The sequence below is a fragment of the Glutamicibacter sp. St.4D3 genome (assembly GCF_059728615.1).
On sequence record NZ_AP039380.1, the window covers coordinates 2,341,889 to 2,398,240 of the forward strand.

Here is a 56,352-nt window from a genome sequence, read left to right on the forward strand (position 1 = left end):
TGTTCTCCTAGATGAATAATCCTGCGCTCCCGGCCCTTAGGCCGGGAACCCGGATGAAGTTATTTGTCGCCAGACGCGGTGCCTAGAGGCTGCCGTCGCCGTAGACATCCTCGCCGTCTTCCATGGCGGCACGGCTGCCCATGTCGAACCCTGGAGGGGAATCCTTCAGGGACAGGCCGAGGTCTACAAGCTTTGCCTTGACTTCGTCAATGGACTTGGCACCGAAGTTGCGGATGTCCATCAGGTCGGCCTCCGAACGCGTGACCAGTTCACCCACGGAGTGGATGCCCTCGCGCTTCAGGCAGTTGTAGGAACGCACGGTCAGTTCCAGGTCCTCGATCGGCAGCGCCATGTCGGCAGCCAGGGCTGCGTCGGTTGGCGACGGGCCGATCTCGATTCCCTCGGCTGCGGTGTTCAGCTCGCGGAACAGGCCGAACAGCTCCACCAGGGTGGTGCCGGCCGATGCCACGGCGTCGCGCGGGGAAATCGACTCCTTAGTCTCCACATCAACGATCAGGCGATCGAAGTCGGTGCGCTGCTCAACACGGGTGGCCTCCACGCGGAAGGTCACCTTCAGCACCGGCGAGTAGATCGAGTCGACCGGGATCCGGCCAATCTCGCTGTCGGCGCTCTTGTTCTGGGCGGCGGACACGTAGCCACGGCCACGCTCAATGGTCAGTTCCATGTCGAACTTGCCGTTGGCGTTCAGGGTGGCGATGTGCAGATCTGGATTGTGGAACTCAACACCGGCAGGCGGGGTGATGTCCGCTGCGGTGACGACGCCGGGGCCCTGCTTGCGCAGGTAAGCGACGACCGGTTCATCGTGCTCGGAGGACACGGACAGGTTCTTGATGTTCAGAACCAGTTCGGTGACGTCTTCCTTCACACCGGCTACGGTGGAGAACTCGTGCAGTACGCCGTCGATGCGAACGCTGGTGACGGAGGCACCAGGGATCGAGGACAGCAGGGTACGGCGAAGCGAGTTACCTAGGGTGTAGCCAAAGCCCGGCTCCAGCGGTTCGATGACGAACCGGGAGCGATTCTCGGAAACAACTTCTTCGGTCAGGGTTGGGCGCTGCGTAATGAGCACTTACATTTCCTTTCGGCGAGCGTCCGCTATATGACGCAACACGGGGGTGGAAACGACGGTAGCCTCTGCGGCGTACGTCTGTTGCAGGTGTGAGGCCTGGAAGCCGGCCCTCGCCGGGGCGGGGGCGGCTTCCAGGTCTCTTCCTGACGGCTGAGTTAGACGCGGCGACGCTTTGGCGGGCGGCAACCGTTGTGTGCGCTCGGGGAAACGTCCTGGATGGACCCAACCTCAAGGCCGGCGGCCTGCAGCGAGCGGATCGCGGTTTCGCGTCCCGAGCCCGGGCCCTTGACGAAAACGTCAACCTTGCGCATGCCGTGCTCCTGGGCACGCTTGGCAGCCTGCTCGGCGGCCATCTGTGCGGCGTACGGGGTCGACTTGCGCGAACCCTTCATGCCAACCTCACCGGCCGAGGCCCACGAGATCACAGCACCGGTCGGGTCGGTAATCGACACGATGGTGTTGTTGAAGGTGCTCTTGATGTGCGCCTGGCCCAGCGCGATATTCTTTTTGTCCTTGCGACGCGGCTTACGCACCGCTCCACGAGTCTTTGGGGGCATTTCTTCTCCTACGAAAAAGTTTTTGGATCTAGACCGCTAGGAATTAGCGGGTCTTCTTCTTACCGGCGACGGTACGCTTCGGGCCCTTGCGGGTACGGGCGTTGGTCTTGGTGCGCTGACCGTGAACCGGCAGACCCTTGCGGTGGCGAATACCTTCGTAGGATCCGATTTCGACCTTGCGGCGGATGTCGGCCTGAACCTCGCGGCGCAGGTCACCTTCCACCTGGTAGGTGCCTTCGATGAAGTCACGCAGCTGAACCAGCTCAGCGTCGGTGAGATCCTTCACGCGAGTATCCGGGTTGATTCCGGTTGCTGCGATGGTCTCTTCTGCACGGGTCCTGCCCACGCCGTAGATGTAAGTCAACGCGATGATCACGCGCTTTTCGCGTGGGATGTCCACGCCTGCTAAACGAGCCATAAGTGGCTACCTTTCAACGTTCGGAGGTCTTCAGCAGCACCTTCCCACCGAAGTGGTCCCCAGCCTCCGAAACCGGGGGTGTGCATCGCGCGTATTCGATGCGGTGCTGCCATTTCTTGACTACGCGTGGGACAAATCCGTAAGGGATTTAGCCCTGACGCTGCTTGTGGCGTGGGTTCGAGCAGATCACCATAACGCGACCATTGCGGCGAATCACCTTGCAATTGTCGCAGATCGGCTTCACGCTGGGGTTAACCTTCAAGGGTTTACTCCTCTTGCGGTTGCAGTTATTTTTGGAGCGGTAAACAAGCCTGCCTCAAGACAATGCTCAAGCGGCCGTCCGGGTGATCATTCACTGGACGTCCGCAAGATCGCTGTCTCAAAAACTACTGATTTACTTGTAGCGGTAAACGATACGACCTCGGTTGAGATCGTATGGGCTCATTTCTACCTGCACCCGGTCCTCTGGGAGGATTCGAATGTAGTGCTGGCGCATTTTACCCGAGATAGTTGCAAGCACGACGTGCTTGTTGGGCAGTTCGACGCGGAACATTGCGTTCGGCAATGCTTCGGTCACTGTGCCCTCTACCTGGATGACACCTTCCTTCTTGGCCATTTTCCCCGCTAACTTTGGTAGTTGCCGCCGGCGGCGGCAACAAGTAATTGGTTCCGGAAGCCCGTTTCAGTGTTTCCGCGCAGCCCTTGCGAGCTTTTGGGCGCACTTAAATAGACAACCAACAGTCAAGAATACGCCATGGGCGGGCGTGGCGACAAATCGATTCGGCCGCTTAAAGTGTTAGATCCGGCACCTCGGTGCCGGATCCATGCCGCGGTTACGGCTTGATGGGTGAGGGGCTCACGCCGAAGGGCTCCAGCCCCGCCGCTCCCCCGTCGTGCGCGGTGAGCACCCAGATCCCGCCCAGGTGCACGGCCACGGTGTGCTCCCACTGGGAGGCGTTCTGCTTGTCGTTGGTAACCACGGTCCAGTCATCGTCCAGCACCGAGGTGGCCAGCTTGCCGCGCACCAGCATCGGTTCGATGGCCAGGGCCATACCGGGCTTGACCCGCGGGCCGCGGTGGCCGCTGTTGTAGTTCAGCACGTCCGGGGCCATGTGCATGGCCGAGCCGATGCCGTGCCCGCAGTACTCCTCCAGGATCCCCAGGCGCGGGCCTGGCTGGGCGTGCACGTACTTTTCGATGGCCTCGCCGATCTGCCCGACGAAGCGGGCCTCGGCCAGGGCGGCGATGCCGGCCCACATGGCCTGCTGGGTGATCTCGCTCAGTCGGCGGTCGGCCTCGTCCACGTCGCCCAGCAACACGGTGCGCGCCGAGTCGGCGTGCCAGCCGTCCACGATGGCCCCGCCGTCAATCTTCAGCACATCCCCGTCCTTGAGCACGTATTCGCTGGGGAAGCCGTGGACCACCTCATGGTTGACCGAGGCGCAGATCGTGGCCGGGAATCCGTGGTAGCCCAGGAAGTTGCTGGTGGCGCCGTGGCGTTCGAGCACCCCAGCGAAGACCGCGTCGACCTCCTTGGTGGTGACCCCCGGCTGGGCGGCGGCGACGGCCTCATCCAGGGCCTCGGCCAGCACCAGGCCGGCTTCGCGCATCTTCAGAATCTGCGCATTGGACTTGTATTCGATTTTCGGCTGTCCGAAAGCCACGGGTTCTCCCTTTGCTGTGTCCCAGTCCCGGTGGGCCGGGTGGGACGGTGTTCCTGAAAATGGCCAAGGACCGTACCGCGCCCGCCGTTGGGCGGCTCGATACGATCCTTGGCCGGTAGCGCCTTGCGTACTAGGCGTTCACGTTCAAGGCGGACAGGACGCGGTCGGTGACCTCGTCGATGGCCCCGATCCCGTCGACCTTGCGCACAATGCCGCGCTCCTCGTAGCGGTCGACCACGACCTGGGTCTCCTCGTGGTAGAGGGCCAGGCGGTGGCGGATGACCTCTTCGGTGTCATCGGCGCGGCCTTCGATCTCGGCGCGCTTGAGCAGGCGGGCAACCAGCTCGTTGTCATCGGCGGTCAGCTGCAGCACGCCGTCCAGCTTCTGCCCCTGGGCGGCCAGGATCTCATCCAGCGCGTCCACCTGGGCGCTGGTGCGCGGGTAGCCGTCCAGCAGGAAGCCGTCCTTCACGTCCTGCTGGGCCAGGCGGTCACGCACCATGTTGTTGGTGACCGAGTCCGGCACGAAGTTGCCGGCGTCAATGTACTTCTTGGCCTCGACGCCCAGCGGGGTTCCGCCCTTGACGTTGGCGCGGAAGATGTCACCGGTGGAGATCGCCACGATCCGCAGGCGCTCGGAGATCTTTTCGGCCTGAGTGCCCTTGCCGGCCCCGGGAGGTCCGATAATCAACAGTCGAGTCATCGCAAAAGTCCTTCGTAGTGTCGTTGCTGCATCTGAGCATTAATCTGCTTGACGGTCTCCAGGCCCACACCAACCATGATGAGGATCGAGGTCCCGCCAAATGGGAAGTTTTGGTCGGCGTTGAACAAAACGAATGCGATCAGTGGGATCAACGCGACGACTGCCAGGTAGAGCGATCCGGGGAAGGTCACTCGGGAAATCACGTAGTTCAGGTAGTCCGCGGTCGGCTTGCCGGCACGGATGCCGGGGATGAACCCGCCGTACTTCTTCATGTTGTCCGCCACTTCAACCGGGTTGAAGGTGATGGCCACGTAGAAGTAGGTGAAGCCGATGATCAGCAGCGTGTACACGGCCATGTACCACGGCGAGGAGGTGGCCGAGTGGGTCTGCAGCCACAGGGCCCAGTCCGGCAGGGTGCCGTCGTCACGGACGTTGAACTGCACGATCATCTGCGGCAGCGCCAGGATAGAGCTGGCGAAGATCACCGGGATCACGCCGGCCATGTTCACCTTGATCGGGATGTAGGTGGAGGTTCCTCCCACGGTGCGCCGGCCGATGGTGCGCTTGGCGTACTGCACCGGCACGCGGCGCTGGGACTGTTCCACGAACACCACCAGGGCGATGACCAGCAGGCCGATCAGCAGCACTCCGGTGAACACGCCCCAACCCTGGGAGCGGCCGATGGCGCCCATGGCGGAGGGGAAGCCGGAGGCAATGGAGATGAAGATCAGGATCGACATGCCGTTGCCGATGCCGCGTTCGGTGATCAGCTCACCCATCCACATGATCAGACCGGTGCCTGCGGTGAGCGTGATGATCATCAGCAGGATCACGATCAGGCTCTCGTCGGGCACCAGCGGCAGCTGGCAGCCCGGGAACAGGGTACCGGTGCGTGCCAGGGTGACCAGGGTGGTCGCCTGCAGCAGGCCCAGGGCGATGGTCAGGTAGCGGGTGTACTGGGTCATCTTGGCCTGGCCGGCCTGACCCTCCTTGTGCAGCTGTTCGAAGTGCGGGATCACCACACGCAGCAGCTGGACGATAATGGCCGCGGTGATGTACGGCATGATACCCATGGCGAAGACGGAGACCTGCAGCAGTGCTCCACCGCTGAACAGGTTCACAAACTGGTAGATGCCACCGGTGGTTTCACCCTGTGCCAGACACTGCTGAACGTTGCTGTAGTTGACTCCCGGAGCCGGGACGAACACACCCACACGGTAGATCGCAATAATACCGAGCGTGAACAGCAACTTGTTGCGCAGATCAGGCGTCCGAAAAACTCGGGCTATGGCGCTGAACAAGCGTCCTCCTGACGTATTTGCCTGAGCCTGGTCTGCAGACTCTTGCGTTGACTTTATGAATTCTAGCGGTTCCTGGCACCGGCGCGCCAAATAGGCGGCACAGCATGGACGTAATTTCCCCCGAACTCCCACCATAGTCCACGGTGGTGATCGGGCCCGGTGCACAGGTCAGGTGCTGTAAATGTGGCAAGGCCCCGGTGAATCCGTGCAGTACGGATTCACCGGGGCCTTACCGTGGTTCAAACCCTGTTTAGAGGGTGGTCACCGAGCCGCCGGCAGCGGCGATCTTCTGTTCGGCGGAAGCCGAGAAGGCGTTGGCCTTCACGTCAACCTTGACCGAGATCTCGCCGGTGCCCAGCACCTTGACCGGCTCGTTCTTGCGAACGGCGCCCTTGGCAACCAATGCCTCGACGGTGACTTCGCCACCCTCGGGGAACAGTTCGTTGATCTTGTCCAGGTTCACAACCTGGTACTCGACGCGGAACGGGTTCTTGAAGCCACGCAGCTTCGGCAGACGCATGTGCAGCGGCAGCTGACCGCCGGCGAAGCCTGCCTTGACCTGGTAGCGGGCCTTAGTGCCCTTGGTACCGCGGCCTGCGGTCTTACCCTTGGATGCCTCACCACGACCCACACGGGTCTTGGCGGTCTTGGCACCTTCGGCCGGACGCAGGTGGTGGACCTTGAGTGCGTTTTCCTTTTCAGCCATGTTTACTTAGCCTCCTCAACCTTCACCAGGTGTGGGACCTTGTTGAGCATGCCGACGGTCACCGGGTCTGCGGTGCGGACAACGGTGTGCCCAACACGCTTCAAACCGAGCGAACGAACGGAGTCGCGGTGGCCCTGCTTAGCACCAATGACGGACTTGGTCTGGGTGATTTCCAGCTTGGCGTCGCTTGGGACAATGTTTGCCATTGCCTATGCACCTGCCTTCTGGGTCTGGATGTGGTGGATCATTGCGGCCGGGGCAACCTCGTCCAGAGGCAGCCCACGACGGGCAGCCACAGCCTGCGGCTCTTCCAGAGCCTTCAGGGCTGCAACGGTGCCGTGCACAATGTTGATCTGGTTCTGCGAACCCATCGACTTGGACAGCACGTCGTGGATGCCGGCGCATTCCAGCACCGCACGCACCGGACCACCGGCGATAACGCCGGTACCCGGGGAGGCCGGACGCAGCAGCACAACGCCTGCAGCGTCTTCGCCCTTGACCAGGTGCGGGATAGTGGTGCCAACGCGCGGAACGCGGAAGAAGTTCTTCTTCGCTTCCTCGACGCCCTTGGCAATGGCCGCGGGAACTTCCTTGGCCTTGCCGTAGCCGACACCTACGGTGCCGTTGCCGTCACCGACAACGACCAGTGCGGTGAAGCTGAAGCGGCGACCACCCTTGACAACCTTCGAAACGCGGTTGATGGTGACCACACGCTCAAGGAACTTGTCCTTGTCTTCGTTGCGGTTTTCACGGTTATCGCGACCACGACCACGGCCACCCTCATTACGACGGCCACGGCCCTCGTTGCGACGAGAGTTGTTGTTGTCGTTAGCCGCTGCAGTTTCCACTGCCTCGGTAGCTTCAGACACCTGAGTTTCCTTCTCGTTAGTTGATTCGCTCACAGTGCCAGCCCACCTTCACGAGCGCCGTCTGCCACGGCGGCAACGCGACCGTGGTACTTGTTTCCACCGCGGTCGAAGACAACTGCCTCGATGCCAGCAGCCTTGGCGCGCTCGGCTACGAGCTCGCCAACGCGCTTGGACTTAGCGGTCTTGTCAGCTTCCAGGGCGCGCAGGTCGGCTTCCATGGTCGAAGCGCTGGCCAGGGTGATGCCCTTCGAGTCGTCCACGATCTGTACGAAGATGTGGCGAGCCGAACGGTTGACAACCAGGCGCGGGCGGACCGAGGTGCCAACGAGGCGCTTGCGCACACGCAGGTGACGGCGGCCGCGGGCTGCGGACTTGCTCTTGCCCTTGATTCCGATAGCCATAATTACTTACCAGCCTTTCCGACCTTGCGGCGGATTTGTTCGCCGGCGTAGCGAATGCCCTTGCCCTTGTAAGGCTCGGTCTTACGCAGCTTGCGGATGTTGGCAGCAACCTCGCCGACCTGCTGCTTATCGATGCCAGCAACGGTGATCTTGTTGTTGCCCTCGACGGTCAGGGTGATGCCCGCCGGTGCCTCAACGCTGACCGGGTGCGAGTAGCCCAGAGCAAGCTCCAGGTTGGCGCCCTTGGCCTGGACACGGTAACCGGTGCCGTGGATTTCGAGCTTCTTCTCGTAACCCTGGGTGACGCCGATGATCATGTTTTCGATCAGGCTGCGGGTCAGGCCGTGCAGCGAACGCGATTCGCGCTCGTCGTTCGGGCGGCTGACGGTGAGGGTGGTTTCCTCCAGGGCGACGGTGATCGGCGCTGCAACAGTCAGCGACAGTTCACCCTTCGGGCCCTTGGCGGTGACGTCCTGTCCGTCGATCTTCAGGTCGACGCCGGCAGGAACGGTAATCGGAAGACGTCCAATACGTGACATTGTGTATTCCCTTCCTTCCCGTTACCAGACGTAGGCGAGGACTTCCCCACCCACGCCCTTCTTTGCAGCCTGGCGGTCAGTAAGCAGACCGGAGGAGGTGGACAGGATAGCGATGCCCAAGCCACCGAGCACGTGCGGCAGGTTGGTGGACTTTGCGTAAACGCGCAGACCTGGCTTGGAGATGCGACGGACGCCGGCGATCGAACGCTCGCGCAGCGGACCGTACTTCAAAGTGATGGTCAGCTTCTTGCCGACTTCTGCGTCCTCTTCCTCGAAGGAGGCGATGTAGCCCTGTTCCTTGAGGATGTTGGCAATGCGAACCTTCAGCTTGCTCGACGGCATCGAAACGCTGTCGTGGTATGCCGAGTTGGCATTGCGCAGACGAGTCAGCATATCTGCGACTGGATCTGTCATAGACATGTGGGCTTCAGCCCTTCCTCGTTACGGTTTCCTTTGTATCGGACCTGTAACGTAGTGAGTTTAGTTTTCGGTCTTGAACGGGAAGCCCAGTGCCTTGAGCAAGGCGCGGCCTTCGTCGTCATTCTTGGCGGTGGTCACCACGGTGATGTCCATACCACGAACGCGGTCGATCTTGTCCTGATCAACTTCGTGGAACATCGACTGCTCGGTCAGGCCGAAGGTGTAGTTTCCGTTGCCGTCGAACTGGCGGTCGCTCAGTCCGCGGAAGTCGCGGATACGCGGCAGCGCCAGGGTGATCAGGCGGTCAACGAATTCCCACATGCGGTCGTTGCGCAGGGTGGCGTGGGTACCGATCGGCATGCCTTCGCGCAGCTTGAACTGAGCGATGGACTTGCGAGCACGGGTGATCACTGGCTTCTGACCGGTGATGGCCGTCAGGTCGCGTACGGCGCCTTCGATGATCTTCGAGTCCTTGGCGGCTTCGCCCACACCCATGTTCACGACGACCTTGGTCAGGGTCGGAACCTGCATGGGGTTGGAGTAGTTGAACTGCTCCTGCAGCGCCGGACGGATGTCGGCGGTGTACTTTGCCTTCAGACGTGGCTGGATCTTGGTGGCTGCTTCAGTCATTACAGATCCTTTCCGGAAGCCTTGGCGTAACGGATGCGCACAGTCTTGCTCACACCGTTCTTCTCTACGGTTTCCTCGCGGAAACCAACGCGGGTCGGCTTCTTGGTTTCAGGATCCACCACGGCAACGTTCGAAACGTGCATGGGGGCCTCGACAACCTCGATACCGCCGGTGGTCGAACCGGATTCGGTCTGACCGGCCTTGGTGTGCTTGGTGACGCGGTTAACGCCTTCCACCAGGACGCGCTGGGCGGCCGGGAAGACCTTCAGGACCTTGCCCTGCTTGCCGCGGTCGCCGCCGCTGATGACCTGAACCAGGTCACCCTTCTTGATCTTTGCACCCATGGTTACAGCACCTCCGGAGCCAGGGAAACGATCTTCATGAACTTCTTGTCGCGAAGCTCACGACCCACTGGGCCGAAAATACGGGTACCGCGAGGCTCACCCTCGTTCTTCAAGATCACCGCAGCGTTCTCGTCGAACTTGATGTAGGAACCGTCAACGCGACGGATTTCCTTCTTGGTGCGAACGATGACGGCCTTGACGACGTCACCCTTCTTCACGTTGCCGCCAGGAATTGCGTCCTTGACGGTAGCGACGATGGTGTCGCCGATGCTTGCGTAGCGACGCTTCGAGCCGCCGAGAACACGAATGGCAAGGATTTCCTTGGCACCGGTGTTATCGGCAACCTTGAGTCGCGACTCCTGCTGAATCACTTATTACTCCTGTCGTCTCGCTGGTTCTCGTGAACGAGCCTTGCGGAACGGATAATGGTCTCCCCGATACGATCGCTTACCCCCACCGGCGAGGGCGCACCGAATGCTGATCCCAAATGGCGGCAGGGCCGAGGCGTAAAATACCGGGGTCGTGCTGCGGGCGGAAACATGTTCCCACACCGCTGCAGCGTGCCGAAGGTGGATAGTCCTCGGACACAATGCGCACAAGTATCTATCCTATCCCAGATTCGCGCTGTTCCGAAATGGTGTGGTAGGGGCGGGCAACGCGTGATTCGTCACAGTACCGGCCACTGCGGGAGAGACGTCAAGGCATGGGTGCGAGCACGCAGAGACGCACCGGCAGCAGTGCCGCGCGACCGGTGCGCTGGCTCGAATAATCGCGGCATATTCAACCGGGTTACTCGGTGCCCGCCTGATCCTGCGCCCACCGTGCCACCCGCCGGTTGCTTTCCTCCTCGGTGAGGTCCTCGACCCGGCTCATCACCGACCAACGCACCCCGAACGGGTCACGGATGGAGGCATAGCGGTCCCCCGAGACGAACGTGGTAGCCGGTTCACGCAGCACCGCCCCCGCGGCGAGGGCGCGCTCGAGCACCTCATCCACATTCGGGCAGTACAAGCCCAGCGAATAGCAGGCCTCCTCCCCCGCTGGCGGTGGCACCAGACCGAACTGGGGGCTGGGAACACCCAGCTGCAGGTGGCCTTGGCCGAAGTCCAGATCGGCGTGGACCAGCACGCCGCCCATCTCAGTGACGTCCACCAACCGGGCGCCAAAGACTCACGGTAGAACTCAACGGCCTCCCGGGCGTTTTCGATGGCCAGGAAAGGGGTCAGGCTGGTCGCCCCGTGGGGCGTCCCGTTGGTGGTGTGCGCTCCAGTGACCCCGCGCATCGGGGTGTTTTCTGTGCTCATGCATTCAGGTTAGGGCCCGGCCGTCGTAGGATTCTTGCAAATATGCGACATTCGCCGGGACGGCCCGAGAAGCACGTGGAGGTTCACATGGCAGGGGAAGCCGGAGACGAACGGGGCGTGCTCTACCCTGCGTCGCTGCCCCACTTCGAACGCCACGACCCTCCGCCGTCCTTGGCCGAGACGGTCCAGTGGTTCTGGCTGGCGCGGTGGGACTTGGCCCCAAACCAGGTACGTCGCCAACAGCTGCTGACCTTCCCGACGCTGAACCTGGTCGTGCAGCCCGGCTGCGTCTTGCTGAGTGGGCCCAGCACCGGCACCTCGCATCGGGACCTGGAAGGCACGGGCTGGGTGCTGGCCGCACTGCTGCAGCCGGCGGCCGCCGAACAGCTGGGTGTGGACCCTGCCGGGCTGGCGAGTCGGGAACTCCCCTTCCCACAACCCGCCCTGCAGGGCAGGGTTGAAGCCCTGATGGCTCAGGCCGTTCCAGCGTCTGACGCTTTCGAAGCCATCGAAGTGCTCGCCCGATGGCTCGCAAAGCTGCCGAAACCCAGCGACACCGGGCTGCTGGCCAATCGCATGCTGCGGTTGGTTGCCACCAACCGTTCGATGACCCAGGTGTCAGACCTGGCCGATGCCCTGGATGTGGGCGTACGCAGCCTGCAGCGCCTGAGCGCCGCCCATCTCGGTGTCCCGCCTTTGCAGGTTATTCGTCGCTACCGTGTGCAGGAGGCGGCGATGCGGTTGCGCCGGGAGCCCGGGTTCTCCCTGGCCCGGTTGGCCGCCGAACTGAGCTATACGGATCAGGCCCACTTCGCCACGGACTTCCGCCGGTTCATTGGCCTTACCCCTGGCAGTTATCAACGCCAGGCCGCTGCTTCCTCGTCGGAATTCACGTAGCGCGTTGTTCCGCCCTGGCCTCGGTAGACCGGTGGCGTCCAGGTCGTCGTTGTCCCGCAGAAGCCGGCCAACGCGTGGTTATGAAGCTCGCGGGCCCCCGTTGCTCAGTGGTGCGCGGGGCTTCCTGGGCCGGACGGCAGTACCCAATTGAACCAGCCGGTGCAAGGAAGATTCTGGAAGGGGGTGGCTCCCGGACCGCAGTTGTCCCCCGCTATATTGGCAAGCGGGGTTACTCGTTGTCCGTGTTTCAAGCGGCCTTCCGAATCAATCCATCGGTCCGTTCTTGGACATGGACCAACTTCACTGGGACAGCGCCCTACTTCGGGTAACAAATGGCGATGTGCGGACATGTATAAGTATGAGCACCTCAAAAACAAGGCAGGAGAGGGAGACACGGTTCTCCGGGCTATACGAGCTGGTGTACACCGACGTACTCCGCTTCGTGCAACGCCGGGCTGGTCCCGAGCACGCCGAGGATATCGTCCACGAGGCCTTCCTCGTCGCTTGGCGCCGCTTGGATGACCTTCCAACCGCACACGAGGACGCCCGAGCCTGGATGTTCGCCGTCGCGCGGAACTGCATGTTGAACACCGCGCGCGGGGAAAAACGCCAAGGATCGCTGGCGGTCAGGATCGCTGCCCACGCTTCAACTTTTACCGATGCAGCAACCGAGTTGATCAATGAACACGTCGATTTGGTCGCAGCTTGGCTCCAATTGCGACCCCTCGACCAAGAAGTGTTGGCCCTTGCAATCTGAGAAGAGCTTCCCTCGTCCAAGGCCGGACAGGTTCTGGGGATTTCATCGGCCGCCTACCGCCTTCGGCTTCATCGTGCGCGCAAGTCTTTGCGCCGCATGCTCGATGCTTCTGCATCCCGTACCTCCTTCGCCGAATTCCTCATGACGGAGTCATAGACATGAACAAGAACGCGCAAATGGAAGCTTTTCGCCTCCTGGATGCGGCCCCCAGCGGCAGTCTGAACGAGTCCGAACGAATCAAAGCCAACGCAGGGCTGCAACAAATCCTCGCGAGCGATCCCGACAATGGGCGAGTCACCGATCACCGACCCCACGCGCTCCGGTCCCATCCGGTACGTCGGATAGCGACACCCGTTGCGGTGGCCCTGGCTGCCGCCGTCACCGCAACGGTGGTACTTTTTCCCGGGCCGGGGGCCAATGATGCGGCCTACGCATCGTGGACTGCCGATCTCGGAACCATCAGCGCCGCCGACCGCGCCGTGGCCGATTCCGCCTGCCGGGGCCGCTTGGATCTGGCATCTGCTCAGTTAGACCTCGCCGAACGACGCGGTGAATGGGTGGTCCTGCTCTATACCGCTTCTTCCGAGCATATGGCTGGTATGTGCCTTGCTCACCTGGCAGTCGGAGCAGCAGAAGCCGACACCATTGATTCCAGCCGGGCAGGCGGAGACTGGGGTTTCCTTCCCGTCGGCGGGGAATTCACTGAAGGGAACATTGCCGAGTTTCGTGGCCGCAACGCTTTCGGGTTCCCAGAACGGCCCGACGTTGCCCTGACCCACGGGAACGTCGGTGAGGACGTGAAAGCCGTGTCCATCACTACTCCGGACGGCCAAGTGGTAGAAGCTACGGTTCAGGACGGCCGATACGCCGCATGGTGGCCAGGAAAAGCCTTTGGCAGCCGTTTGGAGGGTAATGGCGGGCCGGCACCTGCGCTGTCCTACACGATAACCCTGGAGGACGATACCGTCATCCAGGACGCCTCCCCCAGGAATCCGGCTTAGCACCGGAGCGATATGCGTGGTTGCGACCTTGTGTCCTGTGCACTGCCGTTCGGTAGTTCGTCACAGTCATCACGTCTGCCGGGGTCTGAGGTACTGGTTATCCAAGCTCATACTGGGTGTGATGATGTGCCTTGGAAATACGTTTGCCGGGCGGCCGCTCGGCAACGCGGCTGCCCGGCATCTGGTTATCGGCGGGCATGAGTTGTTTCAGGAATTGAGTCCCAGCAAGTCTCCTGCCTATGGCACACGGTTGACGGTCATTTAGGTCTGCCGCGTCGATGCTGGAGGATTGAGGAATGAAGCGGATCGTTGAATGGTGGGATAGGCAGCAGGTCCCGCTCTATCTATTGGCCATCGGCGTAGGAGCGGTCCTGGGGCTAAGTGCACCGCAGCTGGCCCCGGCGTTAGAGCTTGGGATCGAGCCGATTCTGATGCTCTTGCTGTTCGCAACCTTCCTCGGGGTGCCTTTGGTCGAGGTCGCACGTTCGTTTGGAGATTTCCGGTTCCTGGGTACGGTCCTGGTCGCGAATTTCGTGTTCGTGCCCGCTATCGCCTGGGCGCTCTCACGTTTCGTGGCTGATGACAAAGCGCTGCTGCTCGGAGTGTTGCTCGTGTTGCTTACCCCGTGCATTGACTACGTCATCGTGTTTACGGGTCTAGCTGGTGGCGCGCGCTCACGTTTGCTTGCGGCGGCACCCCTGCTGATGCTCGCCCAAATCCTGTTGCTGCCCGTTTACCTTTTCTTGTTCGTTGGCGCAGAAGTGCTGTCGGTCATTGAGATTGGGCCATTTGCCAAGGCCTTCTTCTTGCTGATCGTGATACCGCTCGCCGCCGCGGCCGCCGTGCAAAGCGTTTCCCGACGCCATCATGTGGGAAGAGCCGTCGAAGAAGTCATGGCGGGCGCGATGGTGCCGCTCATGATGGCCACGCTCTGCGTGGTTCTCGGATCACAGATCGCGGCCGTGGGGTCGCAGATCGGCTCGCTTGCCCGAGTAGTTCCCCTTTATGTTGTCTTTGTGGTTGCCGCTCTTGCCATCGGCCGGCTCGCGGGCAAGATCACCGGGCTCGATGTGCCATCCACGCGTGCCGTGATGTTCTCGGCTGCAACCCGCAACTCCCTGGTGGTGCTTCCCTTGGCGCTCGCGCTACCGGCCCCGCTGGGGATCGCCCCGCTTGCGGTAGTGACGCAAACCCTGGTCGAGTTGGTCGCAATGGTGGTGCTTGTGCGGCTCGTTCCGATGCTTACGCCTGAGGAAGGCAGGCAGGTCGTTTAGCTTTCCCCAGCCGGATCTGGATGGAATGCACAATAAGATCCCTCGTGGTTTCGCAGACGTCCAACCGCTGGCGTGAGAGGCGAGGCCGGACAGAGATTTCGTGGCAGATAACTGAACGTGTCGGTTGCTGACACGGAATCCGAGGCAAAAGAGGCCTCCTTCTTTGACCTGCCCGTAGCCGCGCCCTACCGATCCGAGGCTAGAACCCGGTCCGGGCATGCGAAAACGCCCCGCAGATCTCCCAAGGGAGTACTGCGGGGCGTTCTCAGCAATTCACGTCAACCGTGGAATCACCGGGAGGGCTTACTTGGCCTTCTCGACGATTTCCACCAGGCGCCAGCGCTTGTCAGCGGACAGCGGGCGGGTCTCAGCGATAACAACCAAGTCGCCGATGCCGGCTTCGTTGTTCTCGTCATGAGCCTTGACGTTCTTGTTGCGGCGCATCACCTTGCCGTAGAGGGCGTGCTTCACACGGTCCTCAACGTCAACGACGATGGTCTTCTGCATCTTGTCGGAAACCACGTAACCACGGAGGGTCTTGCGGTAGTTACGCTCGGTTGCGTCAGCCACACCGTTCTCCTTCTCGCTCATTACTTGGCTTCCTTGCCCTTCTTGGTTTCTTCAACCGGGACAACGACTTCCTGGCGAATGCCGAGCTCACGTTCGCGCAGCACAGTGTAAATGCGAGCGATATCGCGCTTGACAGCCTTCAGGTTGCCGTGAGTTTCCAACTGACCGGTAGCCGACTGGAAACGGAGGTTGAACAGCTCGGCCTTGGCCTTCTTCAATTCCTCGTTCAGACGAGCATTGTCGTAGCCATCCAAAGCCTCAATGGTCAGGTCCTTTGAACCAATAGCCATTCCTATTCACCACCCTCACGACGCACGATGCGTGCCTTCAACGGCAGCTTGTGGATTGCCAGGCGCAGGGCCTCGCGAGCTACCTCTTCACTGACGCCGGACAGTTCAAACAGAACACGTCCCGGCTTGACGTTTGCGACCCACCATTCCGGCGAACCCTTACCGGAACCCATGCGGGTTTCGGCAGGCTTCTTGGTCAGCGGACGGTCCGGGTAAATGTTGATCCAGACCTTACCGCCACGCTTGATGTGGCGGGTCATGGCGATACGGGCGGCTTCAATCTGACGGTTGGTCACGTAGGCCGGGGTCAGAGCCTGGATGCCGTATTCACCGAACGATACGGTGGTTCCGCCCTTGGCAGCACCCGAGCGGTTCGGGTGGTGCTGCTTGCGGTACTTCACACGACGTGGGATAAGCATTTAAGCCTCTCCTCCTTCCGCAGCAGGAGCCTGTGCGGCAGCCTTGTTGCGGTCGTTGCGACGACGACGGTCGCCACCACGGTTCGGGCGGTCACCGCCACGGCCACGTGCCGGAGCGGCAGCGGCCTGCTGTGCAGCCAGTTCCTTGGCGGTTACGTCACCCTTGTAGATCCAGACCTTCACGCCGATGCGGCCGAAGGTGGTCTTGGCTTCGAACTTGCCGAAGTCGATGTTCGCGCGCAGGGTGTGCAGCGGCACACGACCTTCGCGGTAGAACTCCTTGCGCGACATTTCGGCGCCACCCAGGCGGCCCGAGCACTGCACGCGGATGCCCTTGGCACCTGCACGCATTGCCGACTGCATGGCCTTCTTCATCGCGCGGCGGAACGCCACGCGCGAAGCAAGCTGCTCGGCGATGCCCTGGGCAACCAGCTGGGCTTCGATGTCGGGGTTCTTGACCTCGAGGATGTTCAGCTGCACCTGCTTGCCGGTCAGCTTCTCCAGCTCACCGCGGATGCGATCGGCTTCGGCGCCGCGGCGGCCGATGACGATGCCCGGGCGGGCGGTGTGGATGTCCACACGCACGCGGTCACGGGTGCGCTCGATCTCAACGCGGGCGATGCCTGCGCGGTCCATGCCGGTGGACAGCAGTTCGCGGATCTTGACGTCTTCCTTGACAAAATCCTTGTAACGCTGGCCTGGCTTGTTGGAATCGGCGAACCAGTGCGAAACGTGGTCAGTGGTGATGCCGAGACGGAAACCGTTCGGGTTTACCTTCTGTCCCATTTACTTTTCCCCACCCTTCTCCGGGGTTGAAACAACCACGGTGATGTGGCTGGTGCGCTTCTTGATCTGGAAGGCACGACCCTGAGCACGCGGCTGGAACCGCTTCATGGTCGGACCTTCGTCTACAAACGCCTCGCTGATAATCAGCTCGTCCTCATTGAATGCTTCACCTGCGCGGTCCGCGGCGACACGGGCGTTAGCCACTGCCGATGCGACAACCTTGTACACGGGCTCCGAAGCTGCCTGCGGGGCAAACTTCAGAATTGCCAGTGCCTCGTTGGTCTGCAGACCACGAACAAGGTTGACGACGCGCCGGGCCTTCATAGGCGTTACGCGGAGATGACGCGCAATTGCCTTGGCTTCCATTGCTTTCCTTCTCTCGTCTATCGAAGAAGTGCTAAGCGACACTAGATCCCTTCCGGGGCCTAGCGGCGCTTGCCCTTCTTGTCGTCCTTCACGTGGCCACGGAACGTGCGGGTCGAGGCAAACTCACCGAGCTTGTGCCCAACCATCGATTCGGTGACAAACACCGGGATGTGCTTGCGTCCGTCGTGCACGGCGATGGTGTGTCCCAGCATGTCCGGGATGATCATCGAACGGCGGGACCACGTCTTGATGACGTTCTTGGTGCCCTTTTCGTTCTCAGCAACGACCTTCAGGTACAGGTGCTGATCGACGAAGGGGCCTTTCTTCAGGCTGCGTGGCATGTCTCCAGGCTCCTATCGCTTGTTCTTGCCGGTACGACGGCGACGCACAATAAGCTTGTCGCTGTCCTTGTTCGGACGACGGGTGCGTCCTTCACGCTTACCATTGGGGTTGACCGGGTGACGACCACCGGAGGTCTTACCTTCACCACCACCGTGCGGGTGATCGATCGGGTTCATGGCCACACCACGCACGGTCGGGCGGACGCCCTTCCAGCGCATACGGCCGGCCTTGCCCCAGTTGATGTTGATCTGCTCGGCGTTGCCCACTTCGCCGATGGTGGCGCGGCAGCGCACATCGACGTTGCGGATTTCACCCGAAGGCAGGCGCAGCTGGGCGAACTTGCCCTCGCGGGCCACCAGCTGGATGGAGGCACCTGCGGAGCGGGCCATCTTGGCACCGCCACCGGGGCGCAGTTCCACGGCGTGGATCACGGAACCCACCGGGATGTTGCGCAGCGGCAGGTTGTTGCCCGGCTTGATGTCCGCGTTCGGACCAGCTTCCACGATGTCGCCCTGGCTCAGGTGGTTCGGGGCGATGATGTAGCGCTTGGTGCCGTCCACGTAGTGCAGCAGGGCAATACGGGCGGTACGGTTCGGGTCGTACTCGATGTGAGCGACCTTTGCCGGCACGCCGTCCTTGTCCTGGCGACGGAAGTCGATCAGGCGGTAGGCGCGCTTGTGTCCGCCACCCTTGTGACGGGTGGTGATCTTACCGGAGTTGTTGCGGCCGCCAGTCTTGGACAGCGGGCGAACCAGCGACTTTTCCGGAGTCGATCGGGTGATTTCTGCGAAGTCGGCTACCGACGAGCCGCGCAGGCCCGGGGTAGTCGGCTTGTACTTACGAATTCCCATTTATTCTTATTCCTCGTTAAAGTGGTCTCCGCTTAGGAAAGCGGACCGCCGAAGATGTCAATCGAGCCTTCCTTCAGGGTGATGATGGCGCGCTTGGTGTCCTTGCGCGTACCCCACCCGAAGCGGGTGCGCTTGCGCTTACCCGGCCGATTGATGGTGTTTACGGAATCAACCTTCACGTTGAAGATGGCTTCAACGGCGTTCTTGATTTCCGACTTGTTCGAACGCGGGTCGACCATGAAGGTGTACTTACCTTCATCGATCAGACCGTAGCTCTTTTCCGAGACGACCGGTGCGATGACCACGTCGTGCGGAGCCTTTGAGAAGACGCTCACTTGGCTTCCTCCTTCTGAACCAGGGCATCGAATGCAGCCTTGGTGAAGACCACGTCGTCCGAAACCAGAACATCGTAGGTGTTCAGCTGATCCACGTACAGGGCGTGGACCTCAACCAGGTTGCGAACCGACAGTGCGGCCACATCGTTGGCGCGTTCGATCACGAGCAGGACATTCTTGCGCTCGGTCAGCGAACGCAGGGTTGCCAGAGCTTCCTTGGTCGACGGCTGATCGCCGGCCACCAGGTTCTCGATCACGTGGACGCGATCGTAGCGAGCGCGATCAGACAGGGCGCCGCGCAGGGCAGCAGCCTTCATCTTCTTGGGGGTGCGCTGCGAGTAGTCACGCGGGGTCGGACCGTGGACGATGCCACCGCCGGTCATCTGCGGTTCGCGGATCGAGCCCTGACGGGCGCGGCCGGTCCCCTTCTGCTTGAACGGCTTGCGGCCGGCACCGGCAACTTCGGCGCGGGTCTTGACCTTGTGGGTGCCCTGACGTGCGGCGGCCAGCTGTGCAACAACTACCTGGTGCAGCAGCGGCACGTTGGTCTGCACATCGAAGATCTCTGCAGGCAGGTCTACGTTAAGTGCCTTAGACATTTACTTATGCTCCCTTCACAGCGGTGCGTACGAGTACGACGCGGCCGCGAGCGCCTGGAACGGCACCCTTGATCAACAGGAGGTTCTTCTCAGCGTCGATGGCGTGGATGGTCAGGTTCTGCGTGGTGACACGCTCGGCACCCATGCGACCGGCCATCTTCTGTCCACGGAAAACGCGACCGGGAGTGGACGCGCCGCCGATGGAACCTGGCTTGCGGTGGTTCTTGTGCTGACCGTGCGAAGCACCAACACCAGCGAAGTTGTGGCGCTTCATGACGCCGGCAAAGCCCTTACCCTTCGAGGTGCCCACGACGTCGACCTTCTGGCCGGCCTCGAACAGCTCGACGGACAGTTCCTGGCCTGCAGCGTATTCGGCTGCATCGGCGGTGCGGAGTTCTACCAGGTGGCGACGCGGGGTCACACCGGCGGCCTCGAAGTGGCCAGCCAGCGGCTTGGTCACCTTGCGCGGATCGATCTGGCCGTAGCCGATCTGAACTGCGGCGTAACCGTCACGCTCGGCGTTGCGCAGCTGGGTGACAACGTTGCTGTCAGCCTGCACCACGGTGACCGGGATCAGGTTGTTGTTTTCGTCCCAAACCTGGGTCATGCCGAGCTTCGTGCCCAGCAGGCCCTTGACATTACGGGTTGCGGTCATAGTTCTCTCAGCACCTCCCCTAGAGCTTGATTTCGATGTTGACATCCGCCGGCAGGTCGAGACGCATCAGCGAGTCAACGGCCTTCGGGGTCGGATCGACGATGTCGATCAGACGCTTGTGCGTGCGCATTTCGAAGTGCTCACGGCTGTCCTTGTACTTGTGGGGCGAACGGATAACGCAGTACACGTTCTTCTCCGTTGGCAGCGGCACTGGGCCGACCACGGTTGCGCCTGCGCGCGTTACCGTCTCAACGATTTTCCGGGCCGAAACGTCAATGACCTCGTGGTCATACGACTTCAGCCGGATGCGGATCTTCTGTCCCGCCATGGCGTCACGCCTCTTTCTGATAGCACTCTCTACAGTTACTGTGCCCTACGGGCCCTCGCGGACCGGCACGCCTTGCACTGCGACTGAATCCGGATCAGATCCGGGTTCCTCACCCGCAGGAGGCTCCGACCCCCGCGGTCGGGCGTGTCGTGAAGTTTTTGGTCACAACTCTACCCTCGACGCTCACGCGAAGTGCGGGAATCCAATGCATTCGAAGCAGTCGTATCGTTCCCGAACCCCAGGCATTATCCTGGGTGAGTGCCGATCTCGGTCGTTCGAATTCAGTTTTTTGTGCTCTTTCGAGCACGCGGCTGCAATCAAGCAACTTATCCAGTGTGACAGGTTCACCCCCGGGCGCGCAAATCATTTGCCGCCCGGGACCCTGGTGATCTTCGACTCAGCGCCCGCCAGCGCCCCGAAAGGCGCCGAGCAGCGCGCCGGCTTAGTTCCTGCGGTTCTCCACCCTTACCAGCCGGGAAAGCGCCAGCACAATCAACGCTATGGCCACCAAGACCAGCAGCACGAACGCATAGTTGCGCAGGAACCAGACTACCGCCGCTGTAATGGCGACCGCGGCCCACCACGTCAGCAACCGCTCCCCCTGGGTCAAACCCAGGGCCAGCAGTCCGGCGAAGAACAGCAGCACCAGCATCTGGGTCAGTGTTCCGGCATCCAGCACCGAGGCCAACTCGGCGGCACTGCCCAGCGTCGCGCCGGCAATCAGCCAGCCGCGGCCCAGGGCGCGGTGCGGCGCCCAATGACGCAGCCCAATCCCGGCGGCCACCACCGCCAGGTACAGCAGCGCCGCGGAAGCGCCCAGCGGCTCGACCAGCACCCCGTAGCAGCGCAGGGCCACCAGGGCTGCGGCCACGACCACCGCATCGGTGCCATGCTGGCGCCAGGCGCGCGGCAGCTCGTGCAGCCGCGCCACCAGCAGAGACAGCACCAGCACCAGTGCCCCGCCCAACAGCGGCAACGGTTCGCGGTGCAGCAGGTGGGCCACCGCCCCAGCGGTGAACCCGGAAGCCAGCATTGCGGCGTAGTAGATGCGCGCGGCCTGCCCGCCGGCGTCCGCAGATTTCTGCCAGTGCCGCGGGTAGTGCGGCACCGGCTCCTGGAAGCGGCCGTGCAGCAGTGCAAGGACCAGCAGCACGAGCGCGCCACCCAGCAGGGCCCAACTCAAATCCAGCGACCTCTCACTCACCATGGTGCCCGAGCGCAGGGCCTGCAGGCCGGTGTCCGCGGCCCCCAGCAGCAATAGCGCAGCTGCCGCCGAGTACAGCCCCATCTGCCGGGAATGCACCAGCAGGATTGAGCCAGCCCCGCCGATCAGGAAGACCAGCGCCAGCCAGCGCAGTTCGGGCTGATAGCCCAGCATGAGAACCAGCGGCACCAGCAACGCCGCCAATCTGATTCCCTGGTGGCCCTGTTGCCGGCGGTATGTCCATTCAAGGCCCAGGGCAACCACCGCCTGGGCGGCGAGCAGCCACATCGCCGCGGTGGCGCCCCACCATCCAGCCCGGACCCAGCCGGTCGTGGAACCGAACGTGGCGGCCGGGACAATGGCCAGCGCCGCCACGGCCAGGCTAACGGGAAGCAGCAGCCACTGCCGGTAGGGTCCAGCACCGAAGGCCCAGTGTGCCAGCAGCGCATATCCCAGCCAGAGCAGCAGGCTCAGCAGGACGGTGCCCCGGTCCGTCTGCGGGCCGACAGCATAGGCCAGCAGCAGCAACGGCAACCCCACCAGGATTCCCAGCCCAATGACCCGCAATTCCCCCGGCACCGCTGCACCGCGGCTGCGGGAGAGAACCAGCCGCGCCGCTTGCGGCAGCACCACGCTGAGCAGCAGCACACAGAACTGCCCGTGCAGGTCCAGCTCGAAGTGCTCAACACTCCACCAGGCGGCAACGCTCAATTGGATCTGGGCCAGTGCGGCATGCGTGATTCTCCAGCACGCCGCGGTACAGCGGGGCAGGGCCGCGATCAGAAAGACAATATTGGCCGCGGCCACCAACGGCGCCAGCCACCAGAAATCCGAGCCCAGTGCCAGGACAAAGTAGCCGCACAACGCCCCAAGCACCGGCGCGTGCACGAACGCATCCATGGCCCCATCCGAGGTGGGCAGGCAGCGCCAGGCGACCCAGGCGGTGGCCAGCACCGAGCCGATCAGCACCAGCACCGACCAGCTGCCCGCAGTGACACCCAGGAAGTGCGCACCGAACGACAGCTCTCCCTGCAGGCGCAACGCCAGTGCGAACACCACCATCACCAGCAGGCTGGCGGTCACCCGGATCCGCCAGTGCAGGTTCGCCACGGCGGTACGTTCTGCGTGCCCCGCATTTCGGGCCGAGTAGACCAGCATCCCGGCGGCAGCCGCCCAGATACCCACCATCGCGGCACTCGCCACGCTCCGATCGGAGGCCGGGGCAAACAGGAACTGCAGCAGCTGGGCGCTCTTGGCGCCCACCGCCAACAGGAGCACCCAACGCAACTGCGCACCTAGCAGCGCCCGGGATTCGGGCTGCCGCCGCACGACGGCGCCCAGGCCCGCCACGCCAAGGACCAGTGCCGGCAGCGGCGACCACGCGTCCTGCCAGTTCTCGGCCAGGGCCAGCAGGGCGAACCCGAACAGCCAGCCGGCCTCCACCGGGGTGCCGCCGCTTCCCGCCAGCCAGCCAAGCAGCACCAGCAGGGCAGGGATGACCAGCAGGGTCAGCCACCAGGTGCCGTGGGCGGAGTGCGCATCCCGGGCATACCCGGCGACCAGCGCCAGCCAGGCGCCGGCCCACAACACCATGCGTTCGGCAACCCGCCAGGTTTGGCTGGCCCCAAAAACCCGCTCATAGGCCGCGGCGAAGTGTTGTACGAGCGCCGCCTGGGCGGCCAGCAACGCCGCCAGGAGAACCAGGATCACCCGGGTATCGGCCTGTGCGTAGTCCAGCCCGAACAGCACCGCCAGCAGGAAGAACGCCCGGGCGGCAGCCAGGTTCCAAAGTCGGTGCCGCTCCTCCAGCCGGGTGCTAAGCACATAGAAGGCGCTCAGCGGCAGGAAGATCCAGAAGAATTCACGGCTGCTCAACTCATCCAGCATGACCAGGGAGGCCAGGAACACCAGCGGAGGCAGCAGCCGGTAGCTGCTGGAGAGCGCTTGGTGGAATTGTGAGGCGCGCACGGCCGGGCTGCCGATGACCAGCAGGAGCATTGCCACCGCCAGCACCAACAGGGCCAGCAGGTAGGCCAGTACGCCCTGCTGGAGCACCGCGCCTCCTGACATGGCGGTGGAGATCAGGATCAGCACGGCCAGCCAGGCCAGCACCCGGGAGTGCAGCCGCAAAGAGGCGAAGCCGAAGGCGAGGGTGCCCACCACGGAGTAGCCCAACCAGATGCCGGTGGGTGAGGTGTGCAGGGTGTTGTAGGTCGCCAGAGCGCATAGGGGCAACAGCGCCAACCCCGTGCCGGTGAAGGCCGCGGCGGCCGGACGCAGGTTGGGTTGGACCCGGTGGACTGTCAATCCCGCGGCATAAAATGCTGCGGCGACAACACACAGGCCCACCAGCTTGGCCACCGGGGCCAGGGCGAAGCTGAGGAAGAGTGCGCCGGCCGCCACCAGCAGCAGCGCGGCAACATACAAGGTGATGTTCACGTTGCGCAGTTCGCGTTCGCGCGCACTCAGCGTCGGGCGGACCGGGGCGCTCGGTGCTGCACTCGTGCGCTGGGGGACGAAATCAATGGCCCGCACCCGGTCGGAGACCTGCCCGCCGCCGGACGCGGGCGCAAGGAACGGAAGCCGGGCGGGGGCAGGGGTTGGCGGGGTTTGCGCGGGCTGCGGGCTCTGCTGGTCGCGTGCGGCGGGCGCAGGATGTTGCCCGGGGGCCGGCGCCGGAGGGGAACCGGCTTGGGCATGAGGATGACCCGGCGCGGGCTGCGTGCTGCCGGCTGCAGCGGAGGGTCCTGGCGCCGCGTCCGGCTCGGAGGCCTGGGCCCCTGCGCCAGTGCGCCAGTACCCCGTTGCGGCATCATAGCCCTGTTGCCAGGCCCGGCCCAGCTGCTGGCTGCGGCGGCCGGCGGCGGTGCGCCGTCCGATCAGGAAGGCCACCACCGCGATGATGATGACCAAGATGGTGTAGCCCATGCCGCTCCCCCGTTTTCTTGCGTACGCCGACGTGTATGAACCTGGATCAATTCAACCAGCTTTTTGACTAAATGTCGGCTTTGCTACGCGTGTGGGCATAAAAAATTCCCCGTCACTCCTTGCGGAGTCACGGGGAATTTTTTGAACTTAGACCTCGCGGTCTAGAACATCATCCAGGTACTTACTTGGTGATGTTGGTGACGCGACCCGAACCAACGGTGCGGCCACCCTCGCGGATAGCGAAGCCCAGGCCTTCTTCCATGGCGATCGGCTGGATCAGCTCAACCGACATTTCGGTGTTGTCGCCCGGCATAACCATCTCGGTGCCTTCCGGCAGGGTGATGACGCCGGTGACGTCGGTGGTGCGGAAGTAGAACTGCGGACGGTAGTTCGAGTAGAACGGGTTGTGGCGGCCGCCTTCATCCTTGGACAGGATGTAGACGTTGGCCTCGAAGTTGGTGTGCGGGGTGATCGAACCCGGCTTCACAACAACCTGACCGCGTTCCACGTCTTCGCGCTTCAGACCGCGAAGCAGCAGACCACAGTTCTCGCCTGCCCAGGCCTCGTCGAGCTGCTTGTGGAACATCTCGATACCGGTAACGGTGGTCTTCTGGATCGGGCGGATGCCAACGATCTCAACTTCCGAGTTGATGGCCAGGGTGCCACGCTCGGCGCGGCCGGTCACCACGGTACCGCGACCGGTGATGGTGAAGACGTCCTCGATCGGCATCAGGAACGGCTTGTCACGGTCACGCACCGGATCCGGGATGAAGGTGTCAACGGCATCCATCAGTTCTTCGATGGACTTGGTCCACTCCGGGTCGCCTTCCAGAGCCTTCAGGCCCGAAACGCGAACAACCGGGGCGTCGTCACCGTCGAAGCCCTGCGAGGACAGAAGTTCGCGAACTTCCATCTCCACCAGCTCGAGCAGTTCTTCGTCCTCGACCATGTCGGACTTGTTCAGTGCGACCAGCAGGGTCGGAACGCCAACCTGGCGAGCCAGCAGAACGTGCTCGCGGGTCTGAGCCATCGGACCGTCGGTAGCGGCAACCACCAGGATTGCGCCGTCCATCTGGGCGGCACCGGTGATCATGTTCTTCACGTAGTCAGCGTGGCCCGGGGCGTCGACGTGTGCGTAGTGACGCTTCTCGGTCTGGTACTCGACGTGCGAGATGTTGATGGTAATACCGCGCTGGCGCTCTTCCGGTGCGGAGTCAACGCTAGCGAAGTCGCGCTGCTCGTTCAGATCCGGGTACTTGTCAGCAAGCACCTTGGAAATGGCAGCCGTCAAAGTGGTCTTACCGTGGTCAACGTGACCGATGGTGCCAATGTTGACGTGCGGCTTAGTCCGCTCGAACTTTGCCTTTGCCACAGGTTCCTCCTAGAAACATTTCAGAAGACGTATTTCCGTCTGCGCGGTTCGCAAACGAAACTGGAATCAGTCTACTGGGGGCATGGATAAATATGGAAATTTCGGTCCTCTGCGGGATCCGGTTGTGATGGATCCCTCGTTGGCCGTTTGCGAGGCCGGTTTCAATGGCTTTGGAACCGGCCTCGCCATCGGCCACTCCCCCACACGGGCGGGGTCACGGCCAAGTGTTGGTGCCTGAGGCGATTACTCGCCGCGGGACTTCTGAATGATCTCGTCGGCCACGGCCTTCGGAACTTCAGCATAGGTCGAGAAGGTCATCGAGTACACCGCACGACCCTGGGTCTTCGAGCGCAGGTCACCGATGTAGCCGAACATCTCGGACAGCGGCACTGCGGCACGGATGACCTTGACGCCCGAGGCATCGGACATTTCCTGGATCGAGCCACGACGGGAGTTCAGGTCGCCGATGACGTCGCCCATGTACTCTTCCGGGGTACGGACTTCGACGGCCATCACTGGTTCGAGCAGGATCGGGTTGGCGCGGCGTGCACCTTCCTTGAAGACCTGCGAACCGGCGATCTTGAACGCCATTTCCGAGGAGTCAACGTCGTGGTAGGCACCGTCGATCAGGGTGGCCTTCACGCCGACCATCGGGTAGCCGGCCAGGATGCCGAACTGCATGGCGTCCTGGATACCTGCGTCCACCGACGGGATGTACTCGCGCGGAACGCGGCCACCGGTGATGGCGTTCTTGAATTCGTAGCTGACGCCCTCAACGACCTCAAGCGGCTCGAAGGAGACCTGCACCTTCGCGAACTGGCCGGAACCACCGGTCTGCTTCTTGTGGGTGAAGTCGACCTTCTCCACAGCCTTCTTGATGGTTTCGCGGTAGGCCACCTGCGGCTTGCCGACGTTGGCTTCCACGCGGAATTCGCGCTTCATGCGGTCCACCAGGATGTCCAGGTGCAGCTCGCCCATGCCGCCGATTTCGGTCTGGCCGGTTTCCTCGTTCAGGGAAACGGTGAAGGTCGGGTCTTCCGCCGACAGCTTCTGGATAGCGGTCGACAGCTTCTCCTGGTCACCCTTGGTCTTGGGCTCGATGGCCACGAAGATCACCGGATCCGGGAAGGTCATCGATTCCAGAACGATCGGGTTGGCCGGATCGCACAGGGTGTCACCGGTGGTGGTGTCCTTCAGGCCGATCACGGCGTAGATGTGACCCGCGTGGATCTCATCAACCGGGTTCTCCTTGTTGGCGTGCATCTGGAACAGCTTGCCGATGCGCTCGCGCTTCTGCTTGGTGGAGTTCAGCAGCTGGGCGCCGGAGGCGACCTTGCCCGAGTACACGCGGATGAAGTTCAGCTGACCGAAGAACGGGTGGGCAGCGATCTTGAACGCCAGCGCGGAGAACGGTGCGTCCTCGCTCGGCTCGCGGGTCAGTTCGATGCTCTCGTCCTTGGGGTCGTGGCCAACCATGGCCTCGACGTCCAGCGGGGAGGGCAGGTAGTCGATGACCGCGTCGATCATCGGCTGCACGCCACGGTTCTTGAAGGCCGAGCCACAGAAGACCGGGTAGGCTTCGCCCTTGACGGTCAGGGCGCGGATACCGGCCTTGATCTCTTCATTGCTCAGCTCTTCGCCTTCGAGGTACTTCTCCATGAGTTCCTCGGAGGCCTCGGCGACGTCCTCAACCAGCTTGTTGCGGTATTCCTCGGCACGCTCCTGCAGATCGGCAGGGATTTCCTGGATCTCGTAGTTGGCGCCCATGGTGACGTCACCCTTGGAGTCGCCTTCCCAGACGAATGCCTTCATGGTCAGCAGGTCAACGACGCCGACGAAGTCGGACTCGGAGCCGATCGGCAGCTGCATGACCAGCGGCTTGGCACCCAGGCGGTTGACGATGGTGTCCACGGTGAAGTAGAAGTCAGCGCCCAGCTTGTCCATCTTGTTGACGAAGCAGATACGCGGGACGTTGTACTTGTCGGCCTGGCGCCACACAGTCTCGGACTGCGGCTCCACGCCTTCCTTGCCGTCGAAGACGGCAACTGCGCCGTCGAGCACGCGCAGCGAACGTTCCACCTCAACGGTGAAGTCAACGTGGCCGGGGGTGTCGATGATGTTGATCTGGTTGTTGTTCCAGAAGCAAGTCACGGCCGCGGAGGTAATGGTGATACCGCGTTCCTTTTCCTGCTCCATCCAGTCGGTGGTGGCACCACCGTCGTGGGTCTCACCGAGCTTGTGGTTCACACCCGTGTAGAACAGGATGCGCTCAGTGGTGGTGGTCTTACCGGCATCGATGTGTGCCATGATACCGATATTGCGGACCTTGTTCAGGTCAGTAAGCACGTCCTGTGCCACGTTGTCTCCCTAAGAGCTGAGGCTTGGCATGGCCGGCGGCGGGTTCCCGCCGCCGGCGACGCCAGGCGATTCTTACCAGCGGTAGTGTGCGAAGGCCTTGTTGGACTCGGCCATCTTGTGAGTGTCTTCGCGACGCTTCACAGCGGCACCCAGACCGTTCGAGGCATCCAGAATCTCGTTCTGCAGGCGCTCGATCATGGTCTTCTCGCGACGAGCCTTGGAGTAGCCAACCAGCCAGCGCAGGGCCAGCGCGGTGGCGCGGCCCGGCTTGACCTCGACCGGCACCTGGTAGGTTGCGCCACCCACACGGCGGGAGCGAACCTCAAGGGCCGGACGGATGTTGTCCATGGCCTTCTTCAAGGTCGAAACGGCATCGGCGCCCGACTTGGCGGCGGCACCTTCCAGTGCACCGTAGACGATGCGCTCGGCGGTGGACTTCTTCCCACCGACCAGCACCTTGTTGATCAGCTGGGTGACCAACGGCGAGTCGTATACCGGATCAGAAACCAGTGGGCGCTTCGGCGCCGGACCCTTACGCGGCATTACTTACCATCCTTCTTTGCGCCGTAGCGGGAACGAGCCTGCTTACGATCCTTAACGCCCTGGGTATCCAGTGCACCACGAACAATCTTGTAGCGAACGCCCGGCAGGTCCTTCACACGACCACCGCGCACCAGCACGATGGAGTGTTCCTGCAGGTTGTGTCCGACACCCGGGATGTAGGCGGTCACTTCGACGCCGCCGGACAGGCGCACACGGGCAACCTTACGCAGAGCGGAGTTCGGCTTCTTAGGGGTGGTGGTGTACACACGGGTGCACACGCCACGACGCATGGGGTTGCCGCGCAGGGCAGGGGCCTTGCCCTTGTTTACCTGCGGCTGGCGGCCCTTACGGACCAGCTGCTGAATAGTAGGCACTTTCGTGTCCTTCCAATTTTCTAAAATTCTTCGGCGCCGCCGATCCATCGGATGACGGGTACTGCTGCGCTATCTGCTCGTTCCATCGCGCACTCAGCGAAAAGTCTCTAGGCGTGCGAAAGTGTGGCATTCGTTGCGCAACCTACCCGCAACCCGGACCGCGTCCATTTTGCCACACATAAAACAATTGTTACGAGTCTAGCATTAATCCTGCCAGCCCTGAAAATCCAGGATTCAAAGCCCACATGACCAGTTGATTGCCAGTTCGCAAACCCTTGTCCTGCAGGCGTTGAGCCCCGGAGTGTCTCACCTACTATTTTCGCATGTGCCCCACCGCCCAGCAATGGGATGTGCCTCACTTTCATTCGGGCTATCCGCGTGCCGGCTGTGGCGCCGGGGCGATTCATCCCCGGCCATACCCTGCGGCGAGCGGCCTACCCTCGACTGACCTACTGACAGAGGCCGAATACGCCAACAAGGACGATGAGCGGCATACCGACCGGGGGGCCCGGCTCAATATTGTTGCCGCGGGAGGACACCGAATGTACGGCTGGGCAAGCTTCCGATGAAGGGATGCGTGCTCGGGGAGGCGCGCGAGGACCGTGCCGCCTACCATGCCGCGTCGCCGGCTGGCATCCGCGGCGTGCGGGGTTGAATCGTCCAGCGGCCGACAGTGTGCGGCCGTCCGTAACCTCGGAAGGCAGCGCCACGCACATCTGCACTCCGCTCCCCTGGCTTCCCAAAGCCGCCTGTTGCGCACCCAAAAGTTGTAATAGCACCGGGTGTAAATGCTACTAGTCGTGCTTTTCTGTCCCGCTGATTATCGACAGTGGAGATCCCTCTACTGCCGGGGATCATGGCGTAGGCCGCTCGCTGACCGTCGGCTTCGCGCAACCCTGCCTCTCGCCTGCCTGCGCCGCGTCTGGGGCTAAGCTGACGTTACCTGGCAAAACCTAGAAGCACGGATGTCGCTCCTCGACCCGCTCACGGAGTTCGTGCAGGTACACGCGAGCGTTGTTGTCATTTTCCGAAGCCGGCTGCACACAAGCCATCGAGATTCCAGGCCTGCGCAGCCGACCATGGACATGAAAATTTCCGAAGGTGACTGCACAGGGCTGGACTTTGCGCAATAGTCCTATGTACTCACCTGCGCAGAAAATAAATGAGCGACCCTACTTGATGGGTTCATTGCTCGCCTGAGAGCGCGGTACACGGTCGATCTAGCCACCGAGAACAGTTCTCCAAGTTCTGTCGTTGTCTGATTCCCAGCGCGATGCAGCTCTACTAGATGTGCTTCTTGCTTGCTGGAAAGTCTGGGCGGCTTGCCGCGTAGTCTGCCTTTTGTCCTTGCAACAGCCATGCCCTCACGCGTGCGTGCCTGGATCAGATCTGCCTCAAACTCGGCAACCATAGCCAGGACGTTGAACAGGAGCTTACCTACAGGGTCGATGGGGTCGTGGACTGATCCGCCGATGCTGAGCTTCACCTCGCGGCCGGTGAGTTCATCAACGATGTCTTTCGCGTCGCGCAAGGATCGCGCCATCCGGTCAAGCTTCATCACCACCAACGTATCCCCAGCACGGCAAGCGGCCATCGCCTCGCTGAGCCCGGACCGCGCCCTATTCGTGCCAGTGCGGCCTTGATCAGTGAAGTTCTTCTCAGGAGCCACGCCCGAGGCCATAGGCGCGTTCTTTAGGGCGGTGAGGTCTTGGTCGTTAGTGGATACGCGCGCGTACCCGATACGGAGTCCGGTCATGATTGGGAGCGTCCCGTTTAGGGTGCCTCTACCGGGCATTTTCTCGGTCGGGTCATACGGGAGTCGGGCGTGCCCGGAAACCTGCCAGTTTAGCCAGGACCCGAAGTTGTCCGCACTTGTACCGGTGACCGACCGGCTTGCGGGACGGCATGGGAGCATTGTGGAATGCTAATCTTTGACCTTCGTCCGCTACCAGCCGGACAAGTGGAATTGCATGATGCACGACGGAAACGCCGCTGGACCGTCGATCTAGAACCTTTCGAGATCGGGGCCACTTCCGTCACCACGGCGCAGTACGCGCAACTGATGGGTACCAGCGAAACAAGCTCCCAGGAACCCGTGGTGGATATCAACTGGTTAGAAGCCATCCTGTTTTGCAATGCAGCGTCAATGGATGAAGGACTTGTCCCTGCATACATCATCGATGCCGGTGAGGTGACTTGGCAGACCAACGCCTCTGGGTACCGCTTGCCCACGGAAGCCGAATGGGAATACGCCTGCCGCGCCGGCACAACGGGGCCACATTACGGCCCCCTCGATGCCATTGGGTGGACAGCAAATGACAAGGTAGAGAAACCGCAAGAAGTTGGTCAAAAACTACCCAATGCCTTCGGACTCCACGACACTCTTGGAAACGTATGGGAATGGTGTTGGGATCTACTCGATCCGGCCCGCTACGGAGAATACCGGATCTTCCGCGGGGGAGGTTTCGCTGATAAGTCGTGGAGCGTGCGGGCTTCGACGCGTCGGGGTGGTGCGCCTGGGATGAGCCACCCGGACCTTGGTCTGCGCGTGGCACGGGGTGTCTTCGATGATGCACAGGCAGCGCAAGGCTGGTCAGCCGATGCTGATTCTGAACGGGGAAAGATCACTGGCATGCTGCCATCGGGATGGACGCCCCGGCGATACTGAGACTGACCAAAGCAGGCCAGCCCATGTACACGGCGGCGGGTATCCCACAGAAGGTTCCCCTTGCGGACGGATCAGCCTAGTGCCGAGGACTGCGGACAAAAGTTCTGAGGAATTCGGAAACTGACAGTTGTCGTACTACGGTCCCCTCCCCTGCCCGCCTCACTCCGGCAACGCGCTCGCTCTACGCACGGGTCACCGATCCGAGGGTTGCCGGGTCCTGTTCACGGCTGAGCCACAAGGTTTGGTGTTCACCGCTGGGCAAAGTCCTTAACGGGCGAAGCCCGTCCCCACCGCAAAAGAGCGGTGGGGACGGGCTTCGCCATCTGGAGCCGACGGGGCTGCTTCCGGTTTAGCGGAAGTCCTGCCCGGTGTCGTAATCATCCATCGAGATGGCCTGGAACTCGGGCGAGAGCCCGCCGTCCAGTCCGTCGTCGTACAGGCCCGAGGAGAAGGCCGAGGTGCCGGTGAACAACGTGGCCTTGGCCTCGTCGGTCGGCTCCACGGTGACCTGGGTGTAGCGGTCCAGGCCGGTACCGGCCGGGATCAGCTTACCGATGATCACGTTCTCCTTCAGACCCAGCAGCGGATCTTCCTTGCCCTCCATGGCGGCCTGGGTCAGTACGCGGGTGGTCTCCTGGAAGGAGGCCGCGGACAGCCACGAGTCGGTCGCCAGCGAGGCCTTGGTGATGCCCATCATCTCGTCACGGCCGGCTGCCGGACGCTTGCCCTCGGCCACGGCCTTGCGGTTCGCGGCGGTGAAGCGGGCACGGTCGGCCAGCACACCCGGCAGCAGGTCGGTCTCACCGGACTCAATGACGGTGATGCGACGCAGCATCTGGCGCACGATGACTTCCACGTGCTTGTCGTGGATGCCCACACCCTGGGACTGGTACACGTCCTGGACCTCGCGGACCAGGAACTTCTGGGCCTCACGCGGGCCGAGGACGCGAAGAACCTGCTTCGGGTCCAGGGTACCGCTGGTCAGCTGGGTACCGGCCTGCACGTGCTGGCCTTCCTCAACCTCCAGGCGCGCACGGCGCAGGATCGGGTAGGCCTGCTTCTCATCCCCGTTGTCCGGGGTGATGATCACGCGCAGCTGCTTCTCGTCGTCCTCGATCGACACGCGACCGGTGACTTCGGCCATCGGAGCCACACCCTTGGGGGTACGGGCTTCGAAGAGCTCCTGGATACGGGGCAGACCCTGGGTGATGTCATCAGCCGAGGCCACACCACCGGTGTGGAAGGTACGCATGGTCAGCTGGGTACCGGGTTCACCGATGGACTGTGCGGCGATGATGCCCACGGCCTCGCCGATGTCCACGGTCTTGCCGGTGGCCAGCGAACGGCCGTAGCAGTGTGCACAGGTTCCCACGGCCGAGTCACAGGTCAGCACGGAGCGTACGCGGATCTCATCCACGCCCGCGTCGTACAGCTTCTGGATCAGCACGTCGCCCACGTCCGAGCCGGCTTCGGCCAGCACGTTGCCCTCGGCGTCCTTGACGTCGGTGGCCAGCGTGCGGGTGTACGCCGAGTTCTCCACGGTGTCGTGCAGCTTGCGGAAGCCGGCGATGTCCTCGGCGATCGGCACGGTCAGGCCGCGGCGGGTGCCGCAGTCCTCCTCGCGCACGATGACGTCCTGGGACACGTCCACCAGACGACGGGTGAGGTAACCGGAGTTCGCGGTCTTCAGCGCGGTATCCGCCAGGCCCTTACGGGCACCGTGGGTCGCGATGAAGTACTCCAGCACCGACAGGCCCTCACGGTAGGAGGACTTGATCGGGCGAGGAATAATTTCACCCTTCGGGTTGGACACCAGGCCGCGGATACCGGCAATCTGGCGCAGTTGCAGCCAGTTACCACGGGCCTTGGAGGTCACCATGCGGTTAATGGTGTTCAGTTCCTCCATGCCCTCCTTCATCGCGTCGGCGACCTCGTCGGTGGCCTTGGTCCAGATGTCAATCAGGTCCTGGCGACGTTCGGTGTCGGCGATCAGGCCCTTGTCGTAGGAGGCCTGCACCTTGCGGGCACGCTCCTCGTACGGGGCCAGGATGGCGGTCTTGTCCATGTTCGAGGTGATGTCCGAGATCGCCACGGTCACGCCCGAACGGGTTGCCCAGTGGAAACCGGCGTCCTTCAGGTTGTCCAGGGTCTCGGCGGCAATCACCTTCGGGTAGCGCTCGGCCAGGTCGTTGACGATCTCCGAAAGCGCGTCCTTGCCCGCCACCTTGGCAACCCACGGGTAGTCGGCCGGCAGGGTGTCGTTGAACAGCACCTGGCCCAGCGAGGAGTCGATCAGCGCCGGGGTGCCCTCTTCCCAGCCTTCCGGAGCAGGTTGCTCGGCGGACGGGACGAAGTTCTCCACGCGGATCTTGATCGGGGCGTTCAGGTGCAGGTCCCCACGGTCCATGGCCATGATGGCCTCGGCGACCGAGGTGAACACGCGCCCGGCACCCTTCTCCTGCTCACGCTTGGTGGTCAGGTGGTGCAGGCCGATGATCATATCCTGCGACGGCAGGGCGACCGGACGGCCGTCCGACGGCTTGAGGATGTTGTGCGAGGAGAGCATCAGGATGCGCGCCTCGGCCTGGGCCTCGGGGCTCAGCGGCAGGTGCACTGCCATCTGGTCGCCGTCGAAGTCCGCGTTGAACGCGGCACACACCAGCGGGTGCAGCTGCAGGGCCTTGCCTTCGACCAGCTGGGGTTCGAAGGCCTGGATGCCCAGGCGGTGCAGGGTGGGTGCACGGTTGAGCAGCACCGGGTGTTCGGTGATGATCTCTTCGAGCACGTCCCACACCTGCGGGCGGTAGCGCTCCACCATCCGCTTGGCGCTCTTGATGTTCTGCGCGTGGTTCAGGTCAACCAGGCGCTTCATCACGAACGGCTTGAACAGCTCCAGGGCCATCTGCTTGGGCAGACCGCACTGGTGCAGCTTCAGCTGCGGGCCGACCACGATGACCGAACGGCCCGAGTAGTCAACACGCTTACCCAGCAGGTTCTGGCGGAAGCGGCCCTGCTTGCCCTTGAGCATGTCGGACAGGGACTTCAGCGGGCGGTTGCCCGGACCGGTGACCGGGCGGCCACGGCGTCCGTTGTCGAACAGCGAGTCGACCGCTTCCTGCAGCATGCGCTTTTCGTTGTTCACGATGATCTCGGGGGCACCGAGATCCAGCAGGCGCTTGAGGCGGTTGTTGCGGTTGATCACACGACGGTACAGGTCGTTCAGATCCGAGGTGGCGAAGCGGCCACCGTCGAGCTGAACCATCGGGCGCAGCTCCGGCGGGATCACCGGAACGGCGTCCAGGACCATGCCCTCGGGTGAGTTGTCCGTGGTGAGGAACGCGTTGATGACGTTCAGGCGCTTCAGGGCACGGGTCTTCTTCTGGCCCTTGCCGTTGTCGATGATCTGCTTGAGGTTCTCGGCCTCGCCCTTCAGGTCGAAGGTGGCCAGGCGCTTCTGGATTGCCTCGGCACCCATCGAGCCCTCGAAGTACAGGCCGTACTTCTCGCGCATGATGCGGTACAGGCCCTCGTCACCTTCCAGGTCGGCGACCTTCAGGCCCTTGAAGCGCTCCCAGACGGCGCGCAGGCGCTCGGCCTCGGCCTTGGAACGCTTCTCGATCTGCTGAACGGTCTTCTCCGCGTTGGTGCGGGCCTTGTTCAGCTCGGCACCCTTGGCGCCGCCGGCCTCCAGGCGCTCCAGCTCGGCTTCCAGGTCCGCCAGCACGGCACGCTTGTCCGCTTCGGCGTTGTTGGCCAGCTGGCGCAGCTCCAGGTCGTGCTGGGCCTGCAGGTTCGGCATCTCGGCGTGGCGACGGTCTTCGTTCACGCTGGTGATCATGTAGGCGGCGAAGTAGATGACCTTCTCCAGGTCCTTCGGCGCCAGATCCAGCAGGTAGCCCAAGCGCGAGGGAACGCCCTTGAAGTACCAGATGTGGGTGACCGGAGCGGCCAGCTCGATGTGGCCCATGCGCTCACGGCGCACGTTGGCGCGGGTCACCTCGACGCCGCAGCGCTCACAGATGATGCCCTTGAAGCGCACGCGCTTGTACTTGCCGCAGTAGCATTCCCAGTCGCGCGAGGGACCGAAGATCTTCTCGCAGAACAGGCCGTCCTTCTCGGGCTTCAGGGTGCGGTAGTTAATGGTTTCCGGCTTCTTGACCTCGCCGTAGCTCCAGGCGCGGATCTGTTCCGCGGTGGCAAGGCCGATGCGCATGAGGCCGAATGAGGAATCGCTGGACATATGGTCCTTATCTCTCTTCTCTGGTGTCTGAAGTCAGTACGTGATGGGTAAGTCGGTCTCACCGACCCGGCGCCGGGCACGCGGTGCGCGCCGCGGCGGCAGGCTGGTGGTTCCTAGACTTCCTCGACGGAGCTGGGCTCGGACCGCGAAAGGTCGATGCCCAGTTCTTCAGCGGCACGGAACGATTCCTCGTCCGATTCGCGCATCTCGATGGTGTTGCCGTCGGTACCCAGTACCTCGACGTTCAGGCACAGCGATTGCATTTCCTTGATGAGCACCTTGAACGATTCCGGAACGCCAGGCTCCGGGATGTTCTCGCCCTTGACGATCGCCTCGTAGACCTTCACGCGACCGTGAATGTCATCGGACTTGATGGTCAACAGTTCCTGCAGGGTGTAAGCCGCACCGTAGGCCTCCAGGGCCCACACTTCCATTTCACCGAAGCGCTGGCCACCGAACTGGGCCTTACCGCCCAGCGGCTGCTGGGTGATCATGGAGTACGGGCCGGTGGAACGGGCGTGAATCTTGTCGTCCACCAGGTGGTGCAGCTTCAGGATGTACATGTAGCCCACGGAGATCGGATCCGGGAACGGTTCGCCGGAGCGGCCGTCGAACAGGCGGGCCTTGCCGGTGTTCTTCACCAGCTGCTGGCCGTCGCTGGTCGGGTTCACCGAATCCAGGATGCCGCGGATCTCCTCCTCGGAGGCACCGTCGAACACCGGGGTGGCCACGGTGGTCGAACCGGTCTGGCGCGGCAGGTTCGGCAGGTCCTTGACCCACTCCGGCTCGTTCTCGATGGTCCAGCCCTGCTTGGCGGCCCAGCCCAGGTGGATTTCCATGACCTGGCCGACGTTCATACGCCCGGGCACACCCAGCGGGTTCAGCACGACGTCCACCGGAGTGCCGTCCTCCAGGAACGGCATGTCCTCGATCGGCAGGATCTTGGAGATGACGCCCTTGTTGCCGTGACGCCCGGCGAGCTTGTCACCGTTGGTGATCTTGCGCTTCTGGGCCACGTAGACGCGCACCAGCTGGTTCACGCCCGGGGAAAGGTCGTCGTCGTTGTCGCGATCGAAGATGCGCACGCCGATCACGGTGCCGGACTCGCCGTGCGGCACCTTCAGCGAGGTGTCACGCACTTCGCGGGACTTCTCACCGAAGATCGCGCGCAGCAGGCGCTCCTCGGGGGTCAGCTCGGTTTCACCCTTCGGGGTCACGCGACCCACCAGGATGTCCCCGGCCTCGACCTCGGCGCCGATGTAGACGATGCCGCGGTCATCGAGCTGGGAGAGGATGTCCTCGGACACGTTCGGGATGTCGCGGGTGATTTCCTCGGCGCCCAGCTTGGTGTCGCGGGCGTCAACCTCGTGCTCCTCGATGTGGATCGAGGTCAGCACATCGTCGGAGACCATGCGCTGGGACAGGATGATGGCGTCCTCGAAGTTGTGGCCTTCCCAGGACATGAACGCGACCAGCAGGTTCTTGCCCAGGGCCAGCTCACCGGCGTCGGTCGAGGGACCGTCGGCGATGATCGACTGGTACTCCACGCGCTCGCCTTCGGAGACGCGCACGCGCTGGTTGTAGGCGTTGCCCTGGTTGGAGCGGGCGAACTTCATGATCGGGTACATCGACTCGGTGCCGTCGTCGTTCATCACCACGACCAGGTCGGCCGAGACCTCGGTGACCACACCGGGCTTCTGCGCGACCACGGAGTCACCGGCGTCCACCGCGGCGTACTTCTCCATGCCGGTACCCACCAGCGGGGACTCGGAGGCCAGCAGCGGCACGGCCTGGCGCTGCATGTTGGCGCCCATCAGCGCGCGGTTGGCGTCGTCGTGCTCCAGGAACGGGATCAGGGCGGTGGCCACCGACACCATCTGGCGCGGGGAAACGTCCATGAAGGTCACTTCGCCCGGCTCAACGAGCACCGGCTCGCCGCCGCCGCCCTTTTCACGCACCAGCACGGTGTCCTCGGCAAAGTGACCGTCCTCGGTCAGCGGTGCGTTGGCCTGGGCGATGAAGTGCTGCAGCTCGTCATCGGCGGTGAGGTACTCGACCTGGTTGGTCACCACGCCGTCCACGACCTTGCGGTACGGGGTCTCGATGAAACCGAAGGCGTTGATGCGCCCGTAGGTTGCCAGCGAGCCGATCAGGCCGATGTTCGGGCCTTCCGGGGTTTCAATCGGGCACATGCGTCCGTAGTGCGAGGGGTGCACGTCTCGCACTTCCATGCCTGCGCGGTCACGCGACAGACCGCCCGGGCCCAGTGCCGAGAGGCGGCGCTTGTGGGTCAGGCCGGCCAGCGGGTTGTTCTGGTCCATGAACTGGGAGAGCTGCGAGGTTCCGAAGAACTCCTTGATCGCGGCCACCACCGGGCGGATGTTGATCAGGGTCTGCGGGGTGATCGCCTCCACGTCCTGGGTGGTCATGCGCTCACGCACCACGCGCTCCATGCGCGACAGGCCGGTGCGGACCTGGTTCTCGATCAGTTCGCCGACCGCGCGGATACGGCGGTTGCCGAAGTGGTCGATGTCATCCACGGCGACCGGGACCTGAACGATCTCGCCCTCGCGGGTGCCTTCGATGGTGCGCTCACCGGCGTGCAGGGCAACCAGGAAGCGGATCATGGCGACGATGTCGTCGATGCTCAGCACCAGGGCGCTTTCGGCGTTGACCGGGGTCTCCACGCCGAGCTTGCGGTTCAGCTTGTAGCGGCCGACCTTGGCCAGGTCGTAGCGCTTGGGCTCGAAGTACATGTTGCGCAGCAGGGCCTGGGCGGCTTCCACCGTCGGCGGCTCGCCCGGACGCAGCTTGCGGTAGATGTCCAGCAGGGCCTCGTTCTGGTCCTTGATGCTGTCCTTCTCCAGGGTGGCGCGCACCGAGTCGTACTGGCCGAATTCGGCCAGGATCTTCTCTTCGCTCCAGCCCAGGGCCTTGAGCAGCACGGTGACCGACTGCTTGCGCTTGCGGTCCAGGCGCACGCCGATCTGGTCGCGCTTGTCGATTTCCAGCTCGAACCAGGCACCGCGCGACGGGATGATCCGTGCGGAGTAGATGGTCTTGTCACTGGTCTTGTCCGGGGCAGACTCGAAGTAGGCGCCCGGGGAACGCACCAGCTGGGAGACGACCACGCGCTCGGTACCGTTGATGATGAAGGTACCCTTGTCGGTCATCAGCGGGAAGTCGCCCATGAAGACGGTCTGCTGCTTGATTTCGCCGGTTTCATTGTTCATGAACTCGGCCTTGACGTACAGCGGGGCGGCGTAGGTGGCGTCACGGTCCTTGCACTCGGCGATCGAGTACTTCGGGTCGGCGAATTCCGGCTCCGAGAAGCTCAGGGACATGGTCTCCTGGAAGTCTTCAATCGGGGAGATCTCCTCAAAGATCTCGGCCAGTCCGCTGACGTCCGGCACACTGTTGTCACCGACGGACACGGCGGCGGCCAGGCGCTCCTGCCACCGCTCATTACCGATGAGCCGGTCAAAGCTCTCGGTCTGCAGTGCCAGCAGGTTCGGCACTTCAAGGGGTTCGTGAATCTTTGCAAAAGAAAGTCGGCCAGCGTACGCAGCGTCGCGAGCCGAACTAGCGGTTTGGTTGTTAGAGGTGCTCGAGGCGACCAAGATGGATCCTTCCACAGACCGTCAGGTTTCCGAAGCGTCCCGTTGTGCTAAGGTTCCTGCCAGTGGCTGGTACCCTCGTTACATACGAACCCACCGCTATATGAAGGTCGCATGCGCATACAGTCGGGGCGCAAATTTCCACTGTACCCCATGCGCGCAAGCTTGTCGATAGCAATTTTCCATTTTCGTGTTATAGTTCTGCGCCCGCTTCGCCCCCGGTGAGCCCCCGGCCCGGATGAAGCGTTTCGGTTCCTAGTCAGCGCCCACACCGCCGGCGTTCTCGCGTCCCACACCCCGCAACGCCATCCGTTTTCCTGTGGTGAAGTGCACATGGATTAGTCTTGTAGTGACAGAACATCACCCCAGTTTTCTGGTTGCTTTTCGAATGGAAGTGGTTGCCGTGTCCTCACCCCAAGATGCCGTGATCGTCGGCGGAGCCCGCACCCCCTTTACCCGTTTCAAGGGGGCCCTGGCCTCCCAGACCGCGGTCGACTTGGGGGCGGCGGCCATCGCCGGCGCCCTGGACAACGCCGGGGTCTCCCCCGAGCAGGTCCAGTCGGTCATCATGGGTCAGGTCGTCCAGGCCGGGTGTGGCCAGAATCCCGCCCGCCAGTCCGCCATCCGGGCGGGCATCGGCTGGGACACCCCGACGATGACCATCAACAAGGTGTGCCTTTCCGGGCTGGCCGCGGTCACCGACGCGGCGCGCATGATTCGCCTGGGCGAGGCCCAGGTGGTCGTCGCCGGCGGGCAGGAATCAATGTCCAATACCCCGCACCTGCTGCCCAAGTCCCGTTTCGGGTGGACCTACGGGGACATCACCGCGGTGGACTCGGTCGCCCATGACGGCTTGACCGACGCCTTTGACGGCAAGTCCATGGGACTGAGCACCGAGGAGAAGAACACCGAGCTGGGGATCGAACGCGGACCGCAGGACGAGGTGGCGGCCTCCAGCCACCAGCGGGCGGCCGCCGCGCAGGGCAACGGGGTCTTTGACGAGGAGATCGTGGCGATCTCCGTGCCCCAGCGCAAGGGCGAGCCGGTGATCGTGGACAGCGACGAGGGCGTGCGCCCCGAGACCACCGCCGAAACCCTCTCCGGGCTGCGTCCGGCCTTTGACCGCGATGGGACAATCACCGCCGGCAACTCCTCCCCGCTCTCCGACGGGGCCGCGGCCCTGGTGGTCACCTCGCGCGACTACGCCGAGCAGCACGGGCTGAAAATCCTGGCGGTCATTGGTGCCCCCGGCCAGGTGGCCGGACCGGACAACTCTTTGCATTCCCAGCCCTCGCGCGCCATCCAGGACGCCCTGGCCAAGGAGTCCCTGCAGGTCAAGGACCTGGACTTCATAGAAATCAATGAGGCGTTCGGCGCCGTGGCCTGCCAGTCCCTGGCCGACCTGGACTACCCGCTGGAGAAGACGAACATCCACGGCGGAGCCATCGCCCTGGGCCATCCCATTGGCGCCTCCGGGGCCCGCCTGGCGTTGACCGCGGCACTGGAGCTGTCGCGCCGGGACTCGGGGACCGCCGCGGTGAGCCTGTGCGGCGGCGGTGGGCAGGGCGAGGCCCTGCTGCTGCACCACGCCTAACCTGCCCTCCCCCGGGCAGCCTTCTCCGTCACGGAAAGCGAGTGCGCTGTTGACCGAATCCCCTGAAGCCCCGAATGAGGCGCTCACCCGCATCAGCCTGGACGCGAGCCGGCGGAACATCCCCATTGAGATTGTTCCGCGGGCCGCGGCCTCCTCGCTGAGTGAGGCGGCCGCGAATCTGGGCATCGCCGAGCACCGGCTGCTCAAGACCCTAGTGCTCAAGCGCAGCAACGGTACGTACCTCTTCGCGCTGATCCCCGGCGGCAGGAGCCTGAGCTGGCCCAAACTCCGCTCGGTGTTGGGGGTCAACAAGCTCTCCCTGCCCCACGGGGACACGGCGTTCGAGGTGACCGGCTATCGTCCCGGGACGATCACGCCCTTTGGCGCGTTGACCCCGTTGCCGCTGGTCATTGACGCCACGGTATTCCAGGGCGAGCAGCAGGCCATGGTGGCCCTGGGCAGCGGGGACCGGCTGCACGCCGTGCTGGTGACGGCCCAGGACCTGGTCAGTGGATTTGACGCGACAGTGGCAGATATTTCCGTTCCGGAATGACCGGGTTCGGCTTGCGCGCGGCGAGGCTGCGCACCCACTGCACCGCCTGGGTGGCCCGCAGGGTGAATTCGTTGCGCAGCCACAGCCCTGCCGGCTTCTCCACGTACCGGGCCACAACATAGGCCAGCGCCAGCATCAGCGCGACGGTTCCGACCAGCAGCACGTATTTGTTGAGGACCGCGCTCAGGTGCGCGATGATCCACCAGCCCCACAGCTCGTGGAACAGGTACAGCGGGTAGGTGAGCATTCCGGCGGTCACCATCCAGCGGGCGTGGATCCTCTGCAGCGGGGTCAGCGTGCAGGCCAGCAATAGGGCAATGCACAGCAGCACCAGCAGTGAGAAGTGCCAGGCGGGAATCTGCACCCCCGACAGATAGGCCGAATCCTGCGCTCCCTTCAGGCCCGTGAAGTAGCAGGCGAGCAGGGTGTTGAAACCGACCAGCAGCCAGCGCACCGGGGTTTGCCGGTCCCGGTACATCAGGTAGACCACCATGCCCAGGCTGAACAGCGGCGCATACTGCCCCATCACCCATTCCTGGGCCTTGTCCGCCTCGGCCAGGTGCAGCGCCACGCCCAGCAGCGGCCAGGCGAAGCTCAACGCCAGGATGGCCCGGTTCTTGGCCAGTCCGAAGGCCAGCAGCACGGCCAGGATCGCGTAGAAGCGCAGTTCAACCCAGAGCGTCCAGTACACCCCGTCCAGGTCCCTGACGCCCATTCCGCTTTGTGCCATGGTCAGGTTGGGAACAATATCGCCTTCGGTGCGTCCGTCCTTCAGCTCCGGCCAGAGCCGGAAGGTGAGCAGGGCGGCGGCGATGACGGCCAGCCAGTACGCCGGGTAGAGCCGGCCCAGGCGGGAAGCCAGGAATTGGATCAATCCCTTGCCCTGGATGGACATCAGGATCACGAAGCCGGAGATCAGGAAGAACAGTTGGACGCCAATGCTGCCGTAGATGGTGAATTTGCCCAGCACCGGCCAGGCGTCGACGGCTTCGGCGCCCCAATAGCCGTGTCCCCACGCGGTGTAGTGGTAAAGCACGACCACCAGCGCGGCAGCGATACGAAGGGCGTCCAGCAGACCGAGCCGCGGGGCCGGTCGTATTGCGTTGGGCTGTTCATTCTTCGGCACATTAAACACCGTAAGCGACGAATATGAATAGCTCCTGTTAATAGAATCGTTATAGTCCGATAACGATTTTTTCCCGTTTAACGGCCCGAGGCCCCGTGGACGATTGCTCGTCCGCGGGGCCCCGGGGAGTAAGGCTGCGAGTGACCGCTGAAGCTTACTTGAGGGTGACGGTAGCGCCAGCGCCTTCCAGTGCTTCCTTGGCCTTCTCGGCGGCGTCCTTGTCGGCGCCTTCCAGGATCGGCTTCGGAGCGCCGTCAACGAGCTCCTTGGCTTCCTTCAGACCCAGCGAGGTCAGAGCGCGAACTTCCTTGATGACTGCGATCTTCTTGTCGCCAGCCGACTCCAGGATCACGTCGAACTCGGTCTTCTCTTCAGCAGCAGCTTCGCCAGCGCCGCCGGCCGGACCGGCAACGGCAACAGCAGCGGCGGTGACCTCGAAGGTCTCCTCGAACTGCTTCACGAACTCGGACAGTTCGATGATGGTCATTTCCTTGAATGCGTCGAGCAGCTCGTCGGTGGTGAGCTTCGCCATGGTGGCGTCCTTTCGGTTATGGATCCCAGATCTGGGAACCGTAATGATTTGGGGTTACGTTGCGAGAGAATCGCGTCAGCTTAGGCTTCTGCCGGAGCTTCCTCGGCAGCTTCGCCACCGTTCTCTTCGAGCTTGATACGCAGTGCGTCCACGATGCGTGCAGCGGCCGAGGCCGGGGCCTGCAGAACGCCTGCAACGCGGGCGAGCTGGTGTTCGCGGGACTCCAGTGCAGCCAAAGCGGCAATGCCTGCTTCATCCAGGGCGGAGCCCTCGAAGAAACCGGACTTGATGATCAGCTGCTGGTTGCTCTTGGCGAACTCCGTGAGGCTCTTGGCGGCGGCAACTGCATCGCCCTTAATGAAGGCGATAGCGGTTGGACCGGTCAGCTGGCCTTCGAACGCGTCGATGCCAGCTTCCTTTGCTGCGATTTCAGTCAAGGTGTTCTTCACAACCGCGTACTTGGTCTCCTGACCAAGCGAACGGCGCAGTTCCTTGAGCTGTGCAACGGTAAGCCCACGGTATTCGGTCAGGACAGCCGCGCTGGATTCCTTGAACTCGGCAGCGATCGACTGGATCGCGGCGTTCTTGGTCTGCGTTGCCATAACACTCCTTCCGGGGTTCAGTTCGGTACCGTTTCATAACCGGCGGAGCGCATAAAAAACGCCCCGCGCAGGAGCACAGGGCAGCTCAACTCACATAAGCAGTTGAGACAATCTATGTAACCTGCGTTGGCAGTCCTTGCGGACACTTCGGAGCGGTTCTCCAGTGGAAAATGCTCAACCGACGGTCTTCGGTTCTTCCATCCTAGTTTGAGCGCGCCCCATACTCCAAATCCCGGAGGTCGTCTTGGCCTATGATCTGAACCACGGCCGGGCCCAGCCCTACTCCCCCGCCGACGGCTCACGTGTGGCAGTTTGCAAGACTTCCCGGTCTCACCTGGACGGCCCTCGGTCGGTGCTGCGGCCGGCCTGCGCTTCGCCGCATCCGGCTCAACTGGCGGTTAAAAGGACAAGGCCCATTGCCAGCACTTGGGGGACGCTGACAACAGGCTCTTGTCGACACGAAGCTTGGGGAAACTTCGGTGTCCAGTGATTGCATAGTCTTGGGGGTCCCATGCAATCACCGCCGATTCACATCGGTGTCTTCACAGTATCACCACCAACCCGTCTACATGCAACTCGGGGTTCAGGTCATCTCACGAGCCGATCATGCTGTCCCAGCAAGCACTTTTCCTCCCTTTGAACCAACAGTTTGCATTAATTTGGCGAACCTGGAAATAGCAAACCGGCGTTCATTTCAGGGCATAAAGCCCGAGATTCTGCGGCAAAACGCCCCGGCGAGAGCGTGGAGTGCAATCCAACTCACAGGAGACTTCCAAGAACTCCCAGAAAACCTCAAGGTCGGTATGTCCGCTGGAGCCAGCCCGCGGGCTCCGAAGGGCAGCTGGTCGAGTCCGGAATTTCGCCCAGAGCCAACTCCCCTGCGTGATAATTCTTCCAAAAGCTCATGTCGCAGCCGGATGGCAAGGAACTGGAGCGCGTGCCCAGGCCCCCGGCCCCGTGTTCCTGCCGCTGCCGGCTTGGCTCAGGGACGGCAAAAGCCTCGGCCCCGAACCGCCACCATCAGGTGGCAGGCCGGGGCCGAGGCTTCAGTGGAACTGGGTGACTAGGCGCTCACGCGGGTCACATTCGGGTCCAGAGCGATGCCCGGGCCGAAGGTGGTGGCGATGGTGGCCTTGGAGATGTAGCGGCCCTTGGAAGCCGAAGGCTTCAGGCGCAGGATCTCTTCCAGAGCGGCTGCGTAGTTCTCGGTCAGCTGCTTGGCATCGAAGGATGCCTTGCCGATGATGAAGTGCAGGTTCGAGTGCTTGTCGACGCGGAAGTCGATCTTGCCGCCCTTGATGTCGGTGACAGCCTTGGCCACGTCCATGGTCACGGTGCCGGTCTTCGGGTTCGGCATCAGGTTACGCGGGCCCAGGATCTTACCCAGGCGGCCAACCTTGCCCATCAGGTCCGGGGTTGCCACGGCGGCGTCGAAGTCGGTCCAGCCGCCCTGGATCTTTTCGATCAGGTCGTCGGAGCCGACGAAGTCGGCGCCGGCGGCGCGGGCAGCTTCTGCCTTGTCGCCGTTGGCGAAGACAACCACGCGGGCGGTCTTACCGGTGCCGTGCGGCAGGTTCACGGTGCCGCGAACCATCTGGTCGGCCTTGCGAGGGTCAACGCCCAGGCGGAAGGCGACCTCAACGGTCGAGTTGGTCTTCTCGCCGGCGATCTCCTTGGCCAGGGCGATAGCCTCGGCTGGCTCGTAGAACTTGTCAGCCTGAATCTTGGCCGCGGCGGCCAAGTATGCTTTGCTGCGCTTTGCCATCTGCGTTTTCTCCTTATGCAGTCGTGGTCTTGAGGACCGCGCTCGGTCCTGCCACTGGCGGGGCCTGCCAGGCAGGTCCCCTGTTGAAATGTTGGTGGTTGCAGCCGTTGCGGGCTGCAGGGTGAGGGTCTTAGCCCTCGACGGTGATGCCCATGGAGCGGGCGGTGCCGGCGATGATCTTCGAAGCGGCTTCCAGATCGTTCGCGTTCAGGTCAGCCATCTTGGTGTTGGCGATTTCCTCAACCTGGGCCTGGGTCAGCTTCGCAACCTTGGTGGTGTGCGGGGTGGCCGAACCCTTGCCAACGCCTGCAGCCTTCTTGATCAGCTCGGCAGCCGGCGGGGTCTTGGTGATGAAGGTGAACGAACGGTCTTCGTACACGGTGATTTCAACCGGAACAACGTTACCGCGCTGCGACTCGGTGGCAGCGTTGTAAGCCTTGCAGAATTCCATGATGTTGACGCCGTGCTGACCAAGGGCAGGACCGATCGGAGGAGCCGGGTTAGCGGCGCCTGCCTGGATCTGCAGCTTGATAAGTCCGGTGACCTTTTTCTTTGGGGCCATGTCGGGTCCTTCTACTCTTGCGTTTCCCGCGGCACAGGAGCGTGACACGGGCTGATGGCCGCCGTGGCGCGGCGGCCGAACGTGCCCGGCTCACGCAAAGCAAACGTGAGGGGCACGAAGACTCAATACTACTGGATCTTGGTGACCTGGTTGAAGTTCAGGGTCACCGGGGTCTCGCGCTCGAAGATCGAGACCAGCACCACCAGCTGCGCGGCCTCCAGCTTGATCTCGGAGATCGTGGCCGGCATGGTTTCGAACGGTCCGTCGTTGACGATCACCGATTCGCCAACCTCGAAATCGACCTTGACCTCGGTGATCGGTGCGCGGCCCGGCTTCGAGGCGGAGGGCTGCTCGGTCGGATCCACCACGGTGTGCTCCAGCATGGAGAACACTTCATCCAGGGTCAGCGGATTCGGGTCGTGGGCGTTGCCCACGAAGCCGGTCACGCCCGGGGTGTGTCGAACAACACCCCATGAGGCGTCGGTCAGTTCCATGCGAACCAGCACGTAGCCGGGGATGCGCACGCGGCGCACGATCTTGCGCTGGGTGTTCTTGACCTCGACGACCTCTTCCATCGGGACCTGGATCTCATAGATGAAGTCATCCATGTCCTGGGTCTGGATGCGGGTCTCCAGGTTCAGCTTCACGCGGTTCTCATAACCGGCGTAGGTGTGGATCACGAACCAGTCGCCGGGCTGGCGGCGCAGCTTGGCGCGGAACTCTTCCTTCAGCGCCTCAACGCTGACGGCTTGCTCGTCCTCTTCGGCAACGGCTTCGGCCACTGCCTCGCTGGCGTCCTCGTCGGCCTCGGCAACCAGGGCCGGGTCATCGGCGGTGTCCGCGGCGATGTCATCGAGCTGTACGGGCTGGGAGGCTTCGTCGAGGGTTTCCTCTTCGTCCAGGGCGCCCTCGGCGTCCACGGTGCCTTCAACATCCACGGTGCCGTCGGTGTCGGAAGTGCCGTCGGCGAAAATGACATCTTCGGCATTGCCGGTCTGCTCGTCATTGGTCGCGACGAACTCGGCTTCTACCTCGTTGTTATTCTGCGGTTCGAGTTCCTGGTCGGACACTGCAGCTCCTGCTTTCTTCTACTGATGTACACCTGGGGCCCTGACGCGCCGCATGGCGGCTCGCGCAGGAAATTCTACTGCTCTGGCCTGTTTGTGAACAGGAGGGTGGACCCTGCCCCGAAGACAAAGTCCAGGGCCGTCACGATGAGCATCACGATGACAACGAAGGCGATGACAACCAGGGTGTAGTTGATCAATTCGCTACGGGTCGGAGTCACGACTTTTTTCAGTTCCGAGATGACCTGCCGGATGAACAGGGCGATGCGGCCGAAAAATCCGCGACGGGATTTCTTGTCATTTCCCGGATGGGAGACAGCTGATTCGCTCACCGTGTTCCTCGTTTCAATAAAATAGGCCAGTTGAAACAATCACGGTGTGTCGCAGCCTGGCCGACCACAACACACCGTGACGTGAGATTCGCTGTGCGATTTTTTCGTCAATCGCTACTGCGCAGGGCAGACAGGACTCGAACCTGCAACCTGCGGTTTTGGAGACCGCTGCGCTACCAATTGCGCCACTACCCTTCGAGTTTTCACTCTGGTGACATCAACTATATCTGAACGTGTCAGAGCAGCTGATCACCGCCGGCGCCTTCGCACCGAGAAATAACTCTACGCAATGATGAGATGATTGTCGAACTGACAGGGAGCAGTGTGCCCTACACCGCATTCGGGGCGTCCTGGTGGGCCACCCGGCGCGTCATCTTGCCCGGCCGAGCATGAATCCGGCCCTGCCTTGGCCTTAAGCTAGAGGTACGTACTCATCTTCTCAGACGTCAGGATGCCCCCAGATATGTCTAGAATCTCCCGCCGCATTGGCGCCATCTCCGAATCCGCAACCCTGGCGGTGGACGCCAAGGCCAAGGCGCTGAAGGCCGCCGGCCGTCCGGTGATCGGGTTTGGTGCCGGCGAGCCGGATTTCCCGACCCCCGACTACATTGTCCAGGCCGCCGTGCAGGCCGCCCAGGACCCGCGCAACCACCGCTACTCCCCGGCCGCTGGCCTGCCGGAGCTGCGTGAGGCAGTGGCGGAAAAGACGCTGCGCGATTCGGGCTACAAGGTCGAACCGAATCAGGTGCTGATCACCAACGGCGGCAAGCAGGCGGTCTACAACACGTTCGCCACCCTGCTGGATCCGGGCGATGAGGTCATCATCCCCGCCCCCTACTGGACGACCTACCCGGAGGCGGTGCGCCTGCACGGCGGGGTTCCGGTGTCCGTGTTCGCCGGCCCGGAACAGGGCTACAAGGTCACCGTGGAGCAGCTGGAGTCGGTTCTGAGCGAACGCAGCAAGGTGCTGCTTTTCGTCTCCCCGTCGAACCCGACCGGCGCCGTCTACTCCCCCGCCGAGGTCGCTGAGATTGGCCGCTGGGCGGCCAGCAAGGGCTTGTGGGTGGTCACCGACGAGATTTATGAGCACCTGACCTACGGGCAGGCGGAGTTCTCCTCGATCGCCACGCTGGTGCCGGAGCTGGCCGACAAGGTCGTGGTGCTGAACGGCGTCGCCAAGACCTACGCCATGACCGGCTGGCGGGTGGGCTGGATGATCGGCCCCAGTGATGTCATCAAGGCCGCCACGAACCTGCAGTCCCACGCCACCTCCAACGTGGCCAACGTGTCCCAGCGCGCCGCCCTGGCCGCGGTAGCCGGGCCGCTGGATGCGGTGAACGAGATGAAAACCGCGTTCAACCGCCGCCGGTTGGCGATCGTCGAGGCGCTGAACGCCATTGACGGGCTCTCCTGCCCCACCCCGGAGGGCGCCTTCTACGCCTACTCGGATGTGCGCGGCCTGCTGGGACGCGAGATCCGCGGGAAGGTGAGCACCACCAGCGCCGAACTGGCCGCGCTGATCCTGGAGGAGGCCGAGGTTGCGGTGGTGCCCGGTGAGGCCTTTGGCCCTTCCGGCTTCATCCGCATGTCCTATGCCCTGGGCGACGCGGACCTGGCCGAGGGTGTCGCCCGGATGGCCGCCCTGCTGGGCGAAGCCAAGTAGCACTGGCGCCCTGAGCGGCACCGAATACGCATCACGGCTGTGGCCGGAACCTGGGTTCAGGTTCCGGCCACAGCCGTTCCGGGCTTTCGGGCACCGGTCACAGGATCTTGCGGTCCACCGCCCACCGGGTCAGTTCATGGCGGTTGGACAGCTGCAGCTTGCGCAGCACGTTGGAGACATGGGACTCAACGGTCTTGACCGAGATGAACAGCTCCTTGGCCACTTCCTTATAGCTGTAGCCGCGGGCGATCAGCCGCATCACCTGCAGTTCCCGATCCGAGAGCAGGTCCAGTTCGGTGTCGATTTGCTCGGGCTGGCTGCTGCCGAAGGCGTCCAGCACGAACCCGGCCAACCGGGGTGAGAAGACCGCGTCCCCGCCAGCCACCCGCCGCACTGCATCGGAAATCTCGGGACCGGAAATGCTCTTGGTGACATAGCCGCGCGCCCCGCTGCGGATCACCGTGACCACGTCATGGGCCGCATCCGACACGCTCAACGCCAAGAAGCGGGTCTGCGCCAGCAGGTGGGCGCACCCGCGCAGCACCTCGGCTCCCCCGCCCCCGCGTCCGCCGGGCAGGTGCACGTCCAGCAGCACCACGTCCGGGCACAGTGCGGTGATCTGCTCGATGGCTTGTTCCACGGTGCCGGCCTCCCCAACCACCTTCAGGTCGGGATCCAGGTCGCTTTTCAGTCCCGAACGAAAGATGGCGTGGTCATCGACCAGCAGCACCCGGATCGGTGCCTCGGGTTCCTGGGTGCCTGCGGGCACTGGGTCAGTCATGGTGGTTTGCCTTTCCTGCCGTGGTGCGCGGCATCTTCAACTGTATTTCGGTTCCGTGCTCGCCGCTGCGGATCTTCGCCTCGCCGCCGGCCCGCTCCATCCGGCCCAGGATCGATTCGCGCACGCCCTGCCGGTCCGGGTCAATGTCCTGTGGGTCAAAGCCGTCCCCGCGGTCGCGGATGAACACCTCCACGGCCTGCTCACCGCATTCAATGAACACCGAGATCAGCCCGGTGGCGTGCTTGGCCGCGTTCATCATGGCCTCCCGGCTGGCCTGCACCAGGGCGTGCTGCCCCTCGAACCCCTGTGCGGAGCCCACGGAGACCACATCCACCTCGCGCAGCATCAGCTGCTCGATTTGCGCCGCTTCCTGGGAGATCTCGGCCACCACGTCTCCCTCGGAGACGTCCTCGTCCCCGTACAGCCACTGGCGCAGTTCACGTTCCTGGCTGCGGGCCAGGGCCCGCACCGCGGCCGGGTCGCCGGCCCGCTTCTGGATCACGGCCAGGGTCTGCAGCACCGAGTCGTGCAGGTGTGCGGCGAATTCGGCGCGCTGTGCCGCGGCCTGTCGGGAACTGCGTTCTGCCAGGTAGTCACGCCACAGTCTGGTGCCGAAGGGCAGCAGCACCACCAGCGCCCCGCCGAAGATCGCCAGCGCCGCCCAGATCCCGCCGATCAGATCCGAGGTGCTCACCGTCCCGTTGACAATCAGCAGCAGCCCGCCAATGACCAGCAGCAGCCCGACCACCAGCCGGCTCAGGGCCCCGGCACGTTCCTTGCGGGTGGCCTGCGGGCCGCCGCGCCCGTCAATCTGCAGCCAGGCCAGCAGCACCCCGGCCACGATCCCAATGCTTGGCCAAATCAGATCCCAGCGGATGTTCCACCCCAGCCATTGGCCCAGGGCCAGCAGGGCCAGCACCGTGAGCACCACGCCCACAAGCACCTCGCGCATGGATCCCAGCTTCAGGGCGACCTCTCGGGGGTTCAGGCTGCCGGGGGCGTCCAGGCCCAGCTCCTCGGCCAGGCTGCGCCGCCGGGTGCCGGTGCTTCGCTGCTCATCGGCCTGGGACTCCTGGCTGCTGGGGGTGAACACCCACAGCCAGGCGTACAGCACGGCCCCGATGCCGCCGATGGCCGTCAACAGCAAAAACCCCAGGCGCACGTAGCTGACCGGCAGGTTCAGGTGCTCGGCCAGCCCTGCACAGACACCGGCCAGCAGGCGCGATTCGCTTCTGACGATGCGCCGGGGCTGCTCGGGTGTCTCCATGGTTCAAGTCAAGCATGTTCGCAGGGTCTTTCCCCAGACCCACGTGGCGTTTTACGGGTGCCCTCAGGGTCGAATCAGGGTAGTACCTCATAGCGGGGGCGGGGCAAGGCGCGAAAGAATGGGGGCATGGACCAAGATCACTCCTCGCACAAAATCTTCGACAGCCTGCGTCAGCAGCAGATCCGCCGCAGCGAATCGCAGTGGCTGGGCGGTGTGGCCGCCGGCATCGCGCAGCGCCTGCAGGTTGACGCGGTGCTGGTGCGCGGTGTGGCGGTCGCCCTGGCCCTGCTGGGCGGAGTGGGCTTGATCGCCTACGGCCTGGCGTGGGCGTTCCTGCCGGATGAGAACGGCCAAATCCATGTCGAGCAGGCGCTGCAGAAGAACTGGACCAGCGGCATGACCGGTGCCCTGGTCACCTTCCTGCTCGGTGTCGGGCCCGCCCCCTGGGCCTTTAGCAGCATCGCCCCGTTCGTGTGGCCGCTGCTGATTGTCGCCGGCGTGCTGTTCGTGGTCTTTAGCCGCAACAACACGAAGTTCGCCCGCGGTCCGCGCCCCACCGACACCGCCGCCCCGACCTATCCGGCGGATGCCAGCGGACACACCGGCAGCACCGCAGTGGTGCTGCATGATCCGGAAGTCAGCTGGCAGGACCCGGCTCCTTCAGCGAACCCGGTGGATGACACGGTCCGCGCTGAGCAGGACCTGCCACGGCAGCCCGGGCCGCAGAACATCTTCGGGCGCTCGGCCTCCGACACGCCACCCCGTTCCCGCTTCAACATCAAGGAGCCCACCATGGAGTCCGATTCGGGCCACTACTACCCCGGCACCCAGCCCCCTTCCGGGCAGGATGAGTACCCCGGCAAGGATTACTACACCGGCAAGGAGTCCAAGGGCAAGCAGAAGATTCCGTTGGCACCCCCGATCCCAGGTTGGGTGGCCACCATCATTGTCGGGGCGACGGCACTGATCATTGCCGTGGTCTTCGGCCTTGACTACCTCGGACTGGTCGACTTCCCCGGCGGCTCCTGGCCGTTGGCGCTGTCCCTGGGCCTGCTCTTCGTGGGCCTGGCCCTGGTGATCGCGGCCCTGGCACACCGCACCAGTGGGGGCCTGCTGGGGTTGGCGATCCCGCTGCTGGTGCTGACCCTGATCTTCGGCAACTCCGGGGGCGTAAGCAGCAGCGGATTTGGCACCAGCTCCGGCGGGGTCATCACTTCGGACAGCGACGGTGAGTACAACGCGATCTTCAGCAACGCCACCATCGACCTGCGACAGTACGCCGACATCACCTCACCAACCACCGTCGAGGTCAACACCGTCTTTGCCTCGGTGAACCTGCGGCTGCCCGAGGAAGTGCCGGTACGCATCCAAAGTGATGGCATCTTCCTCTCCCAGCACGGTAGCGGCGCCCCGGGGAGCAGCGACTCGAGCAAACCACTGCTGATCGTGGACGTGAACGGCGCCTTCTCAAAGATCAATGCGCTGCCCTCGGACTCCAGCACCGTGACCACCCCAGATTTCTAAGGATGAGCAACAATGACTCCCGAAAAATATGACCGTTCCAAGTTCCCCACCGGAACCCTGGTATTCGGATTGATCCTGGTTCTGGTGGCACTGGCACAATTGAGCCGTCACGTGCTGTCCTGGGACTTCGACGCCCCGCTGTTCTTTATCGCGTTGATTGCCCTGGCCGGTGTCGCGTTGATCGTCTCGGGCATCGGCTCGGCCCGGCGTGCGGCCAAACGCAAGGAGTACCCGCCACACGACTCGACCGCCTTCTAGTACCCTGGGGTACTTTCACCCCGTGGCCCGTCCCCGAGGCGGACGTTGGCCGAACCCATTGTTTTGACGAGCACTATCTAAGGACGGACCCTGATGGATAAATTCTTCAACTCCCTGCGTTCCATGCCGCTGCGTCGCGGACCGGCGCGCATGGCCGGCGGTGTGGCTGGCGGCATTGCCGACAAGTTCGGCTGGGACGTTTCGCTTGTGCGGATCGCGATGCTGCTCTCCTTCCTGCTGCCGGTCATTGGCATTGGCGCCTACATCGTGGCGTGGCTGCTGATTCCGGCCCAGGATGGCAGCATTATCCTGCAAAAGTGGTTGCGCGCGCTGTAGCGGCCGCGTCCCGGCAAGCGGGGCGAGAGTGGCGGCGAGTACACCGGAAGGGATCTTCCCGGTGTACTCGCCGCCGCATCCTTAAGCCGATAGACTCGCAACGTAGACGGCTCAACGGGGCGCTGTGGACAACGACAGATGATGAACAGATCCAATCCATGAGGGTGGCTGGCCCGCTGGTCCTGCTCCGCACGCATCGGTGCGGCTGTTCGTCCCGGCAGAAATGAGCAGATATGCGTATTGGCCTGTTGACCTCCGGCGGCGACTGCCCCGGCTTGAACGCCGTCATCCGCGGCGCCGTGCTGAACGGGATCAAAAGCTACGACTATGAATTCGTCGGGTTCCGTGACGGCTGGCGCGGGGTCAAGGAAGGCGGCCTGATGCCGCTGCCGCGCCACCAGGTGCGCGGCATCTCCAAGCAAGGCGGAACAATCCTGGGCACCTCACGCACCAACCCGTTCGAGGGCGAAAACGGGGGTCCGGAGCAGATCCGCCAGACCCTGGCCCGCCTGGAGGTGGACGCGGTCATCGCGATCGGCGGGGAGGGCACCCTGGCCGGGGCCCAGCGCCTGTGCGAAGCGGGACTGCCGATTGTCGGAGTCCCCAAGACCATCGACAACGACCTGGACGCCACCGACTACACCTTCGGCTTCGACACCGCCAACCAGATCGCCGTGGAGGCCATTGACCGGTTGCGCACCACCGGCGAATCCCACCACCGGTGCATGGTGGCCGAGGTGATGGGCCGCGACGTGGGCTGGATTGCCCTGCACGCCGGCATGGCCTCCGGCGCCCACGCGATCCTGATCCCCGAGGTGTCCACCAGCATGGAACAGATCTTCACCTGGGTGCGTGAAGCCCACGAACGTGGCCGCGCACCGCTGGTGGTGGTGTCCGAGGGGTTCGTGCCCGAGGGTGAGGATGCCGCGTTCAGCTCCCGCGGGGTGGACCGCCATGGTCGGCCCCGGCTGGGTGGGATCGGTGAAGTCCTGGCCCCGCTCATTGAGCAGAACACCGGCCTGGAAACCCGCGCCACCGTGCTGGGACACATTCAGCGCGGCGGCGTGCCGACCGCCTTTGACCGCGTGCTGGCCACCCGCCTGGGCATGGCGTCGGTGGATTCGGTGGCCGCCGGCCAGTGGGGCACCATGGTGGCCCTGCACGGCACGCAGATTAACCGGGTCCCGCTCAGCGCGGCGGTGAACAACCTCAAGCGCGTGCCGCAGGACCGCTATGACGAGGCAAAGATCCTCTTCGGCTGACCCGGCCGCACATCATCCCGGCCCCGGCCCCCATCGCGGGGCCGGGGCCGGGGCGTTTAACGGCCGCGGGCCACCGCTGCCCTCCAGAGGAAGAAGGCCGCGGTGGCCCGCGGCGGTGCGTACTTGGCGCCTGGTCAGCCGCGTGGCGGGCGCAGGAAGCCGGTGAACCGGCCGGCCACCTGGCCGGCCTCCGGTGAAACGATGACCTCCTGGGCGGCCGGGTAGCTGCTTTCACCGTCCTGGACCACCAGTTCGGCATCCGGCTGCACATTGCGGCGCAGCGTGGCCAGGGCAATCGGCCCGGCCTCGTAGTGCAATGCCACCGAGGTGACCCGGCCGACAACCCGTTCCCCGTCCTTGACCGGTGAACCGGGCGCAGGCAGGGTGTGCATGGACCCGTCCAGGTGCAGCATCGCCAGGCGACGCGGCGGATGACCCAGGTTGTGAACCCGGGCAATGGTTTCCTGGCCCTTGTAGCAGCCCTTGTTCAGGTGCACCGCGGTACGCAGCCAGTCCAGTTCGTGCGGGATGCTCTTGTCATCGGTGTCCACGATGAACCGCGGCTCCCAGGCCGCGATGCGAAGCGCCTCCACCGCCATGGTCCCGGCCAGGAACAGGTCCCCGACCAGGGAGGCCAGCTGCTCCAGCGGCACGATGTACTCAAACCAGGGCCGTTCCAGGCCCGGGTGCTCCCCGGTGGAGTACGCATGTCCCCCGCCGATCACATTCGGCCAGGGGTTCTCCCACACCACATCGCCCAGTTCGGGGCGCGGCCTGGTGCTGGCAATGACCCCGTGGGTATTTGAACAATCCACGACTTCAACCCGGGACATGAACCGCATCGAGTTCAGGTACTCCGCCAGCGGTTCACCCCGCCCGGGCTCGGCGATGATCCACAACAGGTCGTCGGCGGCCAGGATTTTCAGCTCATGCTCCACCCGGCCCTGGACGCTCAACAGCAGGCTTTGGGTGCTCTGCCCCGGCTTCACGTCGCTCAAGCGCTGGCTGCTGATGGTGTCCAGCCACGTCAAGCGGTCTTCGCCGCGCAGCTGCAGGATGTCCAGGTGGCTCAGGTCCGCCACCGCGGTACCGTCGAAGAGGCTGCGGGCCTCACGGGTCGGTGCCCCGTAGTGGGCGGCAACCCCGGCATCCACGCCGGGGGCCTCCACGGCCCCGTCACGCTGCAGCAGAACCGAAGTGTACTTTTTGCTCATTCCTGGTTTCCGTCTTCTCCCGCTTGGCCCGGCTCGGTCTGGCCAACCCGTTTCAGGGCCGCCGACGCGTGGGCCTTCAAATCGCTATCGCCCTGTGAGACGTCCCAACGCCAGAACAGGTCCCCGCCCACCAGCCCGTAGATGCGGGTCGAGGAGGCGTAGGGCTTCGAGTTTTCGCTGCGCAGCAGGGCCTC

59 protein-coding genes, 1 tRNA gene and 1 pseudogene (1 of these 61 running past the window's edge) are annotated in these 56,352 nt (G+C 63.4%); 12 read left to right on the forward strand and 49 right to left on the reverse strand.

What is annotated here, in order from left to right; genetic code table 11:
* Nucleotides 1-82: 82 nt before the first annotated feature.
* The 18 genes and pseudogenes from AC6I21_RS10760 to AC6I21_RS10845 form a co-directional block, all read right to left on the reverse strand.
* Nucleotides 83-1,090 (reverse strand): DNA-directed RNA polymerase subunit alpha, encoded by a 1,008-nt coding sequence (locus AC6I21_RS10760; protein ID WP_054821340.1) that lies wholly within the window; start codon nt 1,088-1,090, stop codon nt 83-85.
* Between the two features lie 155 nt (nt 1,091-1,245).
* On the reverse strand, nt 1,246-1,647 hold the full coding sequence (rpsK, locus tag AC6I21_RS10765; protein ID WP_138177232.1) for a 30S ribosomal protein S11: 402 nt from the start codon (nt 1,645-1,647) through the stop codon (nt 1,246-1,248).
* A gap of 43 nt (nt 1,648-1,690) precedes the next feature.
* Nucleotides 1,691-2,065, reverse strand: a complete 375-nt coding sequence (gene rpsM, locus AC6I21_RS10770; RefSeq protein ID WP_054821342.1) for a 30S ribosomal protein S13 — start codon at nt 2,063-2,065, stop codon at nt 1,691-1,693.
* A gap of 148 nt (nt 2,066-2,213) precedes the next feature.
* Nucleotides 2,214-2,327, reverse strand: coding sequence for a 50S ribosomal protein L36 (gene rpmJ, locus AC6I21_RS10775; protein WP_138177229.1), 114 nt, complete (start codon nt 2,325-2,327; stop codon nt 2,214-2,216).
* Nucleotides 2,328-2,459: 132 nt separating this feature from the next.
* Nucleotides 2,460-2,681 carry a translation initiation factor IF-1 gene (infA, locus tag AC6I21_RS10780; RefSeq protein ID WP_054821343.1) on the reverse strand — a complete coding sequence of 74 codons (222 nt, stop codon included), beginning with the start codon at nt 2,679-2,681 and terminating at the stop codon, nt 2,460-2,462.
* Between the two features lie 217 nt (nt 2,682-2,898).
* Nucleotides 2,899-3,729 (reverse strand): type I methionyl aminopeptidase, encoded by an 831-nt coding sequence (gene map, locus AC6I21_RS10785; protein WP_138177226.1) that lies wholly within the window; start codon nt 3,727-3,729, stop codon nt 2,899-2,901.
* Nucleotides 3,730-3,859: 130 nt separating this feature from the next.
* Nucleotides 3,860-4,432, reverse strand: a complete 573-nt coding sequence (locus tag AC6I21_RS10790) for an adenylate kinase (protein WP_497762373.1) — start codon at nt 4,430-4,432, stop codon at nt 3,860-3,862.
* Entirely contained in the window at nt 4,429-5,733 is a 1,305-nt protein-coding gene (secY, locus tag AC6I21_RS10795; RefSeq protein WP_138177223.1) for a preprotein translocase subunit SecY, read from the reverse strand. The genes AC6I21_RS10790 and secY overlap by 4 nt, the downstream gene beginning before the upstream one ends.
* A gap of 250 nt (nt 5,734-5,983) precedes the next feature.
* Nucleotides 5,984-6,439, reverse strand: coding sequence for a 50S ribosomal protein L15 (gene rplO, locus AC6I21_RS10800; protein ID WP_138177219.1), 456 nt, complete (start codon nt 6,437-6,439; stop codon nt 5,984-5,986).
* A gap of 2 nt (nt 6,440-6,441) precedes the next feature.
* Nucleotides 6,442-6,645, reverse strand: coding sequence for a 50S ribosomal protein L30 (gene rpmD / locus AC6I21_RS10805; protein ID WP_054820646.1), 204 nt, complete (start codon nt 6,643-6,645; stop codon nt 6,442-6,444).
* 3 nt (nt 6,646-6,648) lie between these two features.
* Nucleotides 6,649-7,341: a 30S ribosomal protein S5 gene (gene rpsE / locus AC6I21_RS10810; RefSeq protein ID WP_138177216.1), complete on the reverse strand. Its 693-nt coding sequence runs from the start codon at nt 7,339-7,341 to the stop codon at nt 6,649-6,651.
* Nucleotides 7,338-7,709: a 50S ribosomal protein L18 gene (gene rplR, locus AC6I21_RS10815; RefSeq protein ID WP_054820645.1), complete on the reverse strand. Its 372-nt coding sequence runs from the start codon at nt 7,707-7,709 to the stop codon at nt 7,338-7,340. Before rplR ends, rpsE begins: the two co-directional genes overlap by 4 nt.
* A gap of 2 nt (nt 7,710-7,711) precedes the next feature.
* Nucleotides 7,712-8,248: a 50S ribosomal protein L6 gene (gene rplF / locus AC6I21_RS10820; protein ID WP_138177213.1), complete on the reverse strand. Its 537-nt coding sequence runs from the start codon at nt 8,246-8,248 to the stop codon at nt 7,712-7,714.
* A gap of 21 nt (nt 8,249-8,269) precedes the next feature.
* Nucleotides 8,270-8,668 (reverse strand): 30S ribosomal protein S8, encoded by a 399-nt coding sequence (gene rpsH / locus AC6I21_RS10825; RefSeq protein ID WP_054820643.1) that lies wholly within the window; start codon nt 8,666-8,668, stop codon nt 8,270-8,272.
* A 60-nt stretch (nt 8,669-8,728) separates the two neighbouring features.
* Nucleotides 8,729-9,298, reverse strand: a complete 570-nt coding sequence (gene rplE, locus AC6I21_RS10830) for a 50S ribosomal protein L5 (protein WP_054820642.1) — start codon at nt 9,296-9,298, stop codon at nt 8,729-8,731.
* Entirely contained in the window at nt 9,298-9,642 is a 345-nt protein-coding gene (gene rplX, locus AC6I21_RS10835; RefSeq protein WP_138177210.1) for a 50S ribosomal protein L24, read from the reverse strand. The genes rplE and rplX overlap by 1 nt, the downstream gene beginning before the upstream one ends.
* 2 nt (nt 9,643-9,644) lie before the next feature.
* Entirely contained in the window at nt 9,645-10,013 is a 369-nt protein-coding gene (gene rplN / locus AC6I21_RS10840; protein ID WP_054820641.1) for a 50S ribosomal protein L14, read from the reverse strand.
* A 418-nt stretch (nt 10,014-10,431) separates the two neighbouring features.
* Nucleotides 10,432-10,946 (reverse strand): annotated as a pseudogene (locus AC6I21_RS10845) (VOC family protein).
* A gap of 42 nt (nt 10,947-10,988) precedes the next feature.
* Here AC6I21_RS10845 and AC6I21_RS10850 point away from each other — a divergent pair.
* The 4 genes from AC6I21_RS10850 (at nt 10,989) to AC6I21_RS10865 (ending at nt 14,875) form a co-directional block, all read left to right on the forward strand.
* The gene (locus tag AC6I21_RS10850) at nt 10,989-11,843 is read left to right on the forward strand and encodes an AraC family transcriptional regulator (protein WP_497762374.1); all 855 of its coding nucleotides are present in this window, start codon (nt 10,989-10,991) and stop codon (nt 11,841-11,843) included.
* Nucleotides 11,844-12,201: 358 nt separating this feature from the next.
* Nucleotides 12,202-12,600, forward strand: coding sequence for an RNA polymerase sigma factor (locus AC6I21_RS10855; protein ID WP_497762375.1), 399 nt, complete (start codon nt 12,202-12,204; stop codon nt 12,598-12,600).
* A 158-nt stretch (nt 12,601-12,758) separates the two neighbouring features.
* Nucleotides 12,759-13,601, forward strand: coding sequence for a hypothetical protein (locus AC6I21_RS10860; protein ID WP_497762376.1), 843 nt, complete (start codon nt 12,759-12,761; stop codon nt 13,599-13,601).
* 296 nt (nt 13,602-13,897) lie between these two features.
* Nucleotides 13,898-14,875, forward strand: coding sequence for an arsenic resistance protein (locus AC6I21_RS10865; RefSeq protein ID WP_497762377.1), 978 nt, complete (start codon nt 13,898-13,900; stop codon nt 14,873-14,875).
* A gap of 303 nt (nt 14,876-15,178) precedes the next feature.
* On the opposite strand, the gene rpsQ is transcribed toward AC6I21_RS10865, so the two are convergent.
* The 17 genes from rpsQ to AC6I21_RS10950 form a co-directional block, all read right to left on the reverse strand.
* Entirely contained in the window at nt 15,179-15,466 is a 288-nt protein-coding gene (gene rpsQ, locus AC6I21_RS10870; protein ID WP_054820637.1) for a 30S ribosomal protein S17, read from the reverse strand.
* Nucleotides 15,466-15,735, reverse strand: coding sequence for a 50S ribosomal protein L29 (rpmC, locus tag AC6I21_RS10875; RefSeq protein WP_054820636.1), 270 nt, complete (start codon nt 15,733-15,735; stop codon nt 15,466-15,468). The genes rpsQ and rpmC overlap by 1 nt, the downstream gene beginning before the upstream one ends.
* Before the next feature lie 2 nt (nt 15,736-15,737).
* Entirely contained in the window at nt 15,738-16,154 is a 417-nt protein-coding gene (rplP, locus tag AC6I21_RS10880; RefSeq protein WP_054820635.1) for a 50S ribosomal protein L16, read from the reverse strand.
* Nucleotides 16,155-16,940 carry a 30S ribosomal protein S3 gene (rpsC, locus tag AC6I21_RS10885; RefSeq protein WP_054820634.1) on the reverse strand — a complete coding sequence of 262 codons (786 nt, stop codon included), beginning with the start codon at nt 16,938-16,940 and terminating at the stop codon, nt 16,155-16,157. It abuts the gene before it with no gap.
* Entirely contained in the window at nt 16,941-17,306 is a 366-nt protein-coding gene (gene rplV / locus AC6I21_RS10890) for a 50S ribosomal protein L22 (protein WP_138177193.1), read from the reverse strand. It lies immediately after the preceding gene.
* 59 nt (nt 17,307-17,365) lie between these two features.
* Nucleotides 17,366-17,647, reverse strand: coding sequence for a 30S ribosomal protein S19 (gene rpsS / locus AC6I21_RS10895; RefSeq protein WP_054820632.1), 282 nt, complete (start codon nt 17,645-17,647; stop codon nt 17,366-17,368).
* 12 nt (nt 17,648-17,659) lie between these two features.
* The gene (gene rplB, locus AC6I21_RS10900; RefSeq protein ID WP_138177190.1) at nt 17,660-18,499 is read right to left on the reverse strand and encodes a 50S ribosomal protein L2; all 840 of its coding nucleotides are present in this window, start codon (nt 18,497-18,499) and stop codon (nt 17,660-17,662) included.
* 32 nt (nt 18,500-18,531) lie between these two features.
* Complete coding sequence (rplW, locus tag AC6I21_RS10905) at nt 18,532-18,834, reverse strand: 50S ribosomal protein L23 (RefSeq protein WP_054820631.1); 303 nt, start codon at nt 18,832-18,834, stop codon at nt 18,532-18,534.
* On the reverse strand, nt 18,831-19,433 hold the full coding sequence (gene rplD / locus AC6I21_RS10910) for a 50S ribosomal protein L4 (protein ID WP_138177187.1): 603 nt from the start codon (nt 19,431-19,433) through the stop codon (nt 18,831-18,833). Before rplD ends, rplW begins: the two co-directional genes overlap by 4 nt.
* Before the next feature lie 4 nt (nt 19,434-19,437).
* A complete protein-coding gene (rplC, locus tag AC6I21_RS10915) occupies nt 19,438-20,088 on the reverse strand; it encodes a 50S ribosomal protein L3 (protein ID WP_054820630.1) in 651 nt (216 codons plus the stop codon).
* Between the two features lie 19 nt (nt 20,089-20,107).
* The gene (rpsJ, locus tag AC6I21_RS10920; RefSeq protein WP_013349689.1) at nt 20,108-20,416 is read right to left on the reverse strand and encodes a 30S ribosomal protein S10; all 309 of its coding nucleotides are present in this window, start codon (nt 20,414-20,416) and stop codon (nt 20,108-20,110) included.
* 442 nt (nt 20,417-20,858) lie between these two features.
* Complete coding sequence (locus AC6I21_RS10925) at nt 20,859-24,548, reverse strand: hypothetical protein (RefSeq protein ID WP_497762378.1); 3,690 nt, start codon at nt 24,546-24,548, stop codon at nt 20,859-20,861.
* 181 nt (nt 24,549-24,729) lie between these two features.
* Nucleotides 24,730-25,920: an elongation factor Tu gene (gene tuf / locus AC6I21_RS10930; RefSeq protein ID WP_138177181.1), complete on the reverse strand. Its 1,191-nt coding sequence runs from the start codon at nt 25,918-25,920 to the stop codon at nt 24,730-24,732.
* Nucleotides 25,921-26,163: 243 nt separating this feature from the next.
* Nucleotides 26,164-28,278: an elongation factor G gene (gene fusA / locus AC6I21_RS10935; RefSeq protein ID WP_138177178.1), complete on the reverse strand. Its 2,115-nt coding sequence runs from the start codon at nt 28,276-28,278 to the stop codon at nt 26,164-26,166.
* A gap of 72 nt (nt 28,279-28,350) precedes the next feature.
* On the reverse strand, nt 28,351-28,821 hold the full coding sequence (gene rpsG / locus AC6I21_RS10940; protein ID WP_054820669.1) for a 30S ribosomal protein S7: 471 nt from the start codon (nt 28,819-28,821) through the stop codon (nt 28,351-28,353).
* Nucleotides 28,821-29,195, reverse strand: coding sequence for a 30S ribosomal protein S12 (gene rpsL / locus AC6I21_RS10945; protein WP_054820670.1), 375 nt, complete (start codon nt 29,193-29,195; stop codon nt 28,821-28,823). The genes rpsG and rpsL overlap by 1 nt, the downstream gene beginning before the upstream one ends.
* A gap of 1,135 nt (nt 29,196-30,330) precedes the next feature.
* Nucleotides 30,331-30,951 carry a recombinase family protein gene (locus AC6I21_RS10950; RefSeq protein ID WP_497762379.1) on the reverse strand — a complete coding sequence of 207 codons (621 nt, stop codon included), beginning with the start codon at nt 30,949-30,951 and terminating at the stop codon, nt 30,331-30,333.
* Nucleotides 30,952-31,116: 165 nt separating this feature from the next.
* Here AC6I21_RS10950 and AC6I21_RS10955 point away from each other — a divergent pair, with 165 nt between their 5' ends.
* The gene (locus AC6I21_RS10955) at nt 31,117-31,863 is read left to right on the forward strand and encodes a formylglycine-generating enzyme family protein (protein WP_497762380.1); all 747 of its coding nucleotides are present in this window, start codon (nt 31,117-31,119) and stop codon (nt 31,861-31,863) included.
* A 349-nt stretch (nt 31,864-32,212) separates the two neighbouring features.
* Here the strand turns inward: AC6I21_RS10955 and AC6I21_RS10960 are convergent, their stop codons facing one another.
* Complete coding sequence (locus tag AC6I21_RS10960; protein ID WP_138177170.1) at nt 32,213-36,103, reverse strand: DNA-directed RNA polymerase subunit beta'; 3,891 nt, start codon at nt 36,101-36,103, stop codon at nt 32,213-32,215.
* A 113-nt stretch (nt 36,104-36,216) separates the two neighbouring features.
* Entirely contained in the window at nt 36,217-39,723 is a 3,507-nt protein-coding gene (rpoB, locus tag AC6I21_RS10965) for a DNA-directed RNA polymerase subunit beta (RefSeq protein ID WP_138177167.1), read from the reverse strand.
* Between the two features lie 400 nt (nt 39,724-40,123).
* Between rpoB and AC6I21_RS10970 the strand changes: the two genes are divergently transcribed.
* Nucleotides 40,124-41,314, forward strand: coding sequence for an acetyl-CoA C-acetyltransferase (locus AC6I21_RS10970; RefSeq protein WP_497762381.1), 1,191 nt, complete (start codon nt 40,124-40,126; stop codon nt 41,312-41,314).
* Nucleotides 41,315-41,363: 49 nt separating this feature from the next.
* Complete coding sequence (locus AC6I21_RS10975) at nt 41,364-41,867, forward strand: aminoacyl-tRNA deacylase (RefSeq protein WP_497762382.1); 504 nt, start codon at nt 41,364-41,366, stop codon at nt 41,865-41,867.
* On the opposite strand, the gene AC6I21_RS10980 is transcribed toward AC6I21_RS10975, so the two are convergent.
* The 8 genes from AC6I21_RS10980 to AC6I21_RS11015 form a co-directional block, all read right to left on the reverse strand.
* Nucleotides 41,821-42,993, reverse strand: coding sequence for an acyltransferase family protein (locus tag AC6I21_RS10980; RefSeq protein ID WP_497762383.1), 1,173 nt, complete (start codon nt 42,991-42,993; stop codon nt 41,821-41,823). The two genes, AC6I21_RS10975 and AC6I21_RS10980, sit on opposite strands and share 47 nt — an antisense overlap.
* A 154-nt stretch (nt 42,994-43,147) precedes the next feature.
* The gene (rplL, locus tag AC6I21_RS10985) at nt 43,148-43,525 is read right to left on the reverse strand and encodes a 50S ribosomal protein L7/L12 (protein ID WP_138177155.1); all 378 of its coding nucleotides are present in this window, start codon (nt 43,523-43,525) and stop codon (nt 43,148-43,150) included.
* 80 nt (nt 43,526-43,605) lie between these two features.
* Nucleotides 43,606-44,127 carry a 50S ribosomal protein L10 gene (rplJ, locus tag AC6I21_RS10990; protein ID WP_138177152.1) on the reverse strand — a complete coding sequence of 174 codons (522 nt, stop codon included), beginning with the start codon at nt 44,125-44,127 and terminating at the stop codon, nt 43,606-43,608.
* A gap of 1,063 nt (nt 44,128-45,190) precedes the next feature.
* Complete coding sequence (gene rplA, locus AC6I21_RS10995) at nt 45,191-45,892, reverse strand: 50S ribosomal protein L1 (RefSeq protein ID WP_138177150.1); 702 nt, start codon at nt 45,890-45,892, stop codon at nt 45,191-45,193.
* 130 nt (nt 45,893-46,022) lie between these two features.
* Nucleotides 46,023-46,454: a 50S ribosomal protein L11 gene (rplK, locus tag AC6I21_RS11000; RefSeq protein WP_054820895.1), complete on the reverse strand. Its 432-nt coding sequence runs from the start codon at nt 46,452-46,454 to the stop codon at nt 46,023-46,025.
* 128 nt (nt 46,455-46,582) lie between these two features.
* Nucleotides 46,583-47,524 (reverse strand): transcription termination/antitermination protein NusG, encoded by a 942-nt coding sequence (gene nusG, locus AC6I21_RS11005; protein WP_391495635.1) that lies wholly within the window; start codon nt 47,522-47,524, stop codon nt 46,583-46,585.
* Nucleotides 47,525-47,598: 74 nt separating this feature from the next.
* A complete protein-coding gene (gene secE / locus AC6I21_RS11010; protein ID WP_138177147.1) occupies nt 47,599-47,853 on the reverse strand; it encodes a preprotein translocase subunit SecE in 255 nt (84 codons plus the stop codon).
* Between the two features lie 122 nt (nt 47,854-47,975).
* A tRNA-Trp gene (locus AC6I21_RS11015) sits at nt 47,976-48,048 on the reverse strand.
* Between the two features lie 268 nt (nt 48,049-48,316).
* Here AC6I21_RS11015 and AC6I21_RS11020 point away from each other — a divergent pair.
* A complete protein-coding gene (locus tag AC6I21_RS11020) occupies nt 48,317-49,516 on the forward strand; it encodes an aminotransferase class I/II-fold pyridoxal phosphate-dependent enzyme (protein ID WP_054820896.1) in 1,200 nt (399 codons plus the stop codon).
* A 97-nt stretch (nt 49,517-49,613) separates the two neighbouring features.
* Here the strand turns inward: AC6I21_RS11020 and AC6I21_RS11025 are convergent, their stop codons facing one another.
* Together AC6I21_RS11025 and AC6I21_RS11030 are read right to left on the reverse strand one after the other, a co-directional pair.
* Complete coding sequence (locus AC6I21_RS11025; protein WP_497762384.1) at nt 49,614-50,297, reverse strand: LuxR C-terminal-related transcriptional regulator; 684 nt, start codon at nt 50,295-50,297, stop codon at nt 49,614-49,616.
* Nucleotides 50,290-51,564, reverse strand: a complete 1,275-nt coding sequence (locus AC6I21_RS11030) for an ATP-binding protein (protein WP_497762385.1) — start codon at nt 51,562-51,564, stop codon at nt 50,290-50,292. Before AC6I21_RS11030 ends, AC6I21_RS11025 begins: the two co-directional genes overlap by 8 nt.
* A 126-nt stretch (nt 51,565-51,690) precedes the next feature.
* Here AC6I21_RS11030 and AC6I21_RS11035 point away from each other — a divergent pair, with 126 nt between their 5' ends.
* The 4 genes from AC6I21_RS11035 to AC6I21_RS11050 all read left to right on the forward strand — a co-directional run bounded on the left by AC6I21_RS11035 (nt 51,691) and on the right by AC6I21_RS11050 (nt 54,944).
* Nucleotides 51,691-53,088, forward strand: a complete 1,398-nt coding sequence (locus tag AC6I21_RS11035; RefSeq protein WP_497762386.1) for a PspC domain-containing protein — start codon at nt 51,691-51,693, stop codon at nt 53,086-53,088.
* Between the two features lie 12 nt (nt 53,089-53,100).
* Nucleotides 53,101-53,346, forward strand: coding sequence for a hypothetical protein (locus tag AC6I21_RS11040; RefSeq protein ID WP_343831899.1), 246 nt, complete (start codon nt 53,101-53,103; stop codon nt 53,344-53,346).
* A 93-nt stretch (nt 53,347-53,439) separates the two neighbouring features.
* Complete coding sequence (locus AC6I21_RS11045) at nt 53,440-53,682, forward strand: PspC domain-containing protein (protein ID WP_054821522.1); 243 nt, start codon at nt 53,440-53,442, stop codon at nt 53,680-53,682.
* A gap of 233 nt (nt 53,683-53,915) precedes the next feature.
* Nucleotides 53,916-54,944 (forward strand): 6-phosphofructokinase, encoded by a 1,029-nt coding sequence (locus AC6I21_RS11050; protein ID WP_497762387.1) that lies wholly within the window; start codon nt 53,916-53,918, stop codon nt 54,942-54,944.
* Nucleotides 54,945-55,078: 134 nt separating this feature from the next.
* Here the strand turns inward: AC6I21_RS11050 and ygfZ are convergent, their stop codons facing one another.
* Both ygfZ and AC6I21_RS11060 read right to left on the reverse strand, forming a co-directional pair.
* Nucleotides 55,079-56,158: a CAF17-like 4Fe-4S cluster assembly/insertion protein YgfZ gene (ygfZ, locus tag AC6I21_RS11055; protein ID WP_497762388.1), complete on the reverse strand. Its 1,080-nt coding sequence runs from the start codon at nt 56,156-56,158 to the stop codon at nt 55,079-55,081.
* Nucleotides 56,155-56,352 carry the final stretch of a nitrobindin family protein gene (locus AC6I21_RS11060; protein ID WP_346921558.1) on the reverse strand. It continues 441 nt past the right edge of the window, so only the last 198 of its 639 coding nucleotides appear in the window; its start codon lies off the right edge, out of view — the gene reads right to left on this strand; its stop codon occupies nt 56,155-56,157. Before AC6I21_RS11060 ends, ygfZ begins: the two co-directional genes overlap by 4 nt.

Bases quoted from the DNA above. Each gene is read 5' to 3' on its own strand.
- rplF (WP_138177213.1), bottom strand. From the start codon at position 8,248: ATGTCACGTATTGGACGTCTTCCGATTACCGTTCCTGCCGGCGTCGAC.
- rpsK (WP_138177232.1), bottom strand. From the start codon at position 1,647: ATGCCCCCAAAGACTCGTGGAGCGGTGCGTAAGCCGCGTCGCAAGGAC.
- AC6I21_RS11040 (WP_343831899.1), top strand. From the start codon at position 53,101: ATGACTCCCGAAAAATATGACCGTTCCAAGTTCCCCACCGGAACCCTG.
- rplB (WP_138177190.1), bottom strand. From the start codon at position 18,499: ATGGGAATTCGTAAGTACAAGCCGACTACCCCGGGCCTGCGCGGCTCG.
- AC6I21_RS11020 (WP_054820896.1), top strand. From the start codon at position 48,317: ATGTCTAGAATCTCCCGCCGCATTGGCGCCATCTCCGAATCCGCAACC.
- AC6I21_RS10865 (WP_497762377.1), top strand. From the start codon at position 13,898: ATGAAGCGGATCGTTGAATGGTGGGATAGGCAGCAGGTCCCGCTCTAT.
- rplV (WP_138177193.1), bottom strand. From the start codon at position 17,306: ATGGAAGCCAAGGCAATTGCGCGTCATCTCCGCGTAACGCCTATGAAG.
- AC6I21_RS11045 (WP_054821522.1), top strand. From the start codon at position 53,440: ATGGATAAATTCTTCAACTCCCTGCGTTCCATGCCGCTGCGTCGCGGA.
- AC6I21_RS10790 (WP_497762373.1), bottom strand. From the start codon at position 4,432: ATGACTCGACTGTTGATTATCGGACCTCCCGGGGCCGGCAAGGGCACT.
- rplE (WP_054820642.1), bottom strand. From the start codon at position 9,298: ATGACTGAAGCAGCCACCAAGATCCAGCCACGTCTGAAGGCAAAGTAC.
- AC6I21_RS10925 (WP_497762378.1), bottom strand. From the start codon at position 24,548: ATGGGCTACACCATCTTGGTCATCATCATCGCGGTGGTGGCCTTCCTG.
- rpmD (WP_054820646.1), bottom strand. From the start codon at position 6,645: ATGGCAAACATTGTCCCAAGCGACGCCAAGCTGGAAATCACCCAGACC.
- rplX (WP_138177210.1), bottom strand. From the start codon at position 9,642: ATGGGTGCAAAGATCAAGAAGGGTGACCTGGTTCAGGTCATCAGCGGC.
- AC6I21_RS11030 (WP_497762385.1), bottom strand. From the start codon at position 51,564: ATGGAGACACCCGAGCAGCCCCGGCGCATCGTCAGAAGCGAATCGCGC.
- AC6I21_RS10850 (WP_497762374.1), top strand. From the start codon at position 10,989: ATGCGACATTCGCCGGGACGGCCCGAGAAGCACGTGGAGGTTCACATG.
- AC6I21_RS10960 (WP_138177170.1), bottom strand. From the start codon at position 36,103: ATGTCCAGCGATTCCTCATTCGGCCTCATGCGCATCGGCCTTGCCACC.
- rplR (WP_054820645.1), bottom strand. From the start codon at position 7,709: ATGGCTATCGGAATCAAGGGCAAGAGCAAGTCCGCAGCCCGCGGCCGC.
- rplC (WP_054820630.1), bottom strand. From the start codon at position 20,088: ATGACCGCAACCCGTAATGTCAAGGGCCTGCTGGGCACGAAGCTCGGC.
- rpsG (WP_054820669.1), bottom strand. From the start codon at position 28,821: ATGCCGCGTAAGGGTCCGGCGCCGAAGCGCCCACTGGTTTCTGATCCG.
- AC6I21_RS10950 (WP_497762379.1), bottom strand. From the start codon at position 30,951: ATGACCGGACTCCGTATCGGGTACGCGCGCGTATCCACTAACGACCAA.
- rpsH (WP_054820643.1), bottom strand. From the start codon at position 8,668: ATGTCTATGACAGATCCAGTCGCAGATATGCTGACTCGTCTGCGCAAT.
- AC6I21_RS10855 (WP_497762375.1), top strand. From the start codon at position 12,202: ATGAGCACCTCAAAAACAAGGCAGGAGAGGGAGACACGGTTCTCCGGG.
- rpmC (WP_054820636.1), bottom strand. From the start codon at position 15,735: ATGGCTATTGGTTCAAAGGACCTGACCATTGAGGCTTTGGATGGCTAC.
- rplD (WP_138177187.1), bottom strand. From the start codon at position 19,433: ATGTCTAAGGCACTTAACGTAGACCTGCCTGCAGAGATCTTCGATGTG.
- rplL (WP_138177155.1), bottom strand. From the start codon at position 43,525: ATGGCGAAGCTCACCACCGACGAGCTGCTCGACGCATTCAAGGAAATG.
- rplO (WP_138177219.1), bottom strand. From the start codon at position 6,439: ATGGCTGAAAAGGAAAACGCACTCAAGGTCCACCACCTGCGTCCGGCC.
- rplJ (WP_138177152.1), bottom strand. From the start codon at position 44,127: ATGGCAACGCAGACCAAGAACGCCGCGATCCAGTCGATCGCTGCCGAG.
- AC6I21_RS11050 (WP_497762387.1), top strand. From the start codon at position 53,916: ATGCGTATTGGCCTGTTGACCTCCGGCGGCGACTGCCCCGGCTTGAAC.
- AC6I21_RS10860 (WP_497762376.1), top strand. From the start codon at position 12,759: ATGAACAAGAACGCGCAAATGGAAGCTTTTCGCCTCCTGGATGCGGCC.
- ygfZ (WP_497762388.1), bottom strand. From the start codon at position 56,158: ATGAGCAAAAAGTACACTTCGGTTCTGCTGCAGCGTGACGGGGCCGTG.
- rplP (WP_054820635.1), bottom strand. From the start codon at position 16,154: ATGCTTATCCCACGTCGTGTGAAGTACCGCAAGCAGCACCACCCGAAC.
- rplA (WP_138177150.1), bottom strand. From the start codon at position 45,892: ATGGCAAAGCGCAGCAAAGCATACTTGGCCGCCGCGGCCAAGATTCAG.
- AC6I21_RS11035 (WP_497762386.1), top strand. From the start codon at position 51,691: ATGGACCAAGATCACTCCTCGCACAAAATCTTCGACAGCCTGCGTCAG.
- rpsC (WP_054820634.1), bottom strand. From the start codon at position 16,940: ATGGGACAGAAGGTAAACCCGAACGGTTTCCGTCTCGGCATCACCACT.
- rplK (WP_054820895.1), bottom strand. From the start codon at position 46,454: ATGGCCCCAAAGAAAAAGGTCACCGGACTTATCAAGCTGCAGATCCAG.
- rpsJ (WP_013349689.1), bottom strand. From the start codon at position 20,416: ATGGCGGGACAGAAGATCCGCATCCGGCTGAAGTCGTATGACCACGAG.
- infA (WP_054821343.1), bottom strand. From the start codon at position 2,681: ATGGCCAAGAAGGAAGGTGTCATCCAGGTAGAGGGCACAGTGACCGAA.
- rpsS (WP_054820632.1), bottom strand. From the start codon at position 17,647: ATGCCACGCAGCCTGAAGAAAGGCCCCTTCGTCGATCAGCACCTGTAC.
- rpsM (WP_054821342.1), bottom strand. From the start codon at position 2,065: ATGGCTCGTTTAGCAGGCGTGGACATCCCACGCGAAAAGCGCGTGATC.
- AC6I21_RS10955 (WP_497762380.1), top strand. From the start codon at position 31,117: ATGCTAATCTTTGACCTTCGTCCGCTACCAGCCGGACAAGTGGAATTG.
- AC6I21_RS11025 (WP_497762384.1), bottom strand. From the start codon at position 50,297: ATGACTGACCCAGTGCCCGCAGGCACCCAGGAACCCGAGGCACCGATC.
- rpsQ (WP_054820637.1), bottom strand. From the start codon at position 15,466: ATGAGCGAGAAGGAGAACGGTGTGGCTGACGCAACCGAGCGTAACTAC.